Source organism: Pseudomonas sp. GD04015 (assembly GCF_029837675.1).
Lineage (GTDB): Bacteria > Pseudomonadota > Gammaproteobacteria > Pseudomonadales > Pseudomonadaceae > Aquipseudomonas > Aquipseudomonas paralcaligenes.
Genome location: NZ_JAOEEE010000039.1, coordinates 1 through 42710 on the forward strand (window position 1 = coordinate 1; position 42710 = coordinate 42710).

The 42710-nt window shown below is 61.3% G+C and carries 43 protein-coding genes and 1 tRNA gene; 18 read left to right on the forward strand and 26 right to left on the reverse strand.

Features of this window, described 5'->3' with window-relative positions:
* The 5 genes from yacG to pilB are packed head-to-tail and all read right to left on the reverse strand — an operon-like array spanning nt 1 to nt 4596.
* Nucleotides 1–195, reverse strand: a complete 195-nt coding sequence (yacG, locus tag N7640_RS22195; RefSeq protein ID WP_279905789.1) for a DNA gyrase inhibitor YacG — start codon at nt 193–195, stop codon at nt 1–3.
* The gene (coaE, locus tag N7640_RS22200; protein WP_279905788.1) at nt 192–803 is read right to left on the reverse strand and encodes a dephospho-CoA kinase; all 612 of its coding nucleotides are present in this window, start codon (nt 801–803) and stop codon (nt 192–194) included. Before coaE ends, yacG begins: the two co-directional genes overlap by 4 nt.
* Nucleotides 800–1669 (reverse strand): A24 family peptidase, encoded by an 870-nt coding sequence (locus N7640_RS22205; protein WP_279905787.1) that lies wholly within the window; start codon nt 1667–1669, stop codon nt 800–802. The genes coaE and N7640_RS22205 overlap by 4 nt, the downstream gene beginning before the upstream one ends.
* A 2-nt stretch (nt 1670–1671) precedes the next feature.
* Nucleotides 1672–2889, reverse strand: a complete 1218-nt coding sequence (locus N7640_RS22210; RefSeq protein WP_279905786.1) for a type II secretion system F family protein — start codon at nt 2887–2889, stop codon at nt 1672–1674.
* A gap of 6 nt (nt 2890–2895) precedes the next feature.
* Nucleotides 2896–4596 (reverse strand): type IV-A pilus assembly ATPase PilB, encoded by a 1701-nt coding sequence (gene pilB, locus N7640_RS22215; protein ID WP_279905785.1) that lies wholly within the window; start codon nt 4594–4596, stop codon nt 2896–2898.
* Between the two features lie 237 nt (nt 4597–4833).
* On the opposite strand from pilB, the gene N7640_RS22220 reads away from it, so the two are divergent.
* From N7640_RS22220 to N7640_RS22235, 4 genes are all read left to right on the forward strand, one after another.
* Nucleotides 4834–5403 carry a pilin gene (locus N7640_RS22220; RefSeq protein WP_279905784.1) on the forward strand — a complete coding sequence of 190 codons (570 nt, stop codon included), beginning with the start codon at nt 4834–4836 and terminating at the stop codon, nt 5401–5403.
* An 82-nt stretch (nt 5404–5485) separates the two neighbouring features.
* Nucleotides 5486–6220: a TfpX/TfpZ family type IV pilin accessory protein gene (gene tfpZ, locus N7640_RS22225; RefSeq protein WP_279905783.1), complete on the forward strand. Its 735-nt coding sequence runs from the start codon at nt 5486–5488 to the stop codon at nt 6218–6220.
* Between the two features lie 66 nt (nt 6221–6286).
* A tRNA-Thr gene (locus N7640_RS22230) sits at nt 6287–6362 on the forward strand.
* A gap of 86 nt (nt 6363–6448) precedes the next feature.
* On the forward strand, nt 6449–6766 hold the full coding sequence (locus tag N7640_RS22235; RefSeq protein WP_279905782.1) for a hypothetical protein: 318 nt from the start codon (nt 6449–6451) through the stop codon (nt 6764–6766).
* On the opposite strand, the gene N7640_RS22240 is transcribed toward N7640_RS22235, so the two are convergent.
* The 11 genes from N7640_RS22240 to N7640_RS22290 form a co-directional block, all read right to left on the reverse strand.
* Complete coding sequence (locus N7640_RS22240; protein WP_279905780.1) at nt 6763–7749, reverse strand: tyrosine-type recombinase/integrase; 987 nt, start codon at nt 7747–7749, stop codon at nt 6763–6765. The genes N7640_RS22235 and N7640_RS22240 overlap by 4 nt on opposite strands.
* Nucleotides 7746–9026 carry a hypothetical protein gene (locus tag N7640_RS22245; protein ID WP_279905779.1) on the reverse strand — a complete coding sequence of 427 codons (1281 nt, stop codon included), beginning with the start codon at nt 9024–9026 and terminating at the stop codon, nt 7746–7748. The genes N7640_RS22240 and N7640_RS22245 overlap by 4 nt, the downstream gene beginning before the upstream one ends.
* Nucleotides 9027–9163: 137 nt before the next feature.
* On the reverse strand, nt 9164–10345 hold the full coding sequence (locus tag N7640_RS22250) for a zonular occludens toxin domain-containing protein (protein ID WP_279905778.1): 1182 nt from the start codon (nt 10343–10345) through the stop codon (nt 9164–9166).
* Nucleotides 10345–10668 carry a DUF2523 family protein gene (locus N7640_RS22255; RefSeq protein ID WP_279905777.1) on the reverse strand — a complete coding sequence of 108 codons (324 nt, stop codon included), beginning with the start codon at nt 10666–10668 and terminating at the stop codon, nt 10345–10347. The genes N7640_RS22250 and N7640_RS22255 overlap by 1 nt, the downstream gene beginning before the upstream one ends.
* Before the next feature lie 2 nt (nt 10669–10670).
* The gene (locus N7640_RS22260) at nt 10671–12092 is read right to left on the reverse strand and encodes a virulence factor TspB C-terminal domain-related protein (protein ID WP_279905775.1); all 1422 of its coding nucleotides are present in this window, start codon (nt 12090–12092) and stop codon (nt 10671–10673) included.
* A 4-nt stretch (nt 12093–12096) separates the two neighbouring features.
* Nucleotides 12097–12303, reverse strand: coding sequence for a major capsid protein (locus tag N7640_RS22265; RefSeq protein ID WP_279905774.1), 207 nt, complete (start codon nt 12301–12303; stop codon nt 12097–12099).
* A 14-nt stretch (nt 12304–12317) separates the two neighbouring features.
* The gene (locus tag N7640_RS22270) at nt 12318–12521 is read right to left on the reverse strand and encodes a hypothetical protein (RefSeq protein WP_279905773.1); all 204 of its coding nucleotides are present in this window, start codon (nt 12519–12521) and stop codon (nt 12318–12320) included.
* Between the two features lie 28 nt (nt 12522–12549).
* Nucleotides 12550–12897 carry a hypothetical protein gene (locus N7640_RS22275; RefSeq protein ID WP_279905772.1) on the reverse strand — a complete coding sequence of 116 codons (348 nt, stop codon included), beginning with the start codon at nt 12895–12897 and terminating at the stop codon, nt 12550–12552.
* A gap of 450 nt (nt 12898–13347) precedes the next feature.
* Nucleotides 13348–13560, reverse strand: coding sequence for a hypothetical protein (locus tag N7640_RS22280; protein WP_279905771.1), 213 nt, complete (start codon nt 13558–13560; stop codon nt 13348–13350).
* A gap of 4 nt (nt 13561–13564) precedes the next feature.
* On the reverse strand, nt 13565–13855 hold the full coding sequence (locus N7640_RS22285) for a DUF5447 family protein (RefSeq protein ID WP_279905770.1): 291 nt from the start codon (nt 13853–13855) through the stop codon (nt 13565–13567).
* Nucleotides 13856–14292: 437 nt separating this feature from the next.
* Complete coding sequence (locus N7640_RS22290; protein WP_279905768.1) at nt 14293–14574, reverse strand: DNA-binding protein; 282 nt, start codon at nt 14572–14574, stop codon at nt 14293–14295.
* 496 nt (nt 14575–15070) lie between these two features.
* On the opposite strand from N7640_RS22290, the gene N7640_RS22295 reads away from it, so the two are divergent.
* Complete coding sequence (locus N7640_RS22295; protein ID WP_279905767.1) at nt 15071–15394, forward strand: hypothetical protein; 324 nt, start codon at nt 15071–15073, stop codon at nt 15392–15394.
* A gap of 37 nt (nt 15395–15431) precedes the next feature.
* Nucleotides 15432–15935: a hypothetical protein gene (locus tag N7640_RS22300; RefSeq protein ID WP_279905765.1), complete on the forward strand. Its 504-nt coding sequence runs from the start codon at nt 15432–15434 to the stop codon at nt 15933–15935.
* A gap of 90 nt (nt 15936–16025) precedes the next feature.
* Here the strand turns inward: N7640_RS22300 and N7640_RS22305 are convergent, their stop codons facing one another.
* From N7640_RS22305 to nadC, 6 genes are all read right to left on the reverse strand, one after another.
* The gene (locus tag N7640_RS22305) at nt 16026–16886 is read right to left on the reverse strand and encodes a hypothetical protein (RefSeq protein ID WP_279905764.1); all 861 of its coding nucleotides are present in this window, start codon (nt 16884–16886) and stop codon (nt 16026–16028) included.
* 75 nt (nt 16887–16961) lie between these two features.
* Complete coding sequence (locus N7640_RS22310; protein WP_279905763.1) at nt 16962–17366, reverse strand: hypothetical protein; 405 nt, start codon at nt 17364–17366, stop codon at nt 16962–16964.
* Nucleotides 17367–17440: 74 nt separating this feature from the next.
* Complete coding sequence (locus N7640_RS22315) at nt 17441–17794, reverse strand: hypothetical protein (RefSeq protein WP_279905762.1); 354 nt, start codon at nt 17792–17794, stop codon at nt 17441–17443.
* Between the two features lie 102 nt (nt 17795–17896).
* A complete protein-coding gene (locus N7640_RS22320) occupies nt 17897–18547 on the reverse strand; it encodes a DUF4145 domain-containing protein (protein ID WP_279905761.1) in 651 nt (216 codons plus the stop codon).
* A gap of 431 nt (nt 18548–18978) precedes the next feature.
* Complete coding sequence (locus N7640_RS22325; RefSeq protein ID WP_279905760.1) at nt 18979–19353, reverse strand: hypothetical protein; 375 nt, start codon at nt 19351–19353, stop codon at nt 18979–18981.
* Nucleotides 19354–19778: 425 nt separating this feature from the next.
* On the reverse strand, nt 19779–20627 hold the full coding sequence (gene nadC / locus N7640_RS22330) for a carboxylating nicotinate-nucleotide diphosphorylase (RefSeq protein WP_279905759.1): 849 nt from the start codon (nt 20625–20627) through the stop codon (nt 19779–19781).
* A gap of 295 nt (nt 20628–20922) precedes the next feature.
* Here nadC and N7640_RS22335 point away from each other — a divergent pair, with 295 nt between their 5' ends.
* The 3 genes from N7640_RS22335 to ampE all read left to right on the forward strand — a co-directional run bounded on the left by N7640_RS22335 (nt 20923) and on the right by ampE (nt 24780).
* Entirely contained in the window at nt 20923–23265 is a 2343-nt protein-coding gene (locus tag N7640_RS22335) for a DUF1631 domain-containing protein (RefSeq protein ID WP_279905757.1), read from the forward strand.
* Nucleotides 23266–23398: 133 nt separating this feature from the next.
* Nucleotides 23399–23962 (forward strand): 1,6-anhydro-N-acetylmuramyl-L-alanine amidase AmpD, encoded by a 564-nt coding sequence (gene ampD, locus N7640_RS22340; protein ID WP_279905755.1) that lies wholly within the window; start codon nt 23399–23401, stop codon nt 23960–23962.
* On the forward strand, nt 23959–24780 hold the full coding sequence (gene ampE, locus N7640_RS22345; protein WP_279905754.1) for a regulatory signaling modulator protein AmpE: 822 nt from the start codon (nt 23959–23961) through the stop codon (nt 24778–24780). The genes ampD and ampE overlap by 4 nt, the downstream gene beginning before the upstream one ends.
* Here ampE and N7640_RS22350 read toward each other — a convergent pair.
* Nucleotides 24777–25664 carry an ROK family protein gene (locus N7640_RS22350; RefSeq protein WP_279905753.1) on the reverse strand — a complete coding sequence of 296 codons (888 nt, stop codon included), beginning with the start codon at nt 25662–25664 and terminating at the stop codon, nt 24777–24779. The genes ampE and N7640_RS22350 overlap by 4 nt on opposite strands.
* A gap of 179 nt (nt 25665–25843) precedes the next feature.
* Here N7640_RS22350 and N7640_RS22355 point away from each other — a divergent pair, with 179 nt between their 5' ends.
* Nucleotides 25844–27874 (forward strand): methyl-accepting chemotaxis protein, encoded by a 2031-nt coding sequence (locus N7640_RS22355; RefSeq protein WP_279905752.1) that lies wholly within the window; start codon nt 25844–25846, stop codon nt 27872–27874.
* Between the two features lie 252 nt (nt 27875–28126).
* On the opposite strand, the gene N7640_RS22360 is transcribed toward N7640_RS22355, so the two are convergent.
* Complete coding sequence (locus N7640_RS22360; RefSeq protein ID WP_279905751.1) at nt 28127–28918, reverse strand: TatD family hydrolase; 792 nt, start codon at nt 28916–28918, stop codon at nt 28127–28129.
* A 123-nt stretch (nt 28919–29041) separates the two neighbouring features.
* Here N7640_RS22360 and N7640_RS22365 point away from each other — a divergent pair, with 123 nt between their 5' ends.
* The gene (locus N7640_RS22365) at nt 29042–31099 is read left to right on the forward strand and encodes an AsmA family protein (RefSeq protein ID WP_279905750.1); all 2058 of its coding nucleotides are present in this window, start codon (nt 29042–29044) and stop codon (nt 31097–31099) included.
* Between the two features lie 78 nt (nt 31100–31177).
* On the opposite strand, the gene N7640_RS22370 is transcribed toward N7640_RS22365, so the two are convergent.
* Both N7640_RS22370 and N7640_RS22375 read right to left on the reverse strand, forming a co-directional pair.
* Nucleotides 31178–31852 (reverse strand): response regulator, encoded by a 675-nt coding sequence (locus N7640_RS22370; protein WP_220811615.1) that lies wholly within the window; start codon nt 31850–31852, stop codon nt 31178–31180.
* Nucleotides 31827–35225: an ATP-binding protein gene (locus N7640_RS22375; protein WP_279905749.1), complete on the reverse strand. Its 3399-nt coding sequence runs from the start codon at nt 35223–35225 to the stop codon at nt 31827–31829. Before N7640_RS22375 ends, N7640_RS22370 begins: the two co-directional genes overlap by 26 nt.
* Before the next feature lie 444 nt (nt 35226–35669).
* Here N7640_RS22375 and urtA point away from each other — a divergent pair, with 444 nt between their 5' ends.
* From urtA to N7640_RS22410, 7 genes are all read left to right on the forward strand, one after another.
* On the forward strand, nt 35670–36905 hold the full coding sequence (urtA, locus tag N7640_RS22380; protein ID WP_279905748.1) for an urea ABC transporter substrate-binding protein: 1236 nt from the start codon (nt 35670–35672) through the stop codon (nt 36903–36905).
* Nucleotides 36906–37089: 184 nt separating this feature from the next.
* Nucleotides 37090–38007: an urea ABC transporter permease subunit UrtB gene (gene urtB / locus N7640_RS22385; RefSeq protein ID WP_220811620.1), complete on the forward strand. Its 918-nt coding sequence runs from the start codon at nt 37090–37092 to the stop codon at nt 38005–38007.
* A gap of 133 nt (nt 38008–38140) precedes the next feature.
* Nucleotides 38141–39313: an urea ABC transporter permease subunit UrtC gene (gene urtC, locus N7640_RS22390; RefSeq protein WP_279905747.1), complete on the forward strand. Its 1173-nt coding sequence runs from the start codon at nt 38141–38143 to the stop codon at nt 39311–39313.
* The gene (gene urtD / locus N7640_RS22395) at nt 39310–40074 is read left to right on the forward strand and encodes an urea ABC transporter ATP-binding protein UrtD (protein WP_279905745.1); all 765 of its coding nucleotides are present in this window, start codon (nt 39310–39312) and stop codon (nt 40072–40074) included. The genes urtC and urtD overlap by 4 nt, the downstream gene beginning before the upstream one ends.
* Nucleotides 40075–40172: 98 nt before the next feature.
* Nucleotides 40173–40862, forward strand: a complete 690-nt coding sequence (gene urtE, locus N7640_RS22400) for an urea ABC transporter ATP-binding subunit UrtE (protein WP_279905744.1) — start codon at nt 40173–40175, stop codon at nt 40860–40862.
* A 248-nt stretch (nt 40863–41110) separates the two neighbouring features.
* A complete protein-coding gene (gene fmdA, locus N7640_RS22405; RefSeq protein WP_279905743.1) occupies nt 41111–42340 on the forward strand; it encodes a formamidase in 1230 nt (409 codons plus the stop codon).
* 62 nt (nt 42341–42402) lie between these two features.
* The coding region (locus N7640_RS22410; protein WP_279906235.1) for a zinc ribbon domain-containing protein at nt 42403–42710 on the forward strand (308 nt) is incomplete at its 3' end.

The window sequence follows — 42710 nt, forward strand, 5'->3', positions numbered from 1 at the left end:
TCAATGCTCGCGCGGTGTCAGGTCCTCGGAGAAGGGCGAGTCCTCCAGCGAGTCACCGGGAATGGCGTGGGCTTCGGAGGCCCAGGCGCCCAGATCGATCAGCTTGCAGCGCTCGCTGCAGAAGGGACGATTGGGGCTTTGCGGGCCCCATTCCACCGGTGCGCCGCAGGTCGGGCACTCCACTGTCGCGCTCATGGCTGGCCTCCTCGCAGGGTCAGGTAGAGATTGTGCAGGCGTTCGACCTCGGTCTTCAGCCAGGGTAGGTCCCGATCATTGATCAGCACGTCGTCGGCATGGCGCAGTCGCTCCTCGCGGCTGGACTGGGCCTTGAGGATGGCGCGTATCTGCTCCTCGGAGCTGTTGTCCCGCACCATGCTGCGTTGCAGCTGCAGGTGCTCGGGGGCATCCACCACCAGTACCCGCTGGGTCATCCGGTGCTGGCCCGACTCGACCAGCAGTGGCGACACCAGGATCGCATAGGGCGACTCGGCGCGAGCCAGTGCCTGATCGATTTCTTGGAAGATCAGCGGATGCAGCAGGCCTTCCAGCCAGCGTCGCTGCGCTTCGTCCTGAAACACCAGCTGGCGCAGCGCGGAGCGATCCAGGCCGCCATCGGGCAGCAGCACCTGGGAGCCGAAACGCTCGGCGATCCTGGTCAGTGCGGGGCGCCCGGGCTTGACCACCCAGCGCGCGGCATGGTCGGCGTCCACCAGATGCACGCCGAGATCGATGAAATACTGGGCGACGGCGCTCTTGCCGCTACCGATACCGCCCGTGAGGCCGAGAATCCAGGGTTTGATCATCTAAAACCGGCGAACTGCAGATAGGTTCCGGTTATTTGATCACCCCAGAGCAATGCGATCCAGCCGGCAATCGCCAGATAGGGGCCAAACGGAATGGGTGTGCTGGTTTCCTGATTGCGCAGACGCAGCATGATCAAGCCGAGCACGGCCCCGACCAGCGAGGACAGCAGAATGGTCAGCGGCAGGATCTGCCAGCCGCCCCAGGCGCCGAGCATGGCCAGCAGCTTGAAGTCGCCGTAGCCCATGCCTTCCTTGCCGGTCAGCAGCTTGAACAGCCAGTACACCGACCACAGGCTCAGGTAGCCGACGATGGCTCCCCACAGGGCATCTTCCAGCGTTGCGAAAAGACCGAAGTGGTTGGCGATCAGGCCTAGCCACAGCAGGGGTAGCACCAGGGCATCCGGCAGCAGCTGGTGATCGCAGTCGATCATGCTCATCGCCAGCAGCCCCCAGGTCAGCAGCAGCGCGCCGCCTGTCTGCCAGCTGAAGCCGAAGCGATAGGCCACATAGCCGGAGAGCAGTCCGCAAGCCAATTCCATCAGGGGGTAACGCTTGCTGATAGGGGCCTTGCAGCCGGAGCATCTGCCTCGTAGAGCCAGATAGCTGATGATAGGGATGTTTTCCCAAGGGCGAATCTGGTGGCCGCACTTGGGGCAGCAGGAGTTGGGCAGGACGAGATTGAAGGTGTTCTGAGGCTCTACCGGCAGCTCTAGGATTTCACGAGCCTGCTGTCGCCACTCGCGCTGCATCATCACAGGCAGGCGATAGATGACGACGTTGAGAAAGCTGCCGACCAGCAAGCCGAACAGGGCGCATACCAAAATAAAGGCCGGCAAGTTGCCGGCCATGAATGCCATTAATGACATGCTTAGACAACGTTCCCCAATTGGAAGATTGGCAGATACATTGCAATGATAAGGCCGCCAACCAATACGCCAAGAACGGCCATAATCATTGGTTCCATCAGAGCTGTAAGATTATCTACCATGTTGTCTACTTCGGCTTCATAGAAGCTGGCAACCTTGTCCAACATGTCATCCAGCGAACCTGATTCCTCTCCAATAGCCGTCATCTGAAGTGCCATTGACGGGAATGCTCCGGTGGTGCGCATGGAGAAGTTTAGTTGCATGCCTGTAGAAACATCCTGTTTGATCTTATTAACGGCGTTACGGAATACTACATTTCCAGTTGCTCCAGCTACTGAGTCCAATGCTTCAACCAGCGGTACGCCCGCCGCGAAGGTAGTGGATAAGGTTCGTGCGTATCTCGCAACGGAAGACTTGTATACGATATCACCCACAATAGGTATTTTAAGGGTCGTGCGATCAACCCAATTGCGGAAGCTCTCTGATCGCCGATGGGCTTCTTTCAGAGCAAAGGCTGAGAGAAAGAAGCCAATCAGAACGATAAACCACCAGCTTTGGAGCGTCTCGGAAAGGTTTATGACCATCTGAGTGAAGACTGGTAGCTCTGCACCGAAACTGCTAAAAACCTCTTGGAACTGGGGAACTACTTTGATTAGTAGGATAGCTGAAACGATGATTGCAACTAGAACCACAGCAATCGGATAGGTCATGGCCTTTTTAATTTTAGCCTTGAGGGCTTCTGTTTTTTCCTTGTAGGTTGCAACCCGGTCTAACAGGTTTTCTAGAGCGCCAGCTTGTTCGCCTGCATTTACTAGGTTGCAATATAGCTCATCGAAGTAGGCGGGCTTCCTCTGTAGTGAATATGCAAAGCTGTTGCCGGCTGCAACCTCCTGCTTCAGATCGTCAACTAATTTGCGCATGTTTGGATTGTCGAAGCCCTCTGCGATAATATCAAACGAGCTAAGCAAGGGGACGCCGGCTTTCATCATCGTTGCCATTTGTCGAGTGAACAGGGCGATGTCCATCGGCTTTATCTTCTTGCCTGCCCCAAAGATCGATGTGGACTTCTTGCGTACTTTGGTTGGGTTAATTCCTTGCTTGCGCAATTGTGCCTTGACCAGTGCGGGGCTTTGTCCGCCCATCTCACCTCTGATCCTGGCGCCTTTTTTGTCAGTGCCTTCCCAGCTGAATAGGCTGGTCTTAAGAGCTTTTTCCGCCATGGTGGATTAGTCCTTGGTCACGCGGTTGATTTCCTCAAGGCTTGTGATGCCTTGCATGGCCTTGAGCAGGCCGGACGTGCGTAGGTCATTGAAGCCGTCTTTGAGCATCTGTTCGGCGATTTCAATGGAGTTGCCCTCTTCCATGATAATGCGTTGTAGGGCGGGAGTGTTTTTAACCACTTCATAAATGCCAACCCTGCCTTTGTATCCGCTCTTGCAGTTCTCACAGCCGACTGGGCCATAGATCTTGAACGTGCCTATTGTCTCTTCTGGAAAGCCTTCCTTGAGCAGGGCGTCTCTCGGCACCTCTACAGGCTTCTTGCAATTTCCGCACAGTTTTCGTGCCAAGCGCTGGGCGATAATCAGGTTTACTGAGGTCGCGATATTGAATGCAGGGACGCCCATATTGCGCAGGCGTGTCAAGGTCTCGGCCGCGCTATTGGTGTGCAATGTTGACATCACCATGTGCCCGGTCTGGGCCGCCTTGATAGCGATTTCTGCGGTCTCCAGGTCGCGAATCTCTCCAACCATGATAATATCTGGGTCTTGGCGTAGGAAGGCTCGTAGGGCTTGGGAGAAATCCATTCCTTGTCGGGGGTTTACGTTGACCTGATTGATGCCTTCCAGGTTGATTTCTACCGGATCCTCTGCTGTAGAGATATTCACGTCTGGCGTATTGAGGATGTTTAAGCCGGTATAGAGCGACACAGTTTTCCCTGACCCCGTCGGCCCGGTCACTAGAATCATGCCCTGCGGTTGCTTAAGGGCGTTCAGATAAAGTTCTTTTTGACCCTCTTCATAGCCTAGGGCGTCGATGCCCATCTGCGCGCTGGTAGGGTCAAGGATACGCATCACAATCTTCTCGCCCCATAGGGTGGGAAGGGTGTTCACGCGAAAGTCAATTGCTTTGGTCTTAGATATCTGCATCTTTATTCGGCCATCCTGCGGCTTGCGTCGCTCGGAAATATCGAGGCTGGCCATGACCTTTAGGCGAGCTGCAATGCGTGGAGCCAACTGGATTGGTGGCTTGGCAACCTCATGCAGAATGCCATCGGTCCGGAAACGGACTCGATAAGCGCGCTCGTATGGCTCGAAGTGGAGATCGGAGGAGCCTCCCTTGATGGCATCTAATAGCATCTTGTTGACGAATCGAACGACGGGGGCATCATCGGCGTCCGTGGTTTCTTCGCCTTTCTTGTTGTCGGTAACTGCCTCTACGTCGGTCTTGTCTAGGTCGGCATCGTCTATGCCGTCCAGCCCACTGGTGGGGTCGTCGAAGAACTTCTCGATGGTATCGCCTAGCTTGTCATCTTCGACCAGAATCATCTCCGTGTTCAGGCCGGTGCTGAACTGAACATCAGTAACCGCCTGATGGTTGGTCGGGTCAGAGCACGCAATGAACAGCTTGTTGTTACGTCTCCATAGAGGAAGTACACGATGCTGTCTGGCCAGTTTCTCGCTGATCAAATCCTTGGGTTGGCTCTCCGAGTCCAACGCCGAAAGATCGAAGTAGGCGATCCCAAATTGATCTGAGGCTAGCTCCACCAGTGCTTTGCTTTTGACGAGTTTGTTCTGGACCAGGTAGGTGACCAATGGCAACTGATTGCGTTGAGCCTGAAGGCTGGCTTGTTGGGCGGTCTTGGTATCCAGCAGTTCTGCTAGCACCAATTGCTTGGCCAAGCCGGTCAGATTGACGATGTCGTTCATGGGGTTGGCTGCTCGTTATGTGGCGGCGTTCAGCAGGCTTATATAACGTAGTTGAAGGTGGCTGCCAAATCGGGTTCAGATGGGTGTCGTTTTTTGTCACTTGGCGCCCTATATGCGCCAGGATGCAGGTTTGACTTAGGGCTTCTCTTTGTGAAATGAGGGAGCTTAAGAGTTGGCATGAGTTCTGCTTTGCTCTGCTCAGGTCTCTAGGCCTGCCAATCTCTCTAGGAGAAAAAAATGAAAGCACAAATGCAAAAGGGTTTTACCCTGATCGAATTGATGATCGTGGTTGCGATCATCGGGATTCTGGCCGCTGTCGCCCTGCCGGCCTATCAGGACTACACTGCACGCTCCCGTGTTTCTGAAGGATTGCTGCTGGCAAGCGAGGCCAAGTCGCTGGTTGCAGATAATGCCGCTAATGTAATGCCAGCCCTTTCGGGTGGTCTGGCTACCGGTTACCCAGCTATCGGTACCGTCGGTGGTCCCGCCACTCCGTGTAACGCTCCCGGCCCATGCATTCAGGTAGTGGGCAACGCTACGCAGGGTTCGGTCAACGTGCTGCAGCTGACTATCGATTCGGCGGTTGGTGAGATTGAGATCCAGTACTCGCCTCGCGTTGCTCCGGCTGGTACCAATTTTGTTGTCCTCAAGCCTACCGCGAACAACGTTGCTCTGGCTGCAGGTACTCGTCCTACCGGTCCGGTGATCTGGACCTGCCACGCGGCTGGCCGCGTGGGTGGTATTGCCCCGACTGTCTTCACTGCAACTCTGCCGCTTAACTTGGCTCCAGCCGAGTGCCGTGGTTGATTCAGTAGCACTGCAAGTGAAACATTGTCATTGTGAAATAACGCCCGCATAAAGCGGGCGTTATTTTTTCGGTAATTCTTTTATGCCTTCTCGGTTTAAAGCCTTTCTCATTCATCTTGCTCTGTCCGCGACCATTGCGGGTTTGAGTTTGCTGCTGGTTCTTGGCGTGTGGTACCCCGCTCCGCTGCATATGGCGACCGGGGTTACTGGGATTTTCATGATTCTGCTGGCAGTCGATGTGACGCTCGGTCCTGTGCTGACCTTGATCATCTATAAGGCGGGCAAGAAGAGTTTGTTGTTTGATATGCTGGTTATTGCATGCTTACAGCTTGCAGCATTGGGCTACGGCCTTTGGAGTGTGGCTGATGGTCGCCCGGCATGGTTTGTCTTCAATGTAGATCGTTTTGATCTTGTGAGAGTCCCCGACATAGACGAGCGCAAGCTGTTGCAGGCTGACAAGATATATCGCGCTCCCCCTTGGTTCGGGCCGCGCTGGGTTGCTGCGATTTCTCCGGTGGATATCGTCGAGCGCAACGAACTAGTACTTGAGTCAACTCGCGGTGGAAGCGATTTGCCGCACCGTCCGAATTACTATCATCCATTGAGTCAGGTGCGCGATAAGATTCAGGCTCGATTGAAGCCGCTGGCAGAGTTGGAGCGTTTCAACACTTCTGAGGCTGTTCGGCAGATAAAGCTGGCGTGGCCGGAAGCTGATACTTGGCTCCCGTTGAAAGCAAATGTTCAGCCTATGGTAGTGCTGATGCGCAGCGATAATGCGAAGGTGGTTGCTGTCGTGGATTTGCGCCCTTGGAATTAGGTGTAGCGGCTGAGGCGCGTGTGGCTGCTGCGCTACACTCTCCCCTTGAGATAAAATGCATGCTGCGCCGGTGTAGCTCAGTTGGTAGAGCAGCGCATTCGTAATGCGAAGGTCACAGGTTCGACTCCTGTCTCCGGCACCATTTAAATCAAAGGGTTAGCGAATGCTAACCCTTTTGTTTTTGAGCTGGTGTCTCACAGCTGTCCCATTCTTGTCCCAGAGGCTGATATGACGAAGGTAGAGTTTTTGGAGTGCCTTGGCTTTCCAGATAAGTGGCTTGAACTCGGCCTTTATCCTGATGAGTTGTTTAGCCTTCAGCTTGCTGAGCACCGGCCGGAGTATGTCTCCTCCGCCGAGCACACCAGAAATGGCGCATTCAGCTGGTGGCTCCACAATGACCCTTCCTCTGAGCTACTAAAGCAGCTCGCATTGCTGTCGCGACTCGACCCTGACAGGCACTTGGCTGTCGACGCGCAAGCGAGGATCAGGGAGTCTCGCTCCTATACCGCTGAGGTAGAGAAGGCTCTGGCGGGTTCGAGCGTCTAGCCGACCTTTATCTGATCAAGCAGCGCGAGAGGGGAATGCGTCAGCACTGTGGCGAAGTGATCCGGCGCCAGGTGTGAGTAACGCATAGTCATCTTGATATCTCCGTGCCCCAGGATGCGTTGCAGCGTGAGGATATTCCCGCCTTTCATCATGTAGTGGCTGGCAAAGGTATGTCGCAGGATGTGGGTCAGCTGGCCGGGGGTATGCAAACCGGTACGCTCATAGGCTTTACGGAATGCCGAGCGGCAGGAGCTGAATAGCCGGCCAGAACCTGGGTAGCCTCTCTCGAGTAGCAGCTTGAGCAAGTCGTCAGGGATGGGAATTGACCGGACCCTGCCATTTTTTGTCCTAGCAAAGCGCGCTTGGCCATTCACCAGTTGATTGCGTGTGATCGACTCGGCCTCATCCCATCGAGCACCTGTCGCGAGGCACAGCTTGGCAACCGGCAGGGTGTGGCTGTTCGTCGAGGCTTCACACTGAGCCAGAACGCGGCGGCATTCATCCAAGGTGAGAAAAGTCAGCTCTGTTTCATCGACCCGAAGCTGTCGCAGGTTGGCCACGGGGTTCGCTTCATGCCAGACGCCCAGGCGGATCAGCTCATTGAACATGGCTTTCAGGTAGCGATGCTCGTGGTTCACTGTCGCTGGTGTGCAGGCCTTAAGGCGCTCAGCCCGGTATCGGCCGAAGTCCAGGGCGGAGAAGGTGGAGGCAATCGGGTTGCCCAATCCATCGACAATAGCGAGGGTGCGACCATAGCGCTTCTTATCTTTGAGCGTCGAGCCGTGCAGCTCCTGCCACATGTCTACAAGGTCCGCGAGCCGTTCCCCTGGATCACGTCCGCGACGGCCATAATCCTTGCGCAGGTCGGATACCCAGCGCTCAGCCTCGCTCTTGGTTCGAAAGCCTCTTTTGCGCTTGCGGATACCTAACGAGCGATCAAGCCAGAAATCCACCTCCCAACCACTGGCACCCTTGGTGATCATACGGCCCGACCCCACCGGACATGCCGCTCCTCCAGTAGGTCGCGGATATGGCCATAAAGGTCATGTGGAGTCATTCCTTTCGCGGCGTAGTAGTCGCGAATGACCGGCCAGCACTCCCACTCGGTGAGGCGGTTGAAGGCCTTCTTTGCGCCCACTCGCTCCCGTGCCAGCAGGCTTACAAAGTTTCCCAGGAACAGCTCCACGTTCTTGCCCGAGAATCCGCGAGCAGTCTTGTAGTGGCGTTTGTAGTCGGTCTCTTCGAGCAATGAATCAGCGGCGATATCGACGCGCACGTCATCGCGAAGCAGGGTCCAGATCGGCTCGAAATATCCCGGTCGGGCCTGTAGCCGGAACTGCCCCATACCGTAGTGCCAGAGGCCGTCCAGATGGCCGGAAAAGGCCGAGAATGAGCGGGTGTCTATTAGGGCGCCTGATTGCAGATCAATTGACCCGCTGGCGAATTGCTGGATGATCGAATGGTGATAGCGCAGCTCTACGCGCCATACGTCCTGCTCCGGGTTGTAGTTATCCGGGGCTCCTTCGTCAAAGCTATCCCGGCGACGCCAGACGCCTTCCCAGTAGTCGAGCTTGTCGGTCGCCCTGGCCTGCTCGGTTTTGTTGTAGATACACAGTTGAATGCCTCCAGCCGAACCGAACATGGAGGTCTCGCCACGTCCGTAGACGCTGGACTTGGTTGCCCACTCAATGGAGTTGATGCCCGAAATATCGCGATGCGTCTTGGCCCGGCAGTGCATACGCGCTACCAGATCAACCGGAGGCCTCCAGCCTTGCAGGTCTAGCGCCAAGTGCACCGCACATTGGTTTACTTCCAGGTTTGAAAGCACCTCTGCGGCATAGAAGTCGAGGCGGGCTTGCAGGCGCTCGGGGCTCAGGGCGTCGATTGCATGGGGCGACACTTCGATTTTCAGATGTGGGCCAATGGCGTCGATCTTGGCGTTGAAGTTCTTCACCAGCAGCACGATGCCCAGGTCGGCATTCTGGAGCTTGTACTGGTAACCAGAGTCACGGCCGACACGACCGGAGTGCCAGCGCTGGCCAGCGAAATCGACAATGGTGCCAGGGGTCTCGAACAGCACCATGATTTCCGGGCGGATCAAGCCACGATAGAGCTGCCGGACTGTATCGACGCCACAACGCAGAACCTGGACGCCGGACAGGTCGGCAACCACAGCGGACTTACTATCAAAGAACAGACGCCCCCTTGGCGACTCCAGCCCAGTACTACGATCAACCCGGATAAAGTCCTTTACCGACATTCCTTTCACCCTTTATTGAAGCTTTTTGATGTTCTCGATTTCGGTTTATCTGACGTGTTACAGGGACGTCAGCCGGAGGGCGGCGTCGCGGCGCACCTGCGCGCTCGTACCTCGCACGCACCCACGCCGCCCGCCGCCTACCACAAGAACCGCCCCTTCTCATACGGCACGACATTCACCACAGGTGTCTGCGGGGTTGCAGGCTGCGGCGGGTAGCTGCTGGATAGCTGGGGAGGAAATTGACCTGGTGGCTGTAGCGCACCGCCCTGGCCGGAATAGCGATCAGGCACCGAGGCATCGAAGTAGCCATCCGTAGAGGACTTCATGCAGAAGTCGAAATCGGTCCTGTAGCGCGTGGCCTGCTGGGTGTAGCACTGGCAGTGGGTCAGCCGGCCACGCACGGCCCTTACCGAATACGGGGCACGATCAAACGCTTTCTCGACGATGGTCGGATCCACGCTGGACATGCAGTAGAGCCGCGGATACGAGACAGGCCGCGTGAGTTCGTCATACACCGGCGCCGAACTGGGCAGATCGGGTATCCGAGGCATTCGCAGAGAGACGTAATCCTCAGCACTCAGCGGCCCCTGGGAGGCCGTAGCCGGCGGCGCACTGGACACAGGGATCGTATCGGGCGTGCCCGACTGTTCTGCCACCGGTTCGGACTCAGAAGGCGCCATCCGACGCTCATACAGCCCATACCCGAAGTAGCCAATGAACAGGACACAGGCGATCAAGACGTACATGGCCCGAGGCGGCTTGAAGCGCATGTGATGCTCGGAGCCCTGAGCCACCGACTGGTAAACGCCGAAGAATTTCTTGTCGAGTAGGATGCGGGTGGCCTGGCCGTCGCTGAAAGCATTGCGCTTCTCAACATCCATGTTCACGCGCTCGAACTCCCAGCGCTTGATGATCTTGCCCTTGTGCCCTCGCACATAGTGAATGTGAGAGTTACAGAGCTTGCGGAAGTGGGTGTCGATCAGGCCGGGATTCTGCGTGATGCAATGTAGCTCATGACCGCTGTGGCGCATGGTTTCCAAGGCGCTGGCATAAGCGGGCACGGCCGAGGATGGATTGCGAACACGAAAGAAAGTCTGTGCCTCATCGATCACGATAATCGCGTTCTGCGGCAGCTTGTACCACTCATGCGGTTTATCGAACTCGGTCCAGACGGCCTGGAGAGCATCGGCGCCCGGATTGAATCCCCGGATATTGTGGTAGTAGACCGGACGCTCTTCCTTTGCCGCCTTGGCATCCACTTCCCGAATGGTATTAAGGGTTTTACCGTTCCCTTGCAAACCCGTTCTGAGCACGAACATCAGCTGGCCACCTTGTTAGCCAGCGCAAGCGCGGTAATCGTGCCCGACACTTTATCCATACCAGCCAACAGCAGGCGGGCAATAATCGCCGCAATGATGATATTGATGGCTACGTCGATCTTGGCCAGTCCGAGTATTTGCGCCACCTCAACAGGCAGTGCACTAAACAGCCCTCTTACATAAACCTCAACCGTATCAATCAACTTGCCAATGCCGACATAAGCAACATAGGCAAATCCAAGTGATGCCAATACACGAAAGGCAAGCCCGGCAACAATGGAACCAAGAAACGAGGCAAGTAATGGAAGCAGTGCCGCTGGCATAATCAGTCTCCTTTAATTCCGCGACCAACGTGAACAGCAAAGAAAAGAGAGGCGAGCGCAACGATGATTGGCGCAAGAGTGCGAGCAAACTGGCATAGAGGTTCCCACGAAAATTGATAGGCTTTACCCATGATCGTGATGGGCTTAGGTGCGGGACATGAATTAGGGAGCCAGCGCCCTTTATTAAGAGCCTCAGTAAATAGTGAGCCTACCTGTATATTCTTCTCTTCTAATGCGAACCCTTCGCCCGAAACAGCCTTTTCAACCAAACCTTTCTCTTCAGCCCCATATCTCCACTGACAAGCGATTTCTTTATTTTTGCGCAAAATAGCGCACTGAACAGGGTCACCTTCGCACTTCAGTATCCTGTCGCAACTCTCACCGGCAACGCTGGCTTCGGGGCTGTCGTCATCCTCGTCATTATCGCCACCGGAATTACCACCCTCTCCATCATCACCGCCAGTACCACTACCGTCATCACCACCATCGCCCCCTCCGTTATTACCTCCGTTATTGCCACCGCCGTTATTGCCACCGCCGGGATTAGGATTATTTGGATCAGGGTTGTTCGGGTCCGGATTGTTGGGGGCAGGATTATTCGGATCAGGGTCATTAGGGTCTGGATTAGGCATACACGGTCCCTTGCCATCGGAGCCAGTCGGCGACCATCCCCTGGGGCAAAGAGGCGGTTTAGTTGGGTCTGTCGGATCAGGAGACTTGGGTGGAGAGCCACCGTTAGCACCGTCACCCTGATAGCACTCAGTACCTGTATATGTACCAAGCCCCCAGCACACACCAGGCGTAGGGCCATCAGGAGTCGCACCACAAGTAGAACTACCAGCAGGTGCAACACGACAACCGTCAACGCACATATATTCAATAACACCCATGCCCTGGAGCGGATCATCACGCAAAAGGCTCCAAGCAACAGGTTTTCCCGCTTTATCACTGCAATCCTTAGGCGGGTCAGGTGGGAAGTCGCACTTGCCTGTAGATGCCTCATAAACTTTTGGAGGCGTACAGCCATCACCGTACCTGTTTACGTTCGCAACGTATGCGACGGCGCCTTGGGGCGTCTTCATCTGACATGCAATAGACTTCGAATCTACCTTAAAAACATTAAGCGTAGCTGTAGGAGTAGCTTTCTTAATATAATCCTCAAAGTCAGCACACGCCTGGGTATATGACGTATAACGCTGCTGATTATGACTCTGAATCCAGTAGTAATCCTCAGCAAGCGCAAGCCTTGGATTAAGCACAGTCAAAAGCAATAACAAAAGCGCTAAATTACGCATCAGATACGCCCAAAAAACAAAGCCCAAAAGGCCGCCAGAATGATCACTGTCGTTAGCATGTTGGCGTCCATATTTATTCACCCCTAAAAAGAAAGCCCGATAACGAGTTACCGGGCCTTCGAGTGCCACCGAATTACAGCGCCTTGCGCATGAACTTGAAGGCGGCGATGGCGATGATTACCGCCAGCACGATGCCGGCGAGTTCAACACCATCGACTTTTGCCGTGCTGAGCGCAGTGGTAATGTCAGTGCCCAGTGCAGCGTGAACCTGCTGTACGGACAGCAGACCGACAGCGGCGGTAGCGCCGAGCGAGCGGCGGAGAACTTGCAATTTTTGCATGGGAGAGACCCCTTTCAGAGATGAAGTGCCTTTTTCAGCACAAGTGCGCCGAAGACAATTGCGAACAAAACCAGAGCGTGCTCTCGCAGTTCCGCATGTTCCTCGGCAGTTAGCCCAGGCGGGCTTATCTCATCGCGTGAAACGGTAGAAAGAGTGCCGACGCAAACCGGAGTCTGACCCGCGCTTTCCCATACCCCGTTGCACACGATGAAATTCATGGAATTCAGTCCCGTTGAAGATCAGCGGTTACTTGGTGTCGGGCTTTTGCGGGGCGGCCTGGGAGGCAGCCGGAGCCGTCGAGGCGGCGGGGCGAGCCTTCACCGGCTCAATATGCAGGGCGAGATTCTTGCCCTTGTTCTGGCCGCCTCGGGCGACCTCGAAAGTGATGCGGACAGTCTCCAGCGGGGCGAAGCCGGAGCCCGCGAAGAACACTTCATCGGCGACTTCATCAGCGGCGGCCATGCCCACAATGGACAGGCCGTGTTCGGTCTTGCCGTCCGGCTCGTCGCCGTAGAAGACCTTCACGTATTTGGCGCCCTCTACTTCGGTCTTTTGGGTGCCCAGGAATGCAACTTCCATAATCGAACGTGCCATCGGTATTTCCTCTTTTGGGTGCGCGTTGTTGCGCGGTTTTGCCGTTCTGCAGGCCGAGCGATCCCGTGCAGGTGAACTCACTCGTTCGGCCTGCCGGCTATCTCGGTCTACGGGTTAAAACTCGGTCTTGCGGGTATCCGTCAGCGGGTCAACACCAAGGGCTTTGCCCTTGTCATCCCACCCTTGCCGCCGGGGGCTCGGGAGCGCGGGACGGTGGATCTGTCCCGCCCTCCCCAGCGGAGGCTGTTTGCGGTCGAGGTGGGTCAAGGGTGCGCTTCGCCCGTGCTTCCGTTTGTCCGAACGGTGCAGCGTGTTCGGACAAGCCGGGAGCGCGGCCCCTGACCTGGGAGGCTTCTTCGCGGGCGGTTTCGCGGGCGATGAAAAGAGCCAGTACGACGACCAGAGACATAAAAATAATGTGGGGAAACCAGAACAGCAGATCGGCGCTGGTCATGGCTTGGCCTCCCGGCGCTCGGCTTCGGCCTGGACTTCGAACTGGATGCTCAGACGGGCGATGCCCGAACAGGCATTGCAGCCGCAGAATTCGCCCTCGCACTTCGGGCAGCACTGCTGGCCTTGATGCTTGGCGTCGCTGTAGGCTTCGGCGTGGCCGCAGTCTTGGCACAGCACGTAGGCATCGGTCACTTCGGCAAGCTGGCTCATTGGCTTAGCTCTCTAGTTCGAACGGCTCTCGAATGGGCACGAAAGGCGTTGGCTTGCCCGAGTCGTGAATAACGTTCCAGTACTTCGGGGGACGGCGCGGTGGCTTGTGTTTCGCGCAAGTGAAAGCCGGCTTCGCTCGCCAGATTCCATCGACCTTGAACACTAACGCGGGGCGGCACTGGTCGCAGGGTGTGGACTGGCAGGGAGCGGGGGCCACCGGTACGCGACGGGACCAGCAGACAGAGCAGTCGCAGGTCTCGGGATGGGGCAGGCGCAGGTACTTGTTCAGGCTCATTGGCTAGCACCTGCGCCTGGAGCTTTGCAGGACTCAGACAATTACTCATCGGAGTAACCCTCTTTACGCATCCCGGCCTTACAAGCGGATTCAATAAACGATGACAACTCCCCCAGCTCACCAACGAGAGAATGTCGCCTGTCATGCGTGGCAGCCAAATCGCCGCAATCGATGCATGCCATACGATAGGAATGAAGAGCATCACGGGCAGCCTCCAATTTCTTAGCAGCTACCAAGCCGAGCTTGTCGCGCCTGTGCGTTAAAGTGGAGCGATGCATTAGAGCAACCCCGCTTTGCGCTCAGCGCGAATGTCGTAAATTGCCTCACACACTAACCAGCCTTCGGCCTCCAAGTAGCGGCGAGCGACCTCCTTAGAAACGCCCGCGGCCTTAGCGACAGCATCAATTTTGACGTCAATGTGGGAAGCTTTCTGATGATTAGTCATCGGCGTAATCCCCCTGGGCAAAGATCGTTTTGCCCTTGGCAAGGTCGTTGCGGATGGCGGCGAGGTTCACGAGGCGTGGACGGCCCATCTTGACGCTGGGGACCGTGCCGGTTTGCATCCAGCCCTTCACTGTGTCATGCGAGACACCCACCATCGCGGCGAAAATCTCTCCGCTCACAAACAGCGCGTTACGGCAGTCGAGGTACACCACCCGCTTGCCATCCAAGTCGAAGCTCACATCGAAGGGCGGTTGCTCCAGATGCTGCGTGCTCATTCCCTATCCCTGCCCCTGAAATCTTCATAAACTGTCAATAAAGGGTGTTTCCGAATCGGAAACTCAGCCGAGGAATATTTCCTCATGTGAGGAATAATACATGAGGAAATATACATCTTGAGGAAATCTTCATCATTTTTAAGATGAATTAGGAATATGGAAGACAGGCTTAGAGAGGTTGTTAGGCATATAGGCGCGAGCGCCGTAGCCAAGAGGACGGGCACAGAACGTCAGCGGTGGCAGACGGTTGCTACTGACACAAGGACAAAGGCCAGGGTTGAAGACCTGTCTAAGCTCTTAGCCGCATTCCCTGAATACGAGCTTTACATCATTCGCGGCGAGGTAGATTTAGCGAGGGGCCAGATCAGCCCAGCCTACGCCGAAGCCGACCTAAAATTGGCAGAACAAGAAGCGGGCAGCAGGTAACCGCTGAAGCGGCCCGGCGATGGTTCAGTCGCACACGGACGAGAAAGTAGACAGGCAGGGAAGCGGACAGATGAAGAAGTTAATCGCCATCGCAGCTCTACTCGCAGCAACAGCTGCAAACGCTGACGTTGTAGACGACGCCATCAAAGGCACCGCCGACCACGTTGTCGCACCAGTAGCGAACGAGATCAGCAAACGCATGATGCGAGCCCTGGCTCAGGGAAAAGGCCCGATGGCAGAGGCAGCCAGAGCAAACCTCAAACAGCAGGACCTGGCAGAGAAAGAAGCCAATCGTGGCGTCCGTCGTAGCGTGAAGGAATGCATGAAGCCCGGAAATGTCATCGACGACGACGTGCAGGAGTGCGTCAGGGGCTACAGAGAGAAGACTTGGTAGAGATGGCCGGCAACAGCACGCCGTAGAGGATATCGAGATGCATGCAGACAGGGACGATGCACCGTTCTACATCAGAAAGAAGCGAAGCCAGCTGGGGCAAATAATCGCGATCCTCGCGGCAGGATCGGCAATCACACTAGGCGCGCTCATGCTCATCCCCGCGCCCAAGCCGATCAAAGCCGCCTCCTCGGCCGCAGCCCTTGCAGCCAAAACACCGCAGAGAGTGATAGTCAATCAGGCTGTCAAAACTCTGCGACAAGAGCACCAGGAACCAATCGCAGAAATCTACAAACCCACTCCGGCAACCGAGCCTGCTGGCGTAAAGCAAACCTCATTCGACGACTCGAACTACATTCCCAAGGGCGCGAATAACGTAGTGAGCTACCCCCAGCCAATCGTGCGGGAGGAGCCAAAAGCCGAGGGGATGAAAGTCACCGTGGTGAAACAGAAAACCAGGATTAGGGACTACTGCCCAGGAAAAGAGGGAAGCATTGAACGCAGGAATTGCCGCGCGATGATCACCTTGAATCGGCACGACTAGTACGCGAACTCTAAGGGGCCGGCTTTAGCCGGTCCCAGTGAGCGAAGCGAGCGGTTTGAATCACTTGTTAGGCTGTAATTTGATAGCCCACTACGCTCCGATTACTTCTTTAGCGCGAATTGCTGCTGATGTAATTATGCCAATTGCAGTTTTTGTGATTTTCTCATCAGGATTAAGCCTATTGTGGTATTGCAGTACCCAATTTCCAGCAGACATTTTTAGCGCTGCAGGGAGGTATTCTTGCAGTACGAAATAGTCACTTATCTGGATTCCAAGCAATGCAACAATATTAATCTCATTTGACTTTTCCAAGTACTGCGTGAGCAGCCCAAACAACCTTACACTTTGACCACCGGATATCTTCCGCAGAAGGTCATCACCGTCGGAAAGTCTTCTGTCTGGTTTTGGTAAGTAATCAGAGACTTTTTCGAACAGCATAGCTTTTGCGATTGACAGTTCAGCTATGGCTTGCTTGTATTCTTTACTTTCCAGCATGACTTCCGCGCTTTTTATCTGTGCACGAATGTGTGGGTATGGAATTAACTCAGCGAGTGATAGCGATGAGAACTCTATTGAGTAAAACTCATAAAAACTGATAGCTAAAAATTCCTCAGTGTATGCTTTGAATTTTTTCGCCTCAGAAATATCTGGTAAATTTCCGTAGTGCTTGAAGTTAACTCGCGCCTTGTTTAATTCTAGCACTTTGGCTTTGAAGGGAAGGGGCGAGCTACTTGTATTTCCTTTGGCGTTCTTTACAAGATCAAAAAAGGCGGTAAACGGGGTCTTATCACTTGCTTCGGCGTCAAGGGTTTTCAGAAGTGACCAAATAAATATCTCTATCGAGTCTTGTAATAGTGAGATTGAAACTCCTGCCGAGATTGGATCATCTTTCTCAGCATACTCTGAGCCAATCAAAAATAATCTTTTGGCTAGAAGTAGTTGCTCTGTCATGCGTATTCCTCTTAGCCTAACGCTTGACTTAAACCGCGCCGCGAAGCTGCATCGGCTTGAAGGAACTGTTAGCCGTCATTGCGATGACACCAGCTGGGCAATGATTGCGCCTACGGATAGAGCTAATGCAACCAAGGACACGCCAAGCGACCAAGCGAATTTTGAATGCTCTTGGTCTTGCCCGGCAAGAATGGCTGCCAAGTAAGGCAGGTTGATGGCATGCCGTAGCTCACCAACCCTTGGAGCGAACAAGTGAACATAACTGTTCTCGCCAGTTTGATACCGGTATTTATGGTCAAGGTGATAGTAGAGGTAGCCGAACAAAACATGCCTGTCGGTGCCGAGCTTGTTGGCAACAGCCTCAATGTCAATCGCAACCATGACCTTGCCAATCTTGGGACCTTCTATAGGGAATAATGGCTCATATGTATCGTAGATGCAGCGGAGCACTTGTCTTTCGGTAGGAATGCGCTTTGACATGGCGATTAACCCTTGGCTAAGGGGCCGGCTTTAGCCGGTCCCGAGTGAGCGAAACGAACGACTTGAACCAATTGTTATGGGTCGACCAGTACTGCCTCGGAAAAGCCGCAGGAGCTGCAAGTGTATTGGCGCTCCTTACAGCCGAGATCACCAAAAGTTGGGTGAGGCTTAGTGGATGTAATTTTATAAGTTCTATTCTTACAGCTGGGGCAAAGCTCTCCCGTAGTGCTAGTTAAAGCACTCAGCTTTTCCTTAAGCTCTGCGTTCTCAGTTACTAACCCTGCTACTTTTAATTTGGTGTCTGCTAGCTCAAGACTCAGGTCAGCAAGAATATTTTTGAATTCAGCATCTTCTATATTTTTACTTATTTCTCGCAGTCGAGAGGCAAGGCTTACGGCAGTTGTGATTGTTGAGATGAGATCTGACATGTGTGCTCCTTGCTAAGACCCATAACGATTAAGCTAACGGGCAGACAAAAGCTTAGCTTTTGGCTGTCCAGCGAACGAAGTGAGCGTCAGTTGAGCGCATTGTTATGGGCTCTTTCTCTCGCGATACTTATTAATTTTTTGAGGTAGTGTATAAAGATATTCAAATAGATAATCCATAAAGCCAACAATGTCTTTGGCGTCTTGCGGCGAGGTTGGCGGCTGATCTGCTTTAGGGTGGGCGGAATCATTCCCTAGCTCTCTAACGCTATGCGCCCAATCTTGCATTATTTTCGGAAGAACTCCTTTTTGTGCCAGGTCTTCGATTTCTTGCTTGAGATTGGCGCCTGCAGCATTTTGCTCGCGAAGTGATGCTTGTAGAGAGCTCCTTGCCATTAACGCTGCTGCGTCCCAGTTTTGGTCTTTGAGGCTTCTTTTGGCTTGCAGCCAGTACCTGCCAACCGCTTCTGGCCAGTGCTCTGGATGTTTTTCTAATCTTCCAACGGGCCAAGGTAGAACCCTGTAGTCGTGATGCCCGCTACTTGCTGACCAGAATACCATTACATACGAAGCACAATTTCCGCATTTCAATGTGTCGAAATTTAAAACCTTGCGGCCATTTGGTTTCTTCTTTTCCGCATGGTGTTCTACCTCAAAATTTCCTCTTTCTGAGCAGAATGGGCATTCAATTTGGTAAGTTGCAAGATCGCTTCCGCTATACCCAGACCACTCGCCTAAATCCCACCAGCTACTCATTGTAATTTCTCCATTTGCTCATAACGTTTGGTTAAGGGGCCGGCTTTAGCCGGTCCCGATTGAGCGAAGCGAGCGGCCTTGAACCAGTTGTTAGGCAGAGATGCCTGAGCCGAAACGCTGCTGATTGCGGCACGATGACCGAGCCGCTGCGGAGATTCAAGCTCGAACGGCTAGGCAGGAATACACCTGTGCACGGCGATTGAGCGCCAGCCAGGACGGCAACTGGGCGGGAGCCTGCACGATGATCGCGGCGAGATTGCCGGCCGCAAAGAAACTGCGGGACAAATACTGAATGTGCGGTGGCTAACCAAACTTCCATGTGTTGCACCAAGTTTAAAAATTAATAACGCCTAACAATTAAGCTAACGGGCGGCCAAAAGTGCAGATTTTGGACGTCCAGCGAGCGAAGTGAGCAATAGTTGAGCGCATTGTTAGGCTTCAACACTCAAATCTTCTAGATACAGGTTTATTGCCTCTCCATTTCGTGCGGCAACCAACTCTAAAAGAATGTTTGCGCTTGCGGTCATTTGTACATAACACTCTACGAGTGCCAATAGACTACTTTCGTTTTCCTTAAAATACTTAACAGTGATTTTGGGGGATTCAGATGCCAGCGAAGCATCTTGCCCGCACAAGCACCTAGCAAGGTCCTCAGCTATGGCAGCCGCCGGCTCCCTTCCGAAGGCCAGTGCATACCCAAACTGCTCGGACAGCTGGCTAAGCTCTCGCGTTGCCAGAAGCTTAGCCGCCAGCGCGCCGAACTCGGTCAGTGACTCTTGAGCAAGTTGGTCTGCGCTGATTTTCATATGTAGCCTAACTATAAATAGGCGACAGACGTGGGGTAATGTTTTCCGCCACTTGTGTCGCATAATGTTCCTTTTCGAGCGCTAAGCCCTTGATTGTCCTTTGGCGCATCGGCCAAACGCGACATGGGGAAAGAGCAAAGAGCGACAGTCGACTAGCCCAAGGTAATGGCGTGGAGCCATCAGTGCAACGGGGCGATTGCGACAGGATGGATACCTCGGGAGGAAGTGTCCCCATGAGGCCAGAAAGCAACGCGTTATGATGTTTTACAAAGACTAGGCTGCGCTGAAAGCTGCGATTTACGAGGCTTTGACGGCCAAGGATGGCAGGGGCAGCCTTTTCGTAATGCGAAGGTCGCAGGTTCGACTCCTGTCTCCGGCACCATGGTCAAGCCCCGCCTCTTGCCGGGCTTTTTATTTATGGAGCACTACAGGCTTAGCCGCATCGACAGGTCCATTGCCTTGACGTCCTTGGTCAGGCTGCCGATGGAGATGTAGTCGACGCCCGTTTCGGCGATGGTGCGCAGGGTGCTGTCGTTGATGCCGCCGGAGGCTTCCAGCTTGGCGCGGCCGGCGGTGAGGGTGACGGCGGTGCGCATGTCGTCCAGGCTCAGTTCGTCGAGCATGACGATGTCGGCGCCGGCGTCGAGGGCTTGTTGCAGTTCGTCCAGGCTTTCCACTTCTATTTCCACGGGCTTGCCCGGGGCGATTCGGTGCGCGGTGGCGACGGCCTGGGCGATGCCGCCACAGGCGGCAATGTGGTTTTCCTTGATGAGGAAGGCGTCGTACAGGCCGATGCGGTGGTTGTGGCAGCCGCCGCAGGTGACCGCGTACTTCTGCGCTAGGCGCAGGCCCGGCAGGGTCTTGCGGGTATCGAGCAGTTTCACGTTGGTGCCCTCCACCATGTCGGCGAAGTGGCGGCAGCGGGTGGCGACGGCCGAGAGGGTCTGGAGGAAGTTCAGGGCGCTGCGCTCGCCAGTGAGGAGTGCCCGAGCCGGGCCTTCCAGATGGAAGAGCGGCTGGTTGGGTGTCACCCGGTCGCCGTCCCTGACCTGCCAGTGAACCGCCACCCGGGCATCTAGCTGACGGAATACCGCCTCCACCCAGGCCGTGCCGCAGATCACGGCGTGTTCGCGGGTGATTACCGTGGCGTGGGCCAGGCGTTCCTCCGGGATCAGTTGCGCCGTGATGTCGCCGCTGCCGATGTCTTCGCGCAGGGCGTTGCGCACATTGGCTTCGATTTCGGCGCCGAGCTCGGCGAGGGTGAGGTTGGGCATGGCGGCCTCCGCATTCAGGTGGCGCGATTATAGGGACAGACGGTCGGTCCAGTGGAGAGAAAGAGCCGTTAGGCTGTCCGATGGGTATCACATCTGTAGGATGTGACCGTTCGTAACCTGTAGTGCACGCTCTGTGATGTGGATCATGTCTTCCAAATGGGGGATTTGGTCATGCTGCGCTCGCCTCTATACTGGATTCAGCATTAACTTTGACGCCGCCCTTTTGACGCGCGCAGGGCGCTCAGCCGATTGTGTGCAGGCCTGTCGAGATCGGATAGCCTGCGGGAGATTTGCAATGAAGACCGACGCGAAAGTGGTGCACCTGAGCAAGGTCGTCCCCGAACACGCGCAGACTCCGCCTGCAGGAAGGCTTCCCGTGGCCCTGATACTGGTACGCGACAAGGCTGCTCAGCAGCTCAAACAGGCTATGCAGGGGCTGTTCGACAATGCCGACGACACCCTGTTCGAGATGGCTGACCGGGCTACGAGCAACGCCGAGCAGAACGCCTTCTTCGAGGCCATGCGGGACCTGCGCCTTAAGCGCAAGACGATCGAGCGCGGATTCCTGCAGCGGGTCTTCGAGACTTTCGCCACGCTGAACCAGTACGAGATCGGCAAGGCGCCGACCCTGGAAACCCTGTCCATCGACTCCCTGAGCCTGGTCCACAACGACACCCTGGAAGAAAACGTGGCGCTCGACGCCATGGTGTCGCGTGTCATGAGCCGTGACGGCCTCGCGCTGGGCCACCTGACCACCCGTCTCAATGCGGTGATCAGCAAGAAGCTGGAAGACAAGACCAATCCCCTCGGCCCCCGTGTACTGTGCGAGCAGTTCCTCGGCGCCTGCGAAGGACTGGGAGTGGAGATCCGCGTCAAGCTGATCATCCTCAAGCTGTTCGAGAAGCATGTGCTGGGCGAACTGGACGAGCTGTACGCCAACGCCAACCAACAGCTGGTCGAGGCTGGTGTGCTGCCCGAGCTGAAGTCCGCGCCGCCCGCGCGCCGCCAGCCGGGTCGACAGTCGGCGCCGGCAGCACGCGCGACTCGCGAGGCGTCTTCGACGCAGGGCGTCGAGACGGGCGGGTACACTGGCGAGGACGTCCAGGAAGTGTTCGGCGCCCTGCAGGAGCTGCTATCCCAGGTTCGCGGCAGCTCTCTGCTGCCCCGCAGGGAAACCCCTGCCGATGCCATACCGATCTCCAGCAACGACCTGATGCGTCTGCTTTCCCATATCCAGCAGCATCTCCCGACGCCGAGCGGTGCACAGGTCGAGGATGACTTCGACCTGCGCAACCAGTTGGAAACCCTGCTTGCCCGCGCCAGTGCCAGGAGCGGCAAGGCCCGGGTGGTGGGCGAGGTCGACGAGGACGTGATCAACCTGGTCGCCATGCTGTTCGATTTCATCCTCGACGACCGCACCCTGCCGGATTCGCTCAAGGCCCTGATCGGCCGCCTGCAGATTCCGATGCTGAAGGTGGCAGTGCTGGACAAGGCCTTCTTCAGCCGTGGCAGCCACCCGGCCCGCAGGTTGCTCAACGAGATCGCCTCCGCGGCCTTGGGCTGGAGCGCCCAGGGTGACGAGCAGCGCGACAGCCTGTACCAGCGCATCGAGCAGGTGGTGCAGCGCCTGCTCAACGATTTCACCGACGACCCGACCATTTTCTCCGACGTGCTGGCCGAATTCCTCGCCTTCACCGGCGACGAGAAGCGTCGCAGCGAGCTGCTCGAGCAGCGTACCCGCGATGCGGAAGAGGGCCGAGCCAAGGCCGAGCTGGCCCGGCAGCAGGTCGAGCAGGCGCTGAACTCCCGTCTGCTCGGCAAGACGCTGCCCGAAGTGGTGGTGCGCCTGCTGCAGGAAGGCTGGAGCAAGGTGCTGCAGCTGACCTGCCTGAAGCACGGCGCCGAATCCGCCGAATGGGAAGCGGCCATGGCCGTGATGGACGATCTGATCTGGAGCGTGGAGCCCCACGAGTCCGCGGAGGACCGTCTGCGCCTGCTGGAACTGGTGCCCAGCCTGCTCAAGTCGCTGCGCGACGGCCTGTCCAGCGCAGCGATCGATCCCTTCGTCACCAGCGAATTCTTCAGCCAACTGGAAGCCGTGCACGTGCAGGCGTTCCAGCGCTTCAAGCGCGAGACCGTTGTCCCGCAGGTCGTTCCGGCAGAGTCGGAAGAGGGCGAAGAGGTTGCCGCCGAGGGTTCCCTGGAGTTGGGCGAAGTCTCCCTGTTGGATCTGCCGTCGCTGGAGACCGAGGCCGAGGTGGACGTCCCGACGATGGTCGAGGTGGTCGAGGAGATCGTTCTGCTGGCACCGGGCGAGAGCCGTGAGCAGGAGCCCGAGGCCAGCCTGCCGGACGACGACGAGGCACTACTGAAGGTCGATGGCCTGCGTGTCGGCAGCTGGGTCGAGATCCAGGAGGACGAGGAGCACAAGCTGCGCGGCAAGCTGGCGGCGATCATCAAGCCCACCGGCAAGTTCATCTTCGTCAACCGCACCGGCATGAAGGTGATGGAGAAGACCCGTATGGGCCTGGCCGTCGAGTTCCGCCGGGGGGCGATTCGCCTGCTCGATGATGCGCTGCTGTTCGACAGGGCGCTGGAGTCGGTCATCGGCAACCTGCGCAAGCTCAAGGGCGCCTGACCCGTTGCGGATGAAAGCGCCCGGCCCCGTGCCGGGCGTTTTCGTTTATGGCTGTCGTGTCGCTGGCAAGGCCGCGGCTTGCGCCAGAGCCTCCACAGCCCATAGAGTGGCGTCAGTCTTCAAGGAGCCTGTAATGCGGCTGGACCCTGCCAGTGGCTGGTGTGACGACGTGCGTCACTGCCCCTCGCCGAACTTCAACGAGCGTCCTCGGGGAGAGGTCTCTCTGCTGGTGATCCACAACATCAGCCTGCCGCCGGGCCAGTTCGGAACCGGCAAGGTGCAGCAGTTCTTCCAGAACCGTCTGCCTGCCGACGAGCATCCCTATTTCGCCGGCATCGCCCAGCTCACCGTGTCCGCGCATTTTCTGATTGAGCGCGATGGTAGCGTCACCCAGTTCGTTTCCTGCCACCAGCGCGCCTGGCACGCTGGAGTGTCGAGCTTCGACGGGCGGGAGAACTGCAACGACTTTTCTCTGGGGATCGAGCTGGAGGGCACCGACGAGGAGCCGTTCAGCGATGCCCAGTACCAGGCGCTGATCGCGCTGACCCGTGAGCTGATGCGTGTCTATCCTGAGCTGACGGTCGAGCGAATCCGGGGTCACAGCGATATCGCCCCGGGGCGCAAGACGGACCCGGGGCCTTTTTTTGACTGGGCGCGACTGCGGGCGGCCCTGGGGAGTGAGGAGAGTAGTCGATGAATTTTCTGGTGCTTCTGCTGGTGCTCTGGGTGGAGAAGTTCTCGTCCGGGCGCAGTCGCATCCAGCGGGACGGCCTCTGGCGGCGCTGGCTGGCGCGCAGCGAGGGACGGTCGCCCTGGCTGGTCCTGATCCTCGCGGTGCTGCTGCCGACGGCGCTGCTCGGCCTGGTGCTGCTGGCGCTCGAGCCGCTGGCCTATGGTTGGCTGGCGCTGCCGGTACACCTGCTGGTGCTGATCTACAGCCTGGGGCGCGGTGATGTGCAGGCGGCCCTGGGGCCGTTTCGCGACGCCTGGCGACGGGGCGACGAGCAGGCGGCGTTGCACGTGGCCGAGCGGGACCTGAGCGTCGTCGCCGACAGCGAGGCCGAGTTGCTGGAGCGGGTGCAGGACTACGAGCTGTGGCAGGCCTACCAGGGCTTCTTCGCGGTGATCTTCTGGTATGCCCTGCTCGGGCCGCTGCCGGCCCTGGCCTACCGGCTGCTGGCGCTGACCGCCGAGCATGCTGGCCAGCCGGGCGTGGTCGAGCGCGCGGGGCAACTGCGCCATGCGCTGGACTGGCTGCCGGTGCGCGTGCTGGCGGCCAGCTTCGCGCTGGTCGGCAACTTCGCCGCCGTCAGTCGCGCGGTGCTGCACGACCTGCTGGCCTGGGAGCTACCCGCGCCGCGCCTGGTGGTCAATGCCGGGCGCGCGGCCAGCGAACTGGCCCCGCCCGCGCCGGGCGAGGAGGGCGTCGGCAGCCTGGACGAGCTGTGGCAGCTGCTGATCCGGGCGGCTGTGCTCTGGTACGCGGTGTTCGCCGTGCTGATCCTGCTGTTCTAGCCGGGCCACAGCCAGGCGGCGCCGCGAACGCCGCTGGAGTCGCCATGCCGCGCCTGCACCAGGCGCGTGTTGATCTGGTCCGAGAACACATGGCGGTCCAGCAGGCGGGGGACCTCGCTGTACAGGGCCGGCATGTTCGACAGGCCGCCGCCCAGCACGATCACCTCCGGATCGATGATGTTGATCACGGATGCCAGGGCCCGTGCCAGCTGCTCGCAGTAGAGTTGCACGGCCGCCACGGCGGCCGGCTCGGCGCGCCGCGCGGCGTCGGCCAGCTGGGTGGCGTCCAGCCCCAGTTCGCTGCGCGCGGCCCAGGCCGGGCCACTGAGGAAGGTCTCGATGCAGTCGTCCAGGCCGCAGTAGCAGCGGCGTGCCGGGCCGTCGGCGGGGCTGTGCCAGGGCAGGGCGTTGTGTCCCCACTCGCCGGCGATGGCGTTGGGCCCCTGGAGCAGCCGGCCGTGGATGACGATGCCGCCGCCGACCCCGGTGCCGAGGATCACGCCGAACACGCTGGCGGCCCCGGCGCCCGCGCCGTCCGTGGCTTCCGACAGGGCGAAGCAGTCGGCGTCGTTGGCCAGGCGCACCGGGCGCTCCAGCCGCCGCTCCAGGTCGCCCTGCAGGTCCTGGCCGATCAGACAGGTGGAGTTGGCGTTCTTGATCCGTCCGTGATCGGGCGAGCGGGTGCCAGGGATGCCGACGCCGAGGCTGCCCGTTGCGCCCAACTGGCGTTCGGCATCGCGGACCAGTTGTACTATGGTCTGCAATGTGGCCTGGTAATCACCCTGCGGGGTGGGCAGGCGCTGTCGCAGCCGTTCTTCGGAGCCTTCGAGGGCGACGATTTCGGTCTTGGTGCCACCCAGATCAATGCCGAAGCGGAGAGACATGCGCATTCTTAACCTTAAGTTACAAAGGGTGGCGCCGATATCCGGTATACAAGCTGTGGGGGATCTGCGCCTGGCAATTGGCCATTTCCGCTGATATCCACAAACACCGATACCTTGCCGTTCAATAGACTAGCCCGCAGCGGCTGGCATACAACAATAATGGCAACAGGAGACGTCTAGTGAATAGCGTGTTGTACCCTGCCATCGCGCTGATGAACCGCATGAGCTTTGGCATGAAGTTCAGCCTGATCAGTGTGCTGTTCTTCCTGCCCATGCTGGTCACCAACTACTTCCTGGTGCGGGACTCCTATGACGCCTTCGTCGATACCCGCACCGAGCTGCAGAGCCTGGAGCTGCTCAAGCAGAGCCAGAAGATGCGCCAGGAGCTGGAGCGTCTCAACGACCTCTACGAGATCAATGCCGTGCTCGGCCAGTCCGGCGAGTCGGACCGGCTCGCCGCGCTGATCGGTCCGCTGGAGAAGAGCATCGGCGATACCCTCGCCGCGCTCGAGTCGCCCAGCGACGACGCGCAGAAGATCGAGGAATTCAACGCCCAGCGCGACGCCATCAAGGGTGCGCTGGACGCGGTGGCCGCCGAGTCCTCGCTGCGCAGCAAGGCCGGTCTGGTGGTCAAGGCGCTGGACAACGCCGAGGTGTTCATCAAGTTCGTCGCCAGCCAGTCCGGCCTCAGCCAGGACAGCGACCTGACCGTGCGCCAGATGGCCGAGCTGCTGACCACCAGCACCCCGCCGGTGACCGAGGCGCTGAGCAAGGGCCGTGCCCTGGGCTCCTACTCCCTTGGCCAGGGCATCCTCGGCTCCTCCGACAGCACCAAGCTCGACGAGCTGCTGGCCGAACTGGAGAAGCTTCATGCCGAATACGGCTTCAAGATTCAGAGCGCGCTGGACGGCAACGCCCGGGCGCAGAGCGAGTTGAGCGCGCCGGCCGAAGCCAGCCGGGCCTCGCTGACCGAGGTCAGCGGCGTGCTGGAAGAGCAGTTGCTGATGGCCGACAGCCTGGACGCGCCCTGGCAGGGCTTCTTCGACCAGCTCACCACGGCCATCGACAAGACCTACACGCTCAACGACAAGGTGCTCGGCTTCCTCGACCTGGAGCTGAGCCAGCGCCTGGAAGGCAAGCGCACGCAGATGGTCCTGCTGGTGGTGGCCCTGGTCGTGCTGTTCCTCGCCATCGGCTATCTCTACGGCGGCTTCTACGTCTCCACCCGCGCCACCCTCAAGGGCTTCGGCAAGACCCTCAACCAGGTCGCCGCCGGCGACATGACGGTGCGCGTCAGCGTGCGCAGCCAGGACGAACTGGGCGAGCTGGGTGAGGTGTTCAACGGCACCGTGGCGAAGATCCGCGACCTGATCGAGCTGGTCGGCCAGACCGTCACCGAGGTCGAGCGCCAGGCCGACCGCGTGGAGCTGGTGTCCGGCGAGAGCAGCCAGGCGGTATCGGCCCAGCGCGGGCAGATCGAGCAGGTGGCCACGGCGATGAACCAGATGTCCGCCACTGCCCTGGAGGTGGCGCGCAGCGCCGCCGCCGCGGTGGGCAGCGCGCAGAGCGTGAACCAGGAGACGGTCAGCGGCCGCGAACTGGTGGAGGCCCAGGTGGCCCGCATCCAGCGCCTGGCCAGCGAGATCGACCAGTCGGTGAACGTCATCAACCAACTGGCCGCGGACAGTTCCGCCATCAGCCAGGTACTGGAAGTCATCAAGGGCATCGCCGGGCAGACCAACCTGCTGGCCCTCAACGCCGCCATCGAGGCCGCGCGGGCCGGCGAGCAGGGCCGCGGCTTCGCCGTGGTGGCCGACGAGGTACGCAACCTGGCCAAGCGCACCCACCAGTCCACCGAGGAGATCGAGCAGATGATCGGTCGCCTGCAGAACGGCGTGGGCGCCACGGTGACCGCCATGAACGGCAGCCACCAGATGGTGGAGAGCACCGTCAGCCAGTCGACCCAGGTGCAGCAGGCGTTGGAGAACATCCTCGGCGCGGTCGGCATGATCGTCGACCAGAACCAGCAGATCGCCGCCGCCGCCGAGCAGCAGACCGCCGTGGCCCACGACATCGATATGAACATCGTCGAGATCAACCAGGCCGGCGAACGCACCGCCGAAGGCGCCGTGCAGACCGAGCAGGCCAGCCGCGAGCTGTCCGATCAGGTGGCGCGGTTGAAGGAGCTGATCAGCGCGTTCCGCGTGTGATCCCCAGGTGGGCTCCATTCCCGGATTGCATCCGGGCTACAGAGCATGATCGAAGAGGCTCGCCGATTGGCGGGCCTTTTCTTTGGCTATGTCCCCGTTACGTGTTGGCGACGCAATCCTGCTTCTGTGGGAGCGGCTGGGCGGCATTCCGATTGGCCGCGAAATTCGCGGATAAATCCGCTCCCACAAGGTGTGCAACAACTAACGGGGCTTTGTAGGGCGGGTGAAACCCGCGTTGCTGGTTCGCGGGTTTCACCCGCCCTGCGTCGGCCAGCCGAACAGCTCGGCGGCGTTGCGGCTGCTGGCGGTGGCCAGCGCCTCCGGCGTCACGCCCCACAGCTCGGCAAGGGCGGTGCAGATGTCCGGCAGGTGCTCCGGGCTGTTGCGCACGCCCGGGTGCATGGCCGGGGCCATGTCCGGCGAGTCGGTTTCCAGCACGACGGCGTCCAGCGGCAGGCGCGGGATCACCTTGCGCAGGCGCAGCGCCTGGGGCCAGGTCGGCGCGCCGCCCAGGCCTAGGCGAAAGCCCAGCCTGAGGTATTCGCGGGCTTCCTCGTAGCTGCCGGCGAAGGCGTGGATCACGCCGCCGCGGGCCAGTTTGAAGCGCTTGAGGGTGGCGATGGTGGCGGCGTGGGCACGGCGTACGTGAAGCAGGGCGGGCAGCTCGAATTCGGCGGCCAGCGCCAGCTGCGCCTCGAACAGTGCCTGCTGGCGCTCGCGGTCGAGGGTTTCCACGTAGTAGTCCAGGCCGAATTCGCCTACCGCACACACGCTGGGATGGCCGGCGAGCCGCTGCAGCCAGTCGCGCAGTGCCTCCAGATGTTCGGGACGGTGTTCCTCCAGATACACCGGGTGCAGGCCGAAGGCGGCGTACAGCCCCGCGTGCCGTTGCACCAGGTCCCACAGGCGCTGCCAGTTGCCCTGATGCACGCCGAGCACCACCAGCCGCTCCACCCCGAGCGCCCGGCTGCGCGCCAGCAGCGCGTCACGATCGGCGTCGAAGTCGGGGAAGTCCAGGTGGGTATGGGTGTCGATCAGTCGCATGGGCGGTGCCGTGGCCGGGCCTTGCAGCATCGGGTATTTCACTGGAGTGCGCCAGTCGAGGGAGCGTTCCCGGGTTTCGTCAGTCGAAGATTGCAACGATGTCGTGACACAGCGGAGGTGAAGGTGCGGGTACGCAAGTTGGTGAAGGGGGCGCTGGCCGTGCTCCTCCTGTCGGTGGCGGCGCTGATGCTGGTGCTCGTGTTGTTCGATTGGAACCTGCTGCGGCCGACCATCAACGAGCGCGTCTCGGCGGCGCTGAACCGGCCCTTCGCCATCGAGGGCAATCTCAGCGTGGTCTGGCGCCGCGAACCGGACGAAGGCGGCTGGCGCGCCTGGCTGCCGTGGCCGCATTTCTCCGCCGAGCAACTGGTGCTGGGCAACCCCGACTGGGCCCAGGGCGACACCTTCGTCAGTCTGGACCGGGTGCGTTTCCGCCTCGCGCCGCTGCCGCTGCTGTGGAAGACGGTGCGCATTCCCCGCATCGAGCTGGGCGCGCCCTACGCCAACCTGCAGCGCCTGGCCGACGGCCGCGCCAACTGGACCTTCGACCTCGGCAAGGACGAGGAAAACCCCGACGAGCCGAGCCCCTGGACGCTGGATATCGGCACCATCGGCTTCGACCAGGGCGTGGTCAGCGTCGACGATCAGGTTTCGCGGACCCGCCTGGAAATGCAGATAGACCCCCTCGGTCAGCCCATTCCGTTCAGCCAGATCGTCGGCGAGGGCACCGCCCAGCGCCTGGCCGAGGAGCACGCCGCGGCCCAGGACTACGCCTTCGCCTGGCTCGCCAAGGGGCGCTTCCAGGGCCAGCGAGTGAATGGTCGCGGCAAGGTCGGCGGCCTGCTGGCGCTGCAGGATGCCAGCCTGCCGTTCCCCCTGCAGGCCGACGTACGGGTCGGCAGCACCCGCATCCAGGTCGCCGGCAGCCTGACCGATCCGAAGAACCTGGGCGCGCTGGACCTGCGCCTGCGCCTTGCCGGAACCAGCCTCAGCCAGCTCTATCCGCTGACCGGCGTGACCCTGCCGGACACGCCTGCCTACGCCACCGACGGCCGCCTGCGGGCGGACCTGCGCGACGAGGGCGGCGCCAGCTTCCGCTACGAGGGCTTCAACGGCCGCATTGGCGCCAGCGACATCCACGGCGACCTGACCTTTGTCGCCCGCCAGCCCCGGCCCAAGCTGTCCGGCCGGCTCACTTCCAACCAGTTGTTGTTCGCCGACCTTGCGCCCCTGGTCGGTGCGGACTCCAACGCCGAGAAGAAGGAGCGCGGCGCCGCCGCCAACCAGCCGGCCAACAAGGCGCTGCCGGTGGAGGAGTTCCGCACCGAGCGCTGGCGGGCCATGGACGCCGACGTGCGCTTCACCGGCAAGCGCATCGTCCATTCCGAGAAGCTGCCGATCAGCGACCTGGACACCCATGTGGTGCTCAACGACGGCATGCTCAGCCTCGAACCCCTGCGCTTCGGCATGGCCGGCGGCACCCTGGACGCGCAGATCCGCCTGAACGGCGCGGTTACCCCGCTGCAGGGCCAGGTGCGCCTGAGCGCGCGGGAGCTGAAGCTCAAGCAGCTGTTCCCCACCTTCGCGCCAATGCAGACCAGCTTCGGCGCGCTCAATGGCGATGCCACCCTGAGCGGCACCGGCAACTCGGTGGCGGCGCTGCTGGGCGGCGCCAACGGCGACCTGAAGATGCTGATCAACGATGGCGCGGTGAGCCGCGACCTGCTGGAGATCGCCGGGCTCAACGTCGGCAACTACCTGGTGGGCAAGCTGTTCGGCGACGAGGAGGTGACCATCCACTGCGCCGCCGCCGACCTGGGCATCAAGCAGGGGCTGATGAGCACCCGGCTGTTCGTGGTCGACACGGAGAATGCGGTGATCCGTGTCGACGGCAGCGCCAACTTCGCCAGCGAGCGGCTGAATTTCGACATCACCCCGGCAACCAAGGGCCTGCGCATCTTCTCCCTGCGCTCACCGCTCTACGTGCGCGGCACCTTCAAGGACCCGGACGCCGGCGTGCGGGCCACGCCGCTGGCGTTGCGCGGCGCCGGCCTGGTTGCCCTGGGCGTGGCGGTGGCGCCGGCGGCCGGGCTGCTGGCGCTGGTGGCACCCAGCGAGGGCGACAAGAGCAGCCAGTGCGCGCCGCTGCTGCGGCAGATGCAGCAGGGCGGCAAGGGGTAGCGTCGTTTCGCGGGGCTCCTTCACTGGCCGCAGGGGTGCGCATGGCGCACCCTACGATCGCGGCGGGTCGGGTTTCGTTTAGCGCGCCACGCTGGCGGAGATGGCTACCGCGGCGGCGGCGGTGCGGGTTTCCACGCCGAGCTTCACGTAGACGTGCTCCAGGTGCTTGTTCACTGTGCGTGGGCTGAGGCCGAGGATGTCGCCGATGTCGCGGTTGGTCTTGCCGCAGGCCACCCAGCGCAGCACCTCCACCTCGCGTTCGGTGAGCTGGAAGCGGCTCGACAGCGCCTCGAAGGTCGGCTCGTTGCTCAGGGTCAGGTCCACCGGCTGGGCGGCGGCGCGGGCCGATTGCAGGGTGCGCGCCGTGCGCAGGTGGGCGGCGACCCGCGCCAGCACCTCGTCGGTGTGGATCGGCTTGGTCACGTAGTCGCTGCCGCCGGCGGCGAAGCCTTCCACCACGTGCTCGCTGTCGGTCAGCGCAGTCATGAACAGCACCGGGATGTCGGCGCTGTCCGGCTCGGCCTTGATCCGCCGGCAGGTCTCGAAGCCGTCCAGGCCGGGCATCATCGCGTCGAGCAGGATCAGGTCCGGGCGCCGCCGCTGGATACGGTTCAGCGCGCTCTGGCCGTCGAGCGCCACCAGCACCATGTAGCCTTGGGCGTCGAGGGCGTCGGAGAGCAGGGCGAGGTTGTCCGGCGTGTCGTCGACGATCAGCACAGTGCCGCGCTCAGCAAGCTGCGTGGCTGCATTCATGTTCGGCCTCCTTGAGTTGGCGGTTGAGTTCGTCCAGGCGGAAGCCCTTGGCCAGGGCCCGCAGACGGGCGGTGAAGGGCGCGCAGGCGGGCGTCTGCCGCTCGATGGCGTCCAGCTTGTCCTGGATGCCGCGCATGTAGCCGAGCGCCACCAGCTCGCGCAGCTCGGCCAGTTCGCTGGCGCTGGGCAGTATTTCGATCGGTGGCGGCACGGGCTCCGGCTCGGCGACGCGGTGCAGCCATTGCAGGTCGAGCTGTTGCTGGATGCGTTCGAGCAGCGCCGGGGTGTGTACCGGCTTGGCCAGGTAGTCGTTGCAGTAGGCGGCGACGCTGCGCTCGCGGTCGTCGGCGAAGGCGTTCGCCGAGATCACGATGATCGGTGCCTGGGACAGGGCGTTGCGGCGGATCAGCCGGCTGGTCTCGAAGCCGTCCATCTGCGGCATCGACAGGTCCATCAGGATCAGGTCGGGGTTCAGCAGCGCCACCTGGCGGATCGCCTCCTGGCCGCTGGCCGCCTGCTCGACGCGAAAGCCCAGCGGTTCGAGCATGCCGGCCAGCACGCGGCGGTGCTCCAGGTGGTCGTCCACCACCAGGATCAGGCGGCGCGGGCCCTGGTAGCCGATGATGTCGTGCGCCACGTGCACCACCGCCCGGGGCGCGCGCACCTCGGAGAGGAACAGGCGCACCTGGAAGCGCGTGCCCTGGCCCGGCTCGCTGTGTACCGACAGCTCGCCACCCATCAGCGCGGTGAGCATGCGGGTAATGGTCAGGCCCAGGCCGACGCCGTTGTCCTGGCGCATCAGGTCGCCGCGCTCGAAGGGCTGGAAGATGCGCTCGATCTGCTCCGGGGCGATGCCGATGCCGGTGTCGACGATCTCGAAGCAGGCGGTCTCGCGCAGGTAGCTGACGCGCAGGCGCACCTCGCCGCGTTCGGTGAAGCGCACGGCGTTGCCGAGCAGGTTGATCAGGATCTGCCGCACGCGCTTCTCGTCGCCGCGCACCACCGCCGGAATCCGCCCGACCGTCTCCAGGTGGAAGGCCAGGCCCTTCTCGGCCGCCTGCGGGGTGAACATCCGTTCGAGCTGGTCGACGAACTCGGGGAGGGGGATTTCCGACAGCTCCAGGTGCAGCTTGCCGGCCTCGATCTTGGCTACGTCGAGCAGGCCGTCGATCAGCGACAGCAGGTGCGAGCCGCTGCGGAAGATGGTCGCCAGGGCGTCGCGGTGGCGCTCGGGCATGGCCGCGTCGCGCTGCAGGATCTGGGTGTAGCCGAGGATGCTGTTGAGCGGCGTGCGCAGCTCGTGGGACAGGCCGGTGACGTAGCGGCTCTTCGCCGCGTTGGCGCTCTCGGCCAGCACCTTGGCCTTCTGCAGCGCCTCGTCGGTCTTGCCGTGGGCCTCGATCTCCTGCATCAGCAGCAGGGTCTGGCGGTCCGACTCCTGCTGCGCCACCTGGCGGCTCTCGCGGGTCAGGACGATCCACCAGGCGAGCATGCCGGCGAACAGCGAGAGGGTGAGGAAGGCCTTGAGGAAGGCCTGGTACAGGGTCTGCTGCACCTCCGGCGAGTTCGGCACCAGGCCGTGGGAGACCTGGCTGTAGATCAGCGCCAGGGCGCCGAACAGCATCAGCACCAGCAGCGCGAGGAAGCCCAGGTACTGTGCCAGGCGGCTGTGCAGGCGCGGGATGCTGGCCCAGGGGAACAGCCAGTGGAGCAGGCCGTCGACCTGCCGGGACAGGCGTGCGTGCGGCTTGCAGGCGTCGCCGCAGCGGGCGTCCAGCGAGCAGCACAGCGAGCAGATCGGCGTGCTGTAGGCGGGACAGAAGGCCATGTCCTCGCGCTCGAAGGCGTTGTTGCACAGGCCGCAGCGCGGCGCCTCGCGCACACCCGGCGGGTGGATCAGCGCCGCCGAACTCTGCCGCGCGATGTAGAAGCGCCCGCCGGTGAGCCAGGCCAGCAGCGGCGCGCAGAGGAAGGCCGAGCCCAGCGCCACCATCGGCGAGGCGGCCTGGGCCAGGGCGCCGAACAGGCCGGCGTGGGCCAGCACCGAGAGCAGCGAGGCGATCAGCATGGCGCCGACGCCGACCGGGTTGATGTCGTACAGGTGCGCGCGCTTGAACTCGATGTGCTTCGGCGACAGGCCCAGTGGCTTGTTGATCACCAGGTCGGCGACCAGCGCGCCGATCCAGGCGATGGCGATGTTGGCGTAGAGCCCGAGCACCTCCTCGATCGCCTCGAACACGCCCAGTTCCATCAGCATCAGGGCGATGGCGACGTTGAACACCAGCCACACCACCCGCCCCGGGTGGCTGTGGGTGACCCGGGCGAAGAAGTTGGACCAGGCCAGCGAGCCGGCGTAGGCGTTGGTCAGGTTGATCTTCACCTGGCTGACGATGACGAACAGCACCATGGCGCCGAGCGCCCATTCCGGCGACGAGAACACGTAGTGGAAGGCCACCAGGTACATCTGGGTCGGCTCGGCGGCGCGCTCGATGGGAATCTCGTGCTGCAGCGCGAGGAAGGCGAGGAAGGCGCCGGCCAGCATCTTCAGCGCACCGGGGATGATCCAGCCCGGCCCGGCCATGAGCAGCGCGGCCCACCAGCGCTTGCGGTTCTGCGCGGTCTTCTCCGGCAGGAAGCGCAGGTAGTCGACCTGCTCGCCGATCTGCGTGACCAGGGCCAGGGCCACCGTACAGGCGGCACCGAACGACAGCAGGTTGAAGGCTCCGGCCTCGCCCTCGCGGCCGGCGAAGCTGGTCCAGTCGGACAGCGCGCCGGGGTTCTTCAGGATCACGAACAGGTAGGGCAGGAACAGCAGCACCAGCCACAGCGGCTGGGTCCAGGTCTGCAGGCGGTTGATCAGGGTGATGCCGTAGGCCACCAGGGGAATGATGATCACCGAGCAGATCACGTAGGCCAGGGCCAGCGGCAGGTCGAAGTACAGCTCCAGGGCCAGGGCCATGATCGCCGCTTCGAGGGCGAAGAACAGGAAGGTGAAGCTGGCGTAGATCAGCGAGGTGATGGTCGAGCCGATGTAGCCGAAGCCGGCGCCGCGGGTCAGCAGGTCCATGTCCACGCCGTAGCGCGCCGCGTAGTAGCTGATCGGCAGGCCGGTGAGGAAGATCACCAGGCTCACCGCGAGGATCGCCCACAGGGTGTTGGTGAAGCCGTAGGACAGCGCCAGCGCGCCGCCGATGGCCTCCAGGGCGAGGAACGACACGGCGCCCAGGGCGGTGTTGGCGATGCGCAGCTCCGACCACTTGCGGAACGCCCGCGGGGTGAAGCGCAGGGCATAGTCCTCCATGGTCTCGTCGGCGACCCAGCTGTTGTAGTCGCGGCGGATCTTGACGATGCGCTGGGTTCCGGTGGGTTGCACGGTGCGGTTCCTGGTCGATGACATGGGTGCTCGCGCCGTCCTTGCGCTGTGTTTCTTGTTGCCGGTGTGTTGGGTCTTGGGTCTTGGTTCTGGGGCCTGGGGCTTTGGGTGGGAGCGGCCTTGGCCGCGATGGGGCTTGCGGGCATGCATTCGCGGCCGAGGCCGCTCCCACAATCCATGCCGACACCGGACACCAGCGCGGTTGCAACATCCATGCCCCGGCCTTGCAGCCCTCGCCACGTGCGCGCGGGCTTCTGTCTGGCCGGTGGCCTTGCGCGCAGCGTGCACCAATACGGTGCTCCGGGGCTGTACGTCAGATGACGTATGCGCTTACGTCATGCTGCGTATACCCCGGCGGGAGGGGCGACCGCATTCTTGCGGCGAACCCGGAGCAGACCTGCGCAGACAGGCCGGCGACGACCCAACCGCACGAGGAGCACGACGATGGATGCACAACCGACCCGACTTCTACCCCGCCGGCTGGCGCTGGGCGCCGCCGCGCTCTCGCTGCTGGCTGCCAGCGTGTTCAGCCAGGGCGCCATGGCCGACAGCGCCAACACCACCGGCCTGGCTGTGACCGACACCGAGGTGACCGTCGGCCAGCTGCACTCGGCCACCGGCACCATGGCCATCTCGGAAACCGGTTCGATCCAGGCCGAGCGCTTGGCCATCGAGCAGATCAACGCCTCCGGCGGCATCCTCGGCCGGCAGATCAAGGTGATCCAGGAAGACGGCGCCTCCGACTGGCCGACCTTCGCCGAGAAGGCCAAGAAGCTGCTGGTGGGCGACAAGGTCGCCGCCGTGTTCGGCTGCTGGACCTCGGCCTCGCGCAAGGCGGTGCTGCCGGTGTTCGAGAAGGAGAACGGCCTGCTCTACTACCCGACCTTCTACGAGGGGCTGGAGCAGTCGAAGAACGTCATCTACACCGGCCAGGAGGCGACCCAGCAGATCCTCGCCGGCCTCGACTGGATCGCCAAGGAGAAGGGCGCCAAGACCTTCTACCTGATCGGCTCCGACTACATCTGGCCGCGCACCTCGATGAAGATCGCGCGCAAGCACATCGAGAACGTGCTCGGCGGCGAGGTGGTGGGCGAGGAGTACTACCCGCTCGGCAACACCCAGTTCGGCTCGCTGATCAACAAGGTCAAGCTGAAGAAGCCCGACGTGGTCTTCACCGCCGTGGTCGGCGGCTCCAACGTCGCCTTCTACAAGCAGATGAAGGCCGCCGGCGTGACCTCCGCCAAGCAGAACCTGCTGACCCTGTCGGTCACTGAGGATGAGCTGCTCGGCATCGGCGGCGAGAACATGGAAGGCTTCTACGCCTCCATGAAGTACTTCCAGAGCCTGGACAACCCGAACAACGCCGCCTTCGTCGAGGCCTTCAAGGCCAAGTACGGCAAGGACGCGGTGATCGGCGACGTGACCCAGGCCGCCTACCTCGGCCCGTGGCTGTGGAAGGCTGCGGTGGAGAAGGCTGGCAGCTTCGACGTCGACAAGGTGGCCGCCGCCTCGCCGGGCATCGAACTGACCACCGCCCCGGAGAGCTACGTGAAGGTGCATGACAACCATCACCTGTGGAGCAAGACTCGCATCGGCCAGGTGCAGAAGGACGGCCAGTTCAAGGTGGTCTACGAGTCCGGCCTGATCGAGCCGAACCCGTTCCCGAAAGGCTACCAGTAAGCGCTGGCTGGGGTGGGGCCTAGTCCCTCACCCCAGCCCTCTCCCATCGGGAGAGGGAGCAAAGGGCGCCGCCGCTTGGCGTCGTGTCTTCCAGTGGCTACGTACAACCCCCTCTCCCCTCGGGAGAGGGCAGGGGTGAGGGCTGAACCGCTCTCGCCATTCTTCCCGCCAGGAGACCATCAACATGGAATGGCTATCGGAATTTGGTGCCATCGCGGCCATGCAGGGCTTCAACGGCTTGTCCGTGTTCTGCGTCCTGCTGCTGATGGCTCTGGGGCTGGCGATCATCTTCGGCCAGATGGGCGTGATCAACATGGCCCACGGAGAGTTCCTCACCATCGGCGCCTACACCACCTTCGTGGTTTCCTCGCTGACCGAACAGTACGCCCCGGCCTTCGGGCCTTACTACTTCTTCTTCGCCATCGCCCTGTCCTTCGTCATCGCCGGCGCCATCGGCTGGCTGGTGGAGTGGGCGATGATCAGCAAGCTCTACCACCGGCCGCTGGACACCCTGCTGGCGACTTGGGGCCTGTCCCTGGTGATGCAGCAGGCGTTCCGCTCGATCTTCGGCGCGCGCGAGGTCAGCGCCACCCTGCCGGAGTGGCTGATGGGTTCGTGGAACCCCACCGAGGCCATCGACATCCCGCGCAACGGCCTGTTCGTCATGGGCCTGACCATCCTCCTCACCGCCACCATCTTCCTCATGCTGTACCGCTCGCGCTGGGGCCTGCAGGTGCGCGCCACCATGCAGAACCGGGTGATGAGCCGCGCCGTGGGGATCAACACCAAGCGCGTCGACCGCATGACCTTCGCCCTCGGCTGCGGCGTGGCCGGGGTGGCCGGCGCGGCCTTCACCACCATCGGCTCCACCGGCCCGACCGCGGGCGGGTTGTACATCGTCGACACCTTCCTGGTGGTGGTCTTCGGCGGCGCGGCCAGCCTGCTCGGCACCATCGCCTCGGCGTTCACCATTGCCCAGGCCCAGTCGATCATGGAGTTCTTCATGAGCGGCTCGATGGCCAAGGTGCTGACCCTGTCGGCGGTGATCCTGATCCTGATGATGCGCCCGCAGGGACTGTTCTCGATCAAGGTGCGCAAATGAGCGGCAACGCTGTCACCCCTCTCCCGTCGGGAGAGGGGCCGGGGGTGAGGGGCGGGCTCCGCGCTGCCGCCATCTCCCTCGCCCTGACCCTCTCCCAGGGGGAGAGGGAACGTTCAAGCATGAGGACCCGCAGATGAACCCGACTCTCGACAAACTCCTGGGCGGCAAGCAGGGCGCCATCGGCCTGGCGGTGCTCGCCGTGCTGATCCTGGTGGTGTTCCCGCTGGCGCTGGACGCCTTCCGCCTGAACATGGTCGGCAAGTATCTGACCTACGCCTTCGTCGCCGTCGGCCTGGTGCTGTGCTGGGGCTACGGCGGCATCCTCAGCCTCGGCCAGGGCATCTTCTTCGGCCTCGGTGGCTACTGCATGGCGATGTTCCTCAAGCTCGAGGCCTCCGACCCGGAGAGCACCAAGATCCAGTCCACCCCCGGCATCCCGGACTTCATGGACTGGAACCAGATCACCGAGCTGCCGATGCTCTGGCAGCCGTTCCACAGCTTCGGTTTCACCGTGCTGGCGGTGATCGCGGTGCCGGTGCTGCTGGCGCTGGTGATCGGCCTGACCATGTTCAAGCGCCGCGTCGGTGACGTGTACTTCTCCATCGTCACCCAGGCCATCGCGCTGATCCTCACCGTGCTGATCATCGGCCAGCAGGGCTTCACCGGCGGGGTCAACGGCATCACCGACCTGCGCACCCTGATGGGCTGGGACATCCGCACCGACGAGGCCAAGCTGATCCTGTACTTCGTCAGCGCCTTCCTGCTGTTCGGCTGCATCCTGCTGGCGCGCTTCATCATCGCCTCCAAGCTCGGCCGCCTGCTGCTGGCCATGCGCGACAAGGAAGAGCGGGTGCGCTTCTCCGGCTACGACGTGGCCAGCTTCAAGATCTTCGTGTTCTGCGTCGGCGCCGCCTTCGCCGCCATCGGCGGGGCGATGTTCACCCTGCAGGTTGGCTTCATGTCACCGAGCTTCGTCGGCATCGTGCCGTCGATCGAGATGGTCATCTTCGCCGCCGTCGGCGGGCGCCTGTCGCTGCTCGGTGCGGTGTACGGCGCGCTGCTGGTCAACTTCGGCAAGACCTACTTCTCCGAGAGCTTCCCCGAGCTGTGGCTGTACCTGATGGGCGGCCTGTTCATCGTCGTGGTGATGTACTTCCCCAACGGCATCGCCGGCCTGTGGGACAGCCACGGCAAGCGCTGGCTGGCACGCCTGATGCCGGCGAAGAAGGTGCCGGCTGTGGTCGAGCCGCCGGCCAGGCCCATCGCCAAGGCCGCACCCACTCCCGAACTGGAGACCACCCCATGAGCCCGAATCCAACCGGCTTCCAGATGCCCAAACCGGTACTGGCCATCGAGGGCCTGACCGTGTCCTTCGACGGCTTCAAGGCGGTCGACGACCTCAACCTGTACATCGACCGCAACGAGGTGCGCGTGGTCATCGGCCCCAACGGCGCCGGCAAGACCACGGTGCTCGACCTGATCTGCGGCAAGACCAAGGCCACCGCCGGCAGCATCCAGTTCGAGAACCGCGAACTGACCAAGATGCGCGAGTTCGACATCGTCCGCGCCGGCGTCGGGCGCAAGTTCCAGAACCCGTCGATCTACGAGAACCTCACGGTGTTCGAGAACCTGGAGATGTCCTACCCGGCCGGGCGCAAGGTGTTCGGCGCGCTGTTCTTCAAGCGCTCGCCGGCGGTGATCGAGCGTGTCGAGCAGGTGGCGGCGGAGATCATGCTCGGCGAGCACCTGCACATGCAGGCGGACCTGCTCTCTCACGGCCAGAAGCAGTGGCTGGAGATCGGCATGCTGCTGATGCAGGACCCGCAGCTGCTGATGCTCGACGAGCCGGTGGCCGGCATGAGCGTGTCCGAGCGGGTGGCCACGGCCGAGCTGCTCAAGCGCATCAGCCAGGGCCGTTCGGTGCTGGTCATCGAGCACGACATGGAGTTCGTCAAGAGCATCGCCCACAAGGTCACCGTGCTGCACCAGGGCAAGGTGCTGGCCGAGGGCAGCATGGACGCGGTGCAGAGCAATCCCAAGGTCATCGAGGTGTACCTGGGGCATTGATCCCGTGTGCCGAGGCTTCCACCGGCCGTAGGGTGCGCCGTGCGCACCGCCGGATACGCAATGGTGCGCACAGCGCACCCTACGTAGGAGTGACATCCATGTTCCAGATCAGCAACCTCGTCTCCGGCTACGGCCAGAGCCAGATCCTCCACGAACTCAACCTCGACGTGGCGAAGAAGGACATCGTCGCGGTGATGGGCCGCAACGGCATGGGCAAGACCACCCTGTTCAAGAGCCTGATGGGCGTGCTGCCGCAGTGGGGCGGGCAGATCAGCGTCGACGGCCGGGACATCTCCAGGCTGGAAACCCACCAGCGCGTCGAGGCCGGCATCGCCTACGTGCCCCAGGGGCGGATGATCTTCCCCAGCATGACCGTGCTGGAGAACATCCAGACCGGCCTGCCGGCGTCGGCCAGGGGCAAGGTGCCGGACGACCTCTACGCGCTGTTTCCGGTGCTGCAGGAGATGCGCCACCGCAAGGGCGGCAACCTCTCCGGCGGCCAGCAGCAACAGCTGGCCATCGCCCGCGCCCTGGCCACCAACCCCAAGGTGCTGCTGCTCGACGAGCCGACCGAGGGCATCCAGCCGTCGATCATCAAGGACATCGCCCGCACCCTGAAGGAGATCCGCAACCTGCGCGACCTGACCATTGTCGTCTCCGAGCAGGTGCTGTCCTTCACCATGGAAATCGCCGACCGCTTCCTGGTCATCGAGAAGGGCAAGTTCGTGGTCGAGGAGGCGCGCGACAAGGTCGACGAGGCGACCATCAGCCGCTACCTCTCCGTGTGAAGAGGCACCCCGCGTAGCCCGGATTCCGTCCGGGCCGCAAGACAGACTCCCCCGTTTTACGGCCGGCGTGTTCTCCATGCGCCGGCCGCTTTTTCGCGCCCGCGCAAAAGCGTCGCAAGGCCCGCCGTTGCTGGCGCCGGCCATACGTCATCCGACGTATTTCCCGCCTCGCCGCGCTCCCCGAGACTGGCCACCGTACCCCGGCGCACAGACGCCAGGCACCCACCACTGGTCCCAGGAGCACTGTCATGACCGATACCCTGATCAAGGTCGACCTCAACCAGGCCGCCACCGAGAACGAACAAGTCCACAACCGCTGGCACCCGGACATCCCGATGGCCTGCTGGGTAAAGCCGGGCGACGACTTCATCCTGGAAACCTACGACTGGACCGGCGGCGCGATCAAGAACGACGACGACGCCAGCGACGTGCGCGACGTCGACCTGTCCACCGTGCACTACCTGTCCGGCCCGGTGGGTGTGCATGGCGCCCAGCCGGGCGACCTGCTGATCGTCGAGCTGCTCGACATCGGCGCCAAGGCCGAATCGCAGTGGGGCTTCAACGGCTTCTTCTCGAAGAACAACGGCGGCGGCTTCCTCACCGACTACTTCCCGTCCGCGCAGAAGTCGATCTGGGACTTCGAGGGCATGTTCACCAAGAGCCGGCACATCCCCGGCGTGCGCTTCGCCGGCCTGATCCACCCCGGCCTGATCGGCTGCCTGCCGGACCCCAAGATGCTCGCCGAGTGGAACCGCCGCGAGCAGGAGCTGATCGACACCAACCCGACCCGCGTGCCGCCGCTGGCCAACCCGCCGTTCTCCTCCACCGCGCACATGGGCAAGCTCACCGGCGCCGCCCGCGACATGGCCGCCGCCACCGGCGCGCGCACCGTGCCGCCGCGCGAGCACGGCGGCAACTGCGACATCAAGGACCTGTCGCGCGGCTCGAAGATCTTCTTCCCGGTCTATGTCGACGGCGCCGGCCTGTCGGTGGGTGACCTGCACTTCAGCCAGGGCGACGGCGAAATCACCTTCTGCGGCGCCATCGAGATGGCCGGCTGGGTGCACATGAAGGTCGAGCTGATCAAGGGCGGCATGGCCAAGTACGGCATCAAGAACCCGATCTTCAAGCCCAGCCCGATCGTGCCGACCTACAACAACTTCCTGATCTTCGAAGGCATTTCGGTCGACGACGCCGGCAAGCAGCACTACCTGGACGTCAACTTGGCCTACCAGCAGGCCTGCCTCAACGCCATCAACTACCTGACCAAGTTCGGCTACTCGCCGGCCCAGGGCTACTCGCTGCTCGGCTCGGCGCCGGTGCAGGGACACATCAGCGGCGTGGTCGACATCCCCAACGCCTGCGCCACCCTGTGGCTGCCGACCGACATCTTCGAGTTCGACATCAACCCCAGCGCGAGCGGTCCGACCCAGTACCTGGACGGCAGCATCGACATGCCCATCGCCTACGACAAGTGAGGCCGGCACGCATGGCGCCGTAGGGTGCGCCGTGCGCACCGAATTTATCGAGGAACGCTGCCATGCCGATCTACGAATACGACTGCCCGCACTGCGGCGACTTCACCATGCTGCGGCCGATGGCCGAGCGCGACACCCCCTGCGCCTGCCCCTACTGCGAGACAGAAAGCGCGCGGGTGATCCTCAGCGCCCCGGGCCTGGCCACCATGCCCGGCAGCCAGCGCCGCGCCATCGAGACCAACGAGCGCTCGCGCCACGCGCCGCAGACCCTCGAAGAATACAAGACCAACCGCAAGCACCCGGCCGGCTGCAGCTGCTGCGGCCCGAGCAAGCCGGTCGAGCGGACCAAGGCCAACCCCCACGGCCTCAA

Bases quoted from the DNA above. Each gene is read 5' to 3' on its own strand.
- yacG (WP_279905789.1), bottom strand. From the start codon at position 195: ATGAGCGCGACAGTGGAGTGCCCGACCTGCGGCGCACCGGTGGAATGG.
- coaE (WP_279905788.1), bottom strand. From the start codon at position 803: ATGATCAAACCCTGGATTCTCGGCCTCACGGGCGGTATCGGTAGCGGC.
- N7640_RS22205 (WP_279905787.1), bottom strand. From the start codon at position 1,669: ATGTCATTAATGGCATTCATGGCCGGCAACTTGCCGGCCTTTATTTTG.
- N7640_RS22210 (WP_279905786.1), bottom strand. From the start codon at position 2,889: ATGGCGGAAAAAGCTCTTAAGACCAGCCTATTCAGCTGGGAAGGCACT.
- pilB (WP_279905785.1), bottom strand. From the start codon at position 4,596: ATGAACGACATCGTCAATCTGACCGGCTTGGCCAAGCAATTGGTGCTA.
- N7640_RS22220 (WP_279905784.1), top strand. From the start codon at position 4,834: ATGAAAGCACAAATGCAAAAGGGTTTTACCCTGATCGAATTGATGATC.
- tfpZ (WP_279905783.1), top strand. From the start codon at position 5,486: ATGCCTTCTCGGTTTAAAGCCTTTCTCATTCATCTTGCTCTGTCCGCG.
- N7640_RS22235 (WP_279905782.1), top strand. From the start codon at position 6,449: ATGACGAAGGTAGAGTTTTTGGAGTGCCTTGGCTTTCCAGATAAGTGG.
- N7640_RS22240 (WP_279905780.1), bottom strand. From the start codon at position 7,749: ATGATCACCAAGGGTGCCAGTGGTTGGGAGGTGGATTTCTGGCTTGAT.
- N7640_RS22245 (WP_279905779.1), bottom strand. From the start codon at position 9,026: ATGTCGGTAAAGGACTTTATCCGGGTTGATCGTAGTACTGGGCTGGAG.
- N7640_RS22250 (WP_279905778.1), bottom strand. From the start codon at position 10,345: ATGTTCGTGCTCAGAACGGGTTTGCAAGGGAACGGTAAAACCCTTAAT.
- N7640_RS22255 (WP_279905777.1), bottom strand. From the start codon at position 10,668: ATGCCAGCGGCACTGCTTCCATTACTTGCCTCGTTTCTTGGTTCCATT.
- N7640_RS22265 (WP_279905774.1), bottom strand. From the start codon at position 12,303: ATGCAAAAATTGCAAGTTCTCCGCCGCTCGCTCGGCGCTACCGCCGCT.
- N7640_RS22270 (WP_279905773.1), bottom strand. From the start codon at position 12,521: ATGAATTTCATCGTGTGCAACGGGGTATGGGAAAGCGCGGGTCAGACT.
- N7640_RS22275 (WP_279905772.1), bottom strand. From the start codon at position 12,897: ATGGCACGTTCGATTATGGAAGTTGCATTCCTGGGCACCCAAAAGACC.
- N7640_RS22280 (WP_279905771.1), bottom strand. From the start codon at position 13,560: ATGAGCCAGCTTGCCGAAGTGACCGATGCCTACGTGCTGTGCCAAGAC.
- N7640_RS22285 (WP_279905770.1), bottom strand. From the start codon at position 13,855: ATGAGCCTGAACAAGTACCTGCGCCTGCCCCATCCCGAGACCTGCGAC.
- N7640_RS22290 (WP_279905768.1), bottom strand. From the start codon at position 14,574: ATGAGCACGCAGCATCTGGAGCAACCGCCCTTCGATGTGAGCTTCGAC.
- N7640_RS22295 (WP_279905767.1), top strand. From the start codon at position 15,071: ATGAAGAAGTTAATCGCCATCGCAGCTCTACTCGCAGCAACAGCTGCA.
- N7640_RS22300 (WP_279905765.1), top strand. From the start codon at position 15,432: ATGCATGCAGACAGGGACGATGCACCGTTCTACATCAGAAAGAAGCGA.
- N7640_RS22305 (WP_279905764.1), bottom strand. From the start codon at position 16,886: ATGACAGAGCAACTACTTCTAGCCAAAAGATTATTTTTGATTGGCTCA.
- N7640_RS22310 (WP_279905763.1), bottom strand. From the start codon at position 17,366: ATGTCAAAGCGCATTCCTACCGAAAGACAAGTGCTCCGCTGCATCTAC.
- N7640_RS22315 (WP_279905762.1), bottom strand. From the start codon at position 17,794: ATGTCAGATCTCATCTCAACAATCACAACTGCCGTAAGCCTTGCCTCT.
- N7640_RS22320 (WP_279905761.1), bottom strand. From the start codon at position 18,547: ATGAGTAGCTGGTGGGATTTAGGCGAGTGGTCTGGGTATAGCGGAAGC.
- N7640_RS22325 (WP_279905760.1), bottom strand. From the start codon at position 19,353: ATGAAAATCAGCGCAGACCAACTTGCTCAAGAGTCACTGACCGAGTTC.
- nadC (WP_279905759.1), bottom strand. From the start codon at position 20,627: ATGCCCAACCTCACCCTCGCCGAGCTCGGCGCCGAAATCGAAGCCAAT.
- N7640_RS22335 (WP_279905757.1), top strand. From the start codon at position 20,923: ATGAAGACCGACGCGAAAGTGGTGCACCTGAGCAAGGTCGTCCCCGAA.
- ampD (WP_279905755.1), top strand. From the start codon at position 23,399: ATGCGGCTGGACCCTGCCAGTGGCTGGTGTGACGACGTGCGTCACTGC.
- ampE (WP_279905754.1), top strand. From the start codon at position 23,959: ATGAATTTTCTGGTGCTTCTGCTGGTGCTCTGGGTGGAGAAGTTCTCG.
- N7640_RS22350 (WP_279905753.1), bottom strand. From the start codon at position 25,664: ATGTCTCTCCGCTTCGGCATTGATCTGGGTGGCACCAAGACCGAAATC.
- N7640_RS22360 (WP_279905751.1), bottom strand. From the start codon at position 28,918: ATGCGACTGATCGACACCCATACCCACCTGGACTTCCCCGACTTCGAC.
- N7640_RS22370 (WP_220811615.1), bottom strand. From the start codon at position 31,852: ATGAATGCAGCCACGCAGCTTGCTGAGCGCGGCACTGTGCTGATCGTC.
- urtA (WP_279905748.1), top strand. From the start codon at position 35,670: ATGGATGCACAACCGACCCGACTTCTACCCCGCCGGCTGGCGCTGGGC.
- urtB (WP_220811620.1), top strand. From the start codon at position 37,090: ATGGAATGGCTATCGGAATTTGGTGCCATCGCGGCCATGCAGGGCTTC.
- urtC (WP_279905747.1), top strand. From the start codon at position 38,141: ATGAACCCGACTCTCGACAAACTCCTGGGCGGCAAGCAGGGCGCCATC.
- urtD (WP_279905745.1), top strand. From the start codon at position 39,310: ATGAGCCCGAATCCAACCGGCTTCCAGATGCCCAAACCGGTACTGGCC.
- urtE (WP_279905744.1), top strand. From the start codon at position 40,173: ATGTTCCAGATCAGCAACCTCGTCTCCGGCTACGGCCAGAGCCAGATC.
- fmdA (WP_279905743.1), top strand. From the start codon at position 41,111: ATGACCGATACCCTGATCAAGGTCGACCTCAACCAGGCCGCCACCGAG.